The 56,109-nt window shown below is 70.2% G+C and carries 55 protein-coding genes, 2 tRNA genes and 3 pseudogenes (2 of these 60 running past the window's edge); 35 read left to right on the top strand and 25 right to left on the bottom strand.

What is annotated here, in order from left to right:
• The 4 genes from ACL02T_RS12990 to ACL02T_RS12975 form a co-directional block, all read right to left on the bottom strand.
• A protein-coding gene (locus ACL02T_RS12990) for a P-loop NTPase family protein (RefSeq protein ID WP_412830933.1) crosses the window boundary here: on the bottom strand, nt 1–612 show its 5' portion. 513 nt of this gene lie to the left of the window's left edge; the window shows 612 of its 1,125 coding nt (coding positions 1–612); it begins with the start codon at nt 610–612; the stop codon falls past the left edge of the window.
• Nucleotides 613–921: a hypothetical protein gene (locus tag ACL02T_RS12985; protein WP_412830932.1), complete on the bottom strand. Its 309-nt coding sequence runs from the start codon at nt 919–921 to the stop codon at nt 613–615.
• Between the two features lie 258 nt (nt 922–1,179).
• Nucleotides 1,180–1,542, bottom strand: coding sequence for a hypothetical protein (locus ACL02T_RS12980; protein WP_412830931.1), 363 nt, complete (start codon nt 1,540–1,542; stop codon nt 1,180–1,182).
• Between the two features lie 260 nt (nt 1,543–1,802).
• Nucleotides 1,803–2,099 carry a hypothetical protein gene (locus ACL02T_RS12975; RefSeq protein WP_412830930.1) on the bottom strand — a complete coding sequence of 99 codons (297 nt, stop codon included), beginning with the start codon at nt 2,097–2,099 and terminating at the stop codon, nt 1,803–1,805.
• Nucleotides 2,100–2,217: 118 nt separating this feature from the next.
• On the opposite strand from ACL02T_RS12975, the gene ACL02T_RS12970 reads away from it, so the two are divergent.
• Nucleotides 2,218–2,409, top strand: coding sequence for a MerR family DNA-binding transcriptional regulator (locus ACL02T_RS12970; RefSeq protein ID WP_412830929.1), 192 nt, complete (start codon nt 2,218–2,220; stop codon nt 2,407–2,409).
• Between the two features lie 828 nt (nt 2,410–3,237).
• On the opposite strand, the gene ACL02T_RS12965 is transcribed toward ACL02T_RS12970, so the two are convergent.
• The 7 genes from ACL02T_RS12965 to ACL02T_RS12935 all read right to left on the bottom strand — a co-directional run bounded on the left by ACL02T_RS12965 (nt 3,238) and on the right by ACL02T_RS12935 (nt 10,523).
• The gene (locus ACL02T_RS12965; RefSeq protein WP_412830928.1) at nt 3,238–3,555 is read right to left on the bottom strand and encodes a hypothetical protein; all 318 of its coding nucleotides are present in this window, start codon (nt 3,553–3,555) and stop codon (nt 3,238–3,240) included.
• A 139-nt stretch (nt 3,556–3,694) separates the two neighbouring features.
• Nucleotides 3,695–3,934, bottom strand: a complete 240-nt coding sequence (locus tag ACL02T_RS12960) for a GatB/YqeY domain-containing protein (protein ID WP_412830927.1) — start codon at nt 3,932–3,934, stop codon at nt 3,695–3,697.
• Between the two features lie 486 nt (nt 3,935–4,420).
• Complete coding sequence (locus tag ACL02T_RS12955) at nt 4,421–4,789, bottom strand: hypothetical protein (protein WP_412830926.1); 369 nt, start codon at nt 4,787–4,789, stop codon at nt 4,421–4,423.
• A gap of 998 nt (nt 4,790–5,787) precedes the next feature.
• Entirely contained in the window at nt 5,788–6,723 is a 936-nt protein-coding gene (locus tag ACL02T_RS12950; protein ID WP_412830925.1) for a hypothetical protein, read from the bottom strand.
• Between the two features lie 11 nt (nt 6,724–6,734).
• Nucleotides 6,735–6,941: a hypothetical protein gene (locus ACL02T_RS12945; RefSeq protein WP_412830924.1), complete on the bottom strand. Its 207-nt coding sequence runs from the start codon at nt 6,939–6,941 to the stop codon at nt 6,735–6,737.
• Nucleotides 6,942–8,399: 1,458 nt separating this feature from the next.
• Entirely contained in the window at nt 8,400–9,599 is a 1,200-nt protein-coding gene (locus ACL02T_RS12940; protein ID WP_412830923.1) for a helix-turn-helix domain-containing protein, read from the bottom strand.
• Between the two features lie 522 nt (nt 9,600–10,121).
• On the bottom strand, nt 10,122–10,523 hold the full coding sequence (locus ACL02T_RS12935) for a hypothetical protein (protein ID WP_412830922.1): 402 nt from the start codon (nt 10,521–10,523) through the stop codon (nt 10,122–10,124).
• 544 nt (nt 10,524–11,067) lie between these two features.
• Here ACL02T_RS12935 and ACL02T_RS12930 point away from each other — a divergent pair.
• Nucleotides 11,068–11,904 carry a DUF6602 domain-containing protein gene (locus tag ACL02T_RS12930; protein ID WP_412830921.1) on the top strand — a complete coding sequence of 279 codons (837 nt, stop codon included), beginning with the start codon at nt 11,068–11,070 and terminating at the stop codon, nt 11,902–11,904.
• Here the strand turns inward: ACL02T_RS12930 and ACL02T_RS12925 are convergent.
• Nucleotides 11,899–12,834, bottom strand: coding sequence for a tyrosine-type recombinase/integrase (locus ACL02T_RS12925; protein ID WP_412830920.1), 936 nt, complete (start codon nt 12,832–12,834; stop codon nt 11,899–11,901). The genes ACL02T_RS12930 and ACL02T_RS12925 overlap by 6 nt on opposite strands.
• 217 nt (nt 12,835–13,051) lie before the next feature.
• Nucleotides 13,052–13,987: a cyclase family protein gene (locus tag ACL02T_RS12920; protein ID WP_412830919.1), complete on the bottom strand. Its 936-nt coding sequence runs from the start codon at nt 13,985–13,987 to the stop codon at nt 13,052–13,054.
• Between the two features lie 350 nt (nt 13,988–14,337).
• Between ACL02T_RS12920 and ACL02T_RS12915 the strand changes: the two genes are divergently transcribed.
• Nucleotides 14,338–14,688 carry a hypothetical protein gene (locus tag ACL02T_RS12915; protein WP_412830918.1) on the top strand — a complete coding sequence of 117 codons (351 nt, stop codon included), beginning with the start codon at nt 14,338–14,340 and terminating at the stop codon, nt 14,686–14,688.
• The gene (locus ACL02T_RS12910; RefSeq protein WP_412830917.1) at nt 14,685–14,924 is read left to right on the top strand and encodes a DUF6186 family protein; all 240 of its coding nucleotides are present in this window, start codon (nt 14,685–14,687) and stop codon (nt 14,922–14,924) included. Before ACL02T_RS12915 ends, ACL02T_RS12910 begins: the two co-directional genes overlap by 4 nt.
• Nucleotides 14,925–15,030: 106 nt before the next feature.
• Here the strand turns inward: ACL02T_RS12910 and ACL02T_RS12905 are convergent, their stop codons facing one another.
• Nucleotides 15,031–16,281, bottom strand: coding sequence for a glycosyltransferase (locus ACL02T_RS12905; RefSeq protein WP_412830916.1), 1,251 nt, complete (start codon nt 16,279–16,281; stop codon nt 15,031–15,033).
• Between the two features lie 248 nt (nt 16,282–16,529).
• Here ACL02T_RS12905 and ACL02T_RS12900 point away from each other — a divergent pair, with 248 nt between their 5' ends.
• From ACL02T_RS12900 to ACL02T_RS12880, 5 genes are all read left to right on the top strand, one after another.
• Nucleotides 16,530–19,673, top strand: coding sequence for a hybrid sensor histidine kinase/response regulator (locus ACL02T_RS12900; protein ID WP_412830915.1), 3,144 nt, complete (start codon nt 16,530–16,532; stop codon nt 19,671–19,673).
• A complete protein-coding gene (locus ACL02T_RS12895) occupies nt 19,670–20,392 on the top strand; it encodes a response regulator (RefSeq protein WP_412830914.1) in 723 nt (240 codons plus the stop codon). Before ACL02T_RS12900 ends, ACL02T_RS12895 begins: the two co-directional genes overlap by 4 nt.
• Nucleotides 20,389–21,141, top strand: a complete 753-nt coding sequence (locus ACL02T_RS12890; RefSeq protein ID WP_412830913.1) for a MinD/ParA family ATP-binding protein — start codon at nt 20,389–20,391, stop codon at nt 21,139–21,141. The genes ACL02T_RS12895 and ACL02T_RS12890 overlap by 4 nt, the downstream gene beginning before the upstream one ends.
• Nucleotide 21,142: 1 nt before the next feature.
• Nucleotides 21,143–23,059, top strand: a complete 1,917-nt coding sequence (locus ACL02T_RS12885; protein ID WP_412830912.1) for a patatin-like phospholipase family protein — start codon at nt 21,143–21,145, stop codon at nt 23,057–23,059.
• Between the two features lie 213 nt (nt 23,060–23,272).
• Nucleotides 23,273–23,932: a hypothetical protein gene (locus ACL02T_RS12880; protein ID WP_412830911.1), complete on the top strand. Its 660-nt coding sequence runs from the start codon at nt 23,273–23,275 to the stop codon at nt 23,930–23,932.
• Between the two features lie 73 nt (nt 23,933–24,005).
• Here the strand turns inward: ACL02T_RS12880 and atpF are convergent, their stop codons facing one another.
• Nucleotides 24,006–24,617 (bottom strand): F0F1 ATP synthase subunit B, encoded by a 612-nt coding sequence (atpF, locus tag ACL02T_RS12875; RefSeq protein WP_412830910.1) that lies wholly within the window; start codon nt 24,615–24,617, stop codon nt 24,006–24,008.
• A 126-nt stretch (nt 24,618–24,743) separates the two neighbouring features.
• Here atpF and ACL02T_RS12870 point away from each other — a divergent pair, with 126 nt between their 5' ends.
• Complete coding sequence (locus ACL02T_RS12870; RefSeq protein ID WP_412830909.1) at nt 24,744–25,880, top strand: pyridoxal-phosphate dependent enzyme; 1,137 nt, start codon at nt 24,744–24,746, stop codon at nt 25,878–25,880.
• A 105-nt stretch (nt 25,881–25,985) separates the two neighbouring features.
• On the opposite strand, the gene ACL02T_RS12865 is transcribed toward ACL02T_RS12870, so the two are convergent.
• From ACL02T_RS12865 to ACL02T_RS12855, 3 genes are all read right to left on the bottom strand, one after another.
• On the bottom strand, nt 25,986–27,467 hold the full coding sequence (locus tag ACL02T_RS12865; protein WP_412830908.1) for an amidase: 1,482 nt from the start codon (nt 27,465–27,467) through the stop codon (nt 25,986–25,988).
• Between the two features lie 40 nt (nt 27,468–27,507).
• Nucleotides 27,508–28,833: an MFS transporter gene (locus tag ACL02T_RS12860; RefSeq protein ID WP_412830907.1), complete on the bottom strand. Its 1,326-nt coding sequence runs from the start codon at nt 28,831–28,833 to the stop codon at nt 27,508–27,510.
• A gap of 96 nt (nt 28,834–28,929) precedes the next feature.
• Nucleotides 28,930–30,201, bottom strand: coding sequence for a M18 family aminopeptidase (locus ACL02T_RS12855; protein ID WP_412830906.1), 1,272 nt, complete (start codon nt 30,199–30,201; stop codon nt 28,930–28,932).
• Nucleotides 30,202–30,219: 18 nt separating this feature from the next.
• Here ACL02T_RS12855 and mftG point away from each other — a divergent pair, with 18 nt between their 5' ends.
• From mftG to ACL02T_RS12780, 14 genes and pseudogenes are all read left to right on the top strand, one after another.
• Nucleotides 30,220–31,692: a mycofactocin dehydrogenase MftG gene (gene mftG, locus ACL02T_RS12850; RefSeq protein WP_412830905.1), complete on the top strand. Its 1,473-nt coding sequence runs from the start codon at nt 30,220–30,222 to the stop codon at nt 31,690–31,692.
• A 76-nt stretch (nt 31,693–31,768) separates the two neighbouring features.
• Nucleotides 31,769–32,140 (top strand): hypothetical protein, encoded by a 372-nt coding sequence (locus ACL02T_RS12845; protein ID WP_412830904.1) that lies wholly within the window; start codon nt 31,769–31,771, stop codon nt 32,138–32,140.
• Nucleotides 32,141–32,211: 71 nt separating this feature from the next.
• On the top strand, nt 32,212–34,257 hold the full coding sequence (locus ACL02T_RS12840) for a M3 family metallopeptidase (RefSeq protein WP_412830903.1): 2,046 nt from the start codon (nt 32,212–32,214) through the stop codon (nt 34,255–34,257).
• Between the two features lie 775 nt (nt 34,258–35,032).
• The gene (locus tag ACL02T_RS12835; protein ID WP_412830902.1) at nt 35,033–36,124 is read left to right on the top strand and encodes a helix-turn-helix domain-containing protein; all 1,092 of its coding nucleotides are present in this window, start codon (nt 35,033–35,035) and stop codon (nt 36,122–36,124) included.
• Between the two features lie 140 nt (nt 36,125–36,264).
• The gene (locus tag ACL02T_RS12830) at nt 36,265–37,194 is read left to right on the top strand and encodes an alpha/beta hydrolase (RefSeq protein ID WP_412830901.1); all 930 of its coding nucleotides are present in this window, start codon (nt 36,265–36,267) and stop codon (nt 37,192–37,194) included.
• A gap of 105 nt (nt 37,195–37,299) precedes the next feature.
• Nucleotides 37,300–38,931: a flavin-containing monooxygenase gene (locus ACL02T_RS12825; RefSeq protein ID WP_412830900.1), complete on the top strand. Its 1,632-nt coding sequence runs from the start codon at nt 37,300–37,302 to the stop codon at nt 38,929–38,931.
• Between the two features lie 32 nt (nt 38,932–38,963).
• Nucleotides 38,964–39,908: an alpha/beta hydrolase gene (locus tag ACL02T_RS12820; protein ID WP_412830899.1), complete on the top strand. Its 945-nt coding sequence runs from the start codon at nt 38,964–38,966 to the stop codon at nt 39,906–39,908.
• Between the two features lie 58 nt (nt 39,909–39,966).
• Nucleotides 39,967–40,917, top strand: a complete 951-nt coding sequence (locus tag ACL02T_RS12815; RefSeq protein ID WP_412830898.1) for an alpha/beta hydrolase — start codon at nt 39,967–39,969, stop codon at nt 40,915–40,917.
• Between the two features lie 498 nt (nt 40,918–41,415).
• Nucleotides 41,416–42,387 (top strand): IS30 family transposase, encoded by a 972-nt coding sequence (locus tag ACL02T_RS12810; RefSeq protein WP_412831073.1) that lies wholly within the window; start codon nt 41,416–41,418, stop codon nt 42,385–42,387.
• A 36-nt stretch (nt 42,388–42,423) separates the two neighbouring features.
• Nucleotides 42,424–42,861, top strand: a pseudogene (locus ACL02T_RS35160) (IS1634 family transposase); the annotation flags it as partial.
• Between the two features lie 32 nt (nt 42,862–42,893).
• Nucleotides 42,894–43,022: pseudogene (locus tag ACL02T_RS12800) on the top strand (transposase); the annotation flags it as partial.
• 291 nt (nt 43,023–43,313) lie between these two features.
• Nucleotides 43,314–43,485: pseudogene (locus ACL02T_RS12790) on the top strand (transposase); the annotation flags it as partial.
• 93 nt (nt 43,486–43,578) lie between these two features.
• Nucleotides 43,579–43,881: a helix-turn-helix domain-containing protein gene (locus tag ACL02T_RS12785; RefSeq protein ID WP_412831072.1), complete on the top strand. Its 303-nt coding sequence runs from the start codon at nt 43,579–43,581 to the stop codon at nt 43,879–43,881.
• Nucleotides 43,882–44,043: 162 nt separating this feature from the next.
• Nucleotides 44,044–44,457: a hypothetical protein gene (locus ACL02T_RS12780; protein WP_412830896.1), complete on the top strand. Its 414-nt coding sequence runs from the start codon at nt 44,044–44,046 to the stop codon at nt 44,455–44,457.
• Here the strand turns inward: ACL02T_RS12780 and ACL02T_RS12775 are convergent.
• On the bottom strand, nt 44,448–45,833 hold the full coding sequence (locus tag ACL02T_RS12775) for a family 16 glycosylhydrolase (RefSeq protein ID WP_412830895.1): 1,386 nt from the start codon (nt 45,831–45,833) through the stop codon (nt 44,448–44,450). The genes ACL02T_RS12780 and ACL02T_RS12775 overlap by 10 nt on opposite strands.
• A 310-nt stretch (nt 45,834–46,143) precedes the next feature.
• Here ACL02T_RS12775 and ACL02T_RS12770 point away from each other — a divergent pair, with 310 nt between their 5' ends.
• Nucleotides 46,144–46,806: a response regulator transcription factor gene (locus tag ACL02T_RS12770; protein WP_412830894.1), complete on the top strand. Its 663-nt coding sequence runs from the start codon at nt 46,144–46,146 to the stop codon at nt 46,804–46,806.
• A 71-nt stretch (nt 46,807–46,877) separates the two neighbouring features.
• Here ACL02T_RS12770 and ACL02T_RS12765 read toward each other — a convergent pair whose 3' ends face one another.
• The gene (locus tag ACL02T_RS12765) at nt 46,878–47,150 is read right to left on the bottom strand and encodes a GlsB/YeaQ/YmgE family stress response membrane protein (RefSeq protein ID WP_412830893.1); all 273 of its coding nucleotides are present in this window, start codon (nt 47,148–47,150) and stop codon (nt 46,878–46,880) included.
• A gap of 306 nt (nt 47,151–47,456) precedes the next feature.
• Between ACL02T_RS12765 and ACL02T_RS12760 the strand changes: the two genes are divergently transcribed.
• Nucleotides 47,457–47,729: a GlsB/YeaQ/YmgE family stress response membrane protein gene (locus ACL02T_RS12760; protein ID WP_412830892.1), complete on the top strand. Its 273-nt coding sequence runs from the start codon at nt 47,457–47,459 to the stop codon at nt 47,727–47,729.
• A gap of 69 nt (nt 47,730–47,798) precedes the next feature.
• On the opposite strand, the gene ACL02T_RS12755 is transcribed toward ACL02T_RS12760, so the two are convergent.
• Together ACL02T_RS12755 and hisC are read right to left on the bottom strand one after the other, a co-directional pair.
• The gene (locus ACL02T_RS12755) at nt 47,799–48,182 is read right to left on the bottom strand and encodes a DUF4870 domain-containing protein (protein ID WP_412830891.1); all 384 of its coding nucleotides are present in this window, start codon (nt 48,180–48,182) and stop codon (nt 47,799–47,801) included.
• 87 nt (nt 48,183–48,269) lie between these two features.
• On the bottom strand, nt 48,270–49,316 hold the full coding sequence (hisC, locus tag ACL02T_RS12750) for a histidinol-phosphate transaminase (RefSeq protein WP_412830890.1): 1,047 nt from the start codon (nt 49,314–49,316) through the stop codon (nt 48,270–48,272).
• A gap of 60 nt (nt 49,317–49,376) precedes the next feature.
• On the opposite strand from hisC, the gene ACL02T_RS12745 reads away from it, so the two are divergent.
• The 4 genes from ACL02T_RS12745 to ACL02T_RS12730 all read left to right on the top strand — a co-directional run bounded on the left by ACL02T_RS12745 (nt 49,377) and on the right by ACL02T_RS12730 (nt 52,442).
• On the top strand, nt 49,377–50,063 hold the full coding sequence (locus tag ACL02T_RS12745) for a dienelactone hydrolase family protein (protein ID WP_412830889.1): 687 nt from the start codon (nt 49,377–49,379) through the stop codon (nt 50,061–50,063).
• Nucleotides 50,064–50,127: 64 nt separating this feature from the next.
• Entirely contained in the window at nt 50,128–52,128 is a 2,001-nt protein-coding gene (locus tag ACL02T_RS12740; RefSeq protein WP_412830888.1) for an acetoacetate--CoA ligase, read from the top strand.
• Nucleotides 52,129–52,216: 88 nt separating this feature from the next.
• A tRNA-Ser gene (locus tag ACL02T_RS12735) sits at nt 52,217–52,306 on the top strand.
• A 60-nt stretch (nt 52,307–52,366) separates the two neighbouring features.
• A tRNA-Arg gene (locus ACL02T_RS12730) sits at nt 52,367–52,442 on the top strand.
• A 90-nt stretch (nt 52,443–52,532) separates the two neighbouring features.
• Here the strand turns inward: ACL02T_RS12730 and ACL02T_RS12725 are convergent.
• The 3 genes from ACL02T_RS12725 to ACL02T_RS12715 are packed head-to-tail and all read right to left on the bottom strand — an operon-like array spanning nt 52,533 to nt 54,473.
• Nucleotides 52,533–52,778, bottom strand: a complete 246-nt coding sequence (locus tag ACL02T_RS12725; RefSeq protein WP_412830887.1) for a hypothetical protein — start codon at nt 52,776–52,778, stop codon at nt 52,533–52,535.
• 32 nt (nt 52,779–52,810) lie between these two features.
• Nucleotides 52,811–54,001, bottom strand: a complete 1,191-nt coding sequence (locus tag ACL02T_RS12720) for a site-specific integrase (protein WP_412830886.1) — start codon at nt 53,999–54,001, stop codon at nt 52,811–52,813.
• A complete protein-coding gene (locus ACL02T_RS12715) occupies nt 53,994–54,473 on the bottom strand; it encodes a hypothetical protein (RefSeq protein ID WP_412830885.1) in 480 nt (159 codons plus the stop codon). Before ACL02T_RS12715 ends, ACL02T_RS12720 begins: the two co-directional genes overlap by 8 nt.
• 190 nt (nt 54,474–54,663) lie before the next feature.
• On the opposite strand from ACL02T_RS12715, the gene ACL02T_RS12710 reads away from it, so the two are divergent.
• The 5 genes from ACL02T_RS12710 to ACL02T_RS12690 form a co-directional block, all read left to right on the top strand.
• The gene (locus ACL02T_RS12710) at nt 54,664–54,846 is read left to right on the top strand and encodes a helix-turn-helix transcriptional regulator (RefSeq protein WP_412830884.1); all 183 of its coding nucleotides are present in this window, start codon (nt 54,664–54,666) and stop codon (nt 54,844–54,846) included.
• A complete protein-coding gene (locus tag ACL02T_RS12705) occupies nt 54,843–55,043 on the top strand; it encodes a DNA-binding protein (protein WP_412830883.1) in 201 nt (66 codons plus the stop codon). Before ACL02T_RS12710 ends, ACL02T_RS12705 begins: the two co-directional genes overlap by 4 nt.
• Nucleotides 55,044–55,116: 73 nt before the next feature.
• Nucleotides 55,117–55,296 carry a hypothetical protein gene (locus ACL02T_RS12700; protein ID WP_412830882.1) on the top strand — a complete coding sequence of 60 codons (180 nt, stop codon included), beginning with the start codon at nt 55,117–55,119 and terminating at the stop codon, nt 55,294–55,296.
• The gene (locus ACL02T_RS12695) at nt 55,293–56,072 is read left to right on the top strand and encodes a bifunctional DNA primase/polymerase (protein WP_412830881.1); all 780 of its coding nucleotides are present in this window, start codon (nt 55,293–55,295) and stop codon (nt 56,070–56,072) included. The genes ACL02T_RS12700 and ACL02T_RS12695 overlap by 4 nt, the downstream gene beginning before the upstream one ends.
• Nucleotides 56,072–56,109: the 5' portion of an AAA family ATPase gene (locus ACL02T_RS12690; protein ID WP_412830880.1), read on the top strand. The gene runs 1,252 nt beyond the window's last position; 38 of the gene's 1,290 nt are visible here — the first part of the coding sequence; its start codon is at nt 56,072–56,074; its stop codon lies beyond the right edge, outside the window. The genes ACL02T_RS12695 and ACL02T_RS12690 overlap by 1 nt, the downstream gene beginning before the upstream one ends.

The raw sequence follows: 56,109 nt of genomic DNA, 5'->3' as shown, positions 1-56,109 counted from the left end.
TCCGAGGAGGGAACCGGACTCGAACGGCCGGAGCAGAATCCCGGACGGGTCGATACCACCGATAGTGAGCGGGAATCCCGCCCGGTTACGGTCGGAGAGCTGGGACAGGAACGCGTAAAGCCACGCGGATTTACCCGAGCCTGTGGAGCCCTGGACGACGATGTGACCGGTACGGGACACAGCCTCGGCAACCCGGTTGCCATCCTCGTCCCGAGCGATCACGATGGGTGCGTCGAAATCCTCGGCGGGACCCGGGAGCGGGTACACGTCCCCGAGGGGGTCCGAATCGAGAAGGGTCACGATGACCCACTCCCCGAGCCCTCGGGGTTCCACTCGCAGGCTGTAGGCCCCCAGGTGGGGTGCCAGACGCGCGGCGGCGGCTCGGATGTCCTGGGCGGTCATACCGGGCTGTAGACGCACGGTGAGCCGCCGAGGAGGTCCGAGGACAACGAAGGTGACCGCCGGGGGGATCACGGTGGGGCCGGTGACGGTGTCGACGGTTCGGACCAGACCCGCACCCTCGCACGCTCGGTTCCATGCTCGGACGATCGAATCGGCTTCATACGCGTCCACCTGGTCCTGTAGAGCTGCCTCCTTCCACCTCCCGAACACCTAAGCCGCCTTCCGGTCGAAGAGGGGAATAACGTTGGCAATCGGGTGCGACGAGGTATCCGGAATCGGGTCCTCGGCGGGAAGGTCCACGATCACCACCTGTTCGGCGGGGTCGTGCCCCTTCGCCCACGGAACGGGACGCCGGTACAGCGTCACTCGGAGCCATCCGCGATCACGCGGGACGAGGAAGACGGCGATATAGCCGCACAGCATCGCGGCGAGAACTAGCGAAATGTGAACGGGCGCCAGGGACCAGACCCATACGGCGAAATCCCACAACCGGGCGAGAATCCAGCCGATGACGGACACAAGTTCTCCTCTCAGACGTAGGAAGGGACCGGCCCCGGGCACAATGGGGCCGGTCCCGAGGGGGAGCGGACTAGTTCGCGGCGGTGTAGATAGCTGTCGAATCACCACGGTCTACGTGGAGATCTACGCCCAATCGGCTTGCGACGAGAGCGGCAACGGCCTCGGCACCGTCATGCATCGTCCCGGCGTCTGTCCGGCGAGGAGGCGCATTGCGGTACGCCTCCGACAACTCCTCACGAGTGACGGTGACGGATGCCATCACGCGGCCTTCGCAGCCGGGACGCCCTCGATACCGTCGGCTCGCATCGAAAGGGCGACGCGGCCGGTGGAACGGTCCGCGTACGGGACGGCGACGAGGTTCACGAACCGAACAGGCTTCCAACGGTCGGACTTCGGCTCATCCCACGAAGCGACACGGACACCAACGACCTCCGCCCGATCCGCGTCGGGATCGTCCACGAGGACGTCAACGACCCACACGGGAACGCCGTTCTCGTCCTTAGCCTGATTTCCGGACCGACGGCGCTGACCGTCGGCGAGTTCGACATACTCAGCGCGAGCGGCAGCCTTACCGGTACCAATCAGGGTCACGCGGTTCTGGTCAACGGGAATGGTTCGCATCTCTGTTTCCTCTCGTGTGTGTTGTTGTTGTCGGCTGTTAGTGGCGCGTTATGGCTAGGGGAAGCTATTCCCGGCCGTGTTCCTTCGCGGAACACTCGGCGCATACGGTCGGAACCTCAGGCTCCGGAGGAGCCGACCACACGATGAACCGGCGGCACTCAGAGCACCTAATCCCTACAGCACCCGGGAACGGTGGTCCTGCGGCCTCGTCGTGATACCGGGCAATCAGGCGGTTACGTGCCGCTCTAACGGTTCGATGCTTACCGGCCACGTGCGTACACCCGGTGTTCGTGCTCAGTCTCGACAGTGACCGACGATCGGGGTAGACCGTTTCGCTCGGCGAGCAGGTACGCACCTTCTCGGTACGACCTCGCCCTACCGATCACTTCGCCCTCGGACTCCACGACGTAGACGTCCCGGCGACCGGTGGCGCCGTACTTGTCCAGGACGATCTCTCCGCCGAAATCCAGCTCATCGCACGTCACGAGCGCCCGACCCGGCCTCACGACGTCCACGAGGACGAGGACCCACATCGGGACCTGAACCGGCAACCTCACCGCGCGACCTCCTAAGTCGGGCAACTCCCACAACACCCACACCGTATCACGGACTCCCACAACTCCCACAAGTCCCAACTTCTACGGCATCGCGGTCGACGTGTGCGACCATGCGGACATGCCCGATGACCAGCCGCTAATCCGGACCGCAGAGGCGGCGCGTGCGTTGGGCGTCTCCTCGGAGACGTTGCGTCGGTGGTCCCGTGCAGGACGTGTGAAGCCCGCTCGGCGCACCCTCGGCGGGCAAGACCGGTGGGACCTCGAAGACCTGAAACGTCAGGTGGACGCGTTAGCCGACGAGCACGGCTAGTTGTTGCGAACCGCTAAACCGTGCTGGTGAGCTCACACGGCCGGCGTGGGGTGATCTTGTGAGAAGGCCACAACACCGGGGCTCCGCCCCGAGCCCCGGCCTCTGCTCCCGGGTGGCTCCGCTACCCGCCCGCTTCCGGCCCACAAGGGCTACACGACCACACCAGGGTCCGCACGGTTGGCATGTCGGGCGCGGCTCCGCTCGTCGGTGCGGACCCTGCCGCGCCCGTGTAGGGCTTACGCCGCCGAAAGCGACCGGGTAGCTCACCTGAGATGGGAGGGGACCCCCGGGTTCCCGAGCCGCTTCCCACAACCGAGACACGGAGCCCCCTCCGCAGCGGCCGACCTTAGGGGGTCACAAACCGGGTGACACGGACGGGTCGTCCAAGCATGATCCAGAACGCGGGACGGTTGGCTTCGCCTCCCGTGGGCACGCCCCGGTTACCCCTGGGGCGTGTTCTTTCATGGTGGGCGAGGCGTCAACCCACACGCATGGTCAGCCCCCTGCGTCCCCCCGGACGCCATGACCAGGGTCATCACGCCCCGCCCGGACAAGAGGTTACAACACTCAGACGTGCTGTAACCCGCCCAACCGGACTACTCGCCGGTACCGGTTGACGGAGTGGATCACGTAGGCGACCCTGGCAACCGCAGCGGTCCCCCTTCGCTGTCGGCACGCCCCGCCTACCCCCCCGGTCGGGGCGTGCCGTTCAAACCCGAGTTGACGGCCAGTAGCCGTGGACACGCTCACGCGAACCCTTGTGCCGCCGCGAGCGGTGCCGAAGGGGAAACCCGCCGACCGACGGGAACCACCTCATCTACCGATGAGCTAGCTAGCCTTCTCCTCGTAGGGCTTAATGCCCAGTGGCTTAGCCGAACCCACCAGAGACAGACCCGCAGCCTCCAGCACCTTCGTAACCGTCACGATCGCCTGGACGGCCTCGATGTCATCCTCGGTGACGACCGCAACGCAAAAGTCGATCGACGAGACGGGACCGACTGCGTCATGCACTTCCGCCGGATGCTCGGCGGGATCCCTCCGTACCGCAGCCGTCCGATAAGCGGCAAGCGCCCGCCGGTAGACCTCATGCGGGGTTTTGCCGTCTTCAACGGCGATGGTGAAACTGACGAACGTCTTCTGAGACACGGGAACCCTGTCCGGACCGATCAGCGGCCCTAGGAAGCGAACACGAAGCGTTTGCCACGATGGTCGGACGGTAGCCCGATCAGGAAGGCATCCCCGCCACAAACCACTCAACGTTCGCCAATGTGCGCTTTGGGAGCGCTCAGCGCGCCCCGAACGGGTGTCGAGTCAAGCTGAACGTCGTAGGCAGGGGATAGCCGGAGAGGTTGGCTAGGGACTGCCAGTCCAGCCCCAGGCGGTCCTTCGCAGCCCTGAGCAAGCGGGGCATCCGGTCCGGCCCTACGGCTTCAAGGTCCGCGACCACGCCGTCAACGGCCCGCCGCAGCTCCTCGTCGGACAGCTCAGCAGGGTCCCGGAGTCTCAACCTCAGCAAGTCGCCCACGACGGGAGCCTAGCGCTCCCGGAGGTCCCAGACGGGACGATGTGCAGGGGACCCACGGTGAGCCCCCTTCTCCGAGTGCTGACCATCGCAACGGTCCAGGACGAGGATCATCCGGGGCAACCCGGTCGCATCCCGGCTCATCGGATACCAACACCGCTGGTTCAGCCATTCCAGGAACTCCTGATCCGGCTCCTCGCCGTCGAGAAACACGGTATCACCGAACTGTCTCAACGAGCCATCCGATCCTCGGGGAGAGTGGTCGCAACGGCGAGGAAGTCAGCCAAGGTCGACCCTAACGCTTCCATAATCGCAGGAGCGGCCGAACCCACGAGGGTCTGTAGCTCCCGGGCATACGCAGACCACGACTCGTATGCCTGATACTGCCTGTGTGTGCGAGACGCCGACGGGTCGATTTGGATCACGGGGCTCAGAAGCCCACGAGGCAGATCGGCCAGAACGTCGTCGCTCTTCCCGTTCCGCTTAATCCTAGTCGCCATTCTTCTCCCAACGCAGATTAGCTAGCCGTCGGAAATATTCGGCCTGCTGTTCGGCCTTCTGGTTTGCCCTGACCTCGTCGTCAGGGAGCCCTAGTTGCTTCATATACCGGGCGTAAGACTCCCCGGCCACGCGGATTTCAGCAATTAGCGGGTTGATGACTTTTTGCTTCATGCTGCCGGAGACGACGTGTTCGGGATTTGCTGCGAATACGGCCCTCAGCTCAGAGATTGTGTCGAGCTGCCGACAGGCAAGCTCTAGCGTTCGATATTCGTCCGGCCTCAGGACTAGGGTCGGGTCACTTAGTACCTCATCCCACAATGAAGCCCCAGCCGCGCCTAGATCAGCGGGCTTTTCCATTACAATAACCTTCCTGGAATACAAAAATGGCCCAGAGAACGTCTCTGGGCTGAAAAACAGGGTCTCGCACGCAAGTCGATCGACGGCTCAGCTATACGCACCGATCGAGGGTTCCCCAGGGGAGGGAATCCCCCCTGGGGGTCGCACCTCGACTCTATCCGATTCGTCCACGCCAACGCAACAGATGATCCCATGGTTTCTACGTGTCCATCCCAGCACATCAAAGGAATGATTGATTTGATTCGTTCCTCAGGATGTGGACAAGGCAGGCACTACACGAATCTCATTACCCACACGTGCACCACCCCACTATGTAGTAGCTACCTCGTCACCGGTAACACTCATCTACTCGGACCACATAACCCGCGTCCGTACACCGGCAGCGCTCGTGTACCCCATACCTACGCACTCCCCGTAATCCAAGCGTGTAGCAATCACACGGAAGACGAGAATACAGATTGCACGACATAATGCCTAAGAATACAGGGGCTATCATCGAGAATCCTGAGGCAGCAATCACGTCTTGAATGATCTGTTTGATGCCTTGGTGTGACCACTACTTGGCTTGGGCCTTTCGACCTCGAAGCTTGATGTAGCTTGACTGCTCCGCCCTGAGATCATTGACGGCCTCATAGACATCCGCGAGCAATAAGAGTTCTCGACGCGCTATTGCCCTAATATCTGGTGACGAGTCGGTGGCACGCCGACGCGTGTTGGCCCACTTCTTTTCCAGATCCAAACAAATGAACCCGCAGTAGTCGCCGGTCCTTCTGTTCGGTCCCAAGGATACCCAGCCTGGGCACCCGTCCCGCTTACACGGTTTGTATCCGTCCATCCTCTAGCACCTCTATTCAGCCCTCAGATCGCCGTGAGTAGCCGTCTCAGGGTTCCCAAGGGTAAAGACACCGGGGACGTCTTCGCGGCTATCTGAGACGATCTCAGGGCTTGTTTTCAGACCACCGGCGACGCGTACAGGTCGCCGAGTAGATCATTACGCCTCATCGAAACAGACCCATCCCGAAATCCTGCGAAGCAGCCCAGTAGGTCTGACGCCGGTCATCCCAATCATCCGTGGACTCAGGGAGCATGAGAGGAACACCGGACCGCAACGTAACCGGGTACAGCCCGAACGGCAGATCCGTCGATACTGCACCCTTCCGAGCCGAGTCGGTGAGGTGGAAAAACTCGGACACATCACCGGACCCGATATCACCAGCGATCGTCACCGTGTAACCGCCGTCAACCGCGTCCGCTCCACGAGGCTTTAGACCCGGAAGGCCAAACGCGAGGAGGATATCGGCGATCTTGTTCATCTCCTCGGCGGAATTCCGGGCACGGTGCCAATCCTTTACGCCGTTACCCGACTGATCCAACACGGCAGCGTCGGCGATAGAACCGCAATCCTTCACGGTTTCGTACGCCTCAACGAACACGCGCGCCTCTGTATCGAACCGATCAGAGAGACTCGGGAGCACATCGTCCACACAGGCACCGAACGCGGCGATTACCTCGTCCGCCGCCTGGGCGACGAGGAGGTCCTTAGCCCGCTTCGTAGCGTCCTGACGGGCTAGAGTGTCGGCATACGTGTCCAGGGCATCTACGGCCTCGGTAGCCGTGAGACCCGCGATCCGTGGCGCCGGGGCGTCAACACGAACACTGGAGACAGCGCGGTACACCTCAAGAGCGTCGGTGACGGTACGCGGCCTCTCGATGCCGTAGGTGTCCAACAGCGCTAGAGCACGCTCCCGATCCTTGATAGCGGTCAAGGTCTGAACCGTCAGACCACCGAACACAGACGGGACGGCGTTTCGAGCGTTCTCGCGTCGATAAGCCGGATCAAGCTCAGGGACATGCATGACATCGCGACCGGTGATCGGGTCACGGGAAACACTGAGGCCGGTAGAAGGGTCAACGTGCGAGGGAATAAGGTTCATTCTAGATCCTATCAGCGGTCAAACGGGGTAATCTCGGTGTTCCAACCGAGCTGATCAAAAACGAGGGCTACAAAATCGCCCTCAGGGTTGTCGGGCTCGGCGACCTTGTCAGTAATAACACGAGGTGTTGCCGGGTTGACGTCCACCTCGTTGTTGTTAAGCAGTATCGAACGGATCTGGTCGATAAGGGTTCCGTTGGGATCGATAATGTCACTCAATGTTGTCTCCGTTCTTCGTGGATTGATCGGCACCGGCCCACTCCCGGGAACCGATGGTTGAGATTGCGGGTGCCTTACCGTGACACCCCTGGCATACCGGCTTCACAGTGCTGAATCCCGATTGGTGTCCCCAGGCGGCTTGACAGGCGCACCGGTCGCAATACCCGGCGGCTTCGTACTTCTCTACGTTCCGGTCCCATCGCTGAGCCTGGCGGAGCGTCTCGTTCTGCATTTCATTCCTGTTCTTCCTCTCTATGTTGTTCTTAGGTACTTCTAGTCCCGGGATGCTGGTACGGCTGTCAGAATCCATCTCAGCCCCGGGAATCGGTGTTCTACACGTCGGTTGTGGCTAGAAGGCCGGATAGCCACACGAGTAGATCCCGTTGCTCCTGAATCGGGAGCAACAGCACCATCACGGCGACCTCATCGAACCGTGGTAACACGCCCGGGGATTGCTTACGCGGCATCCGGCTCGGTGCCGCTGTTCCTCAGTGCCTCCTGAGAAACCCCCGAAACCCGAGCGATCCGGGCTAGAGCTGCCTCGCGAGGGGTCGACACTCCGTCGCGCCATCGGTCGTAAGTCTGAGGTGAGCAACCGAGACGGCGGCAACGCTCATTCTTCGTGCCAGGGAGGCTGTCGAGAGCCTTCCGGATTCCGGCCGCCAGAGTGGCCTTATCAATGTCCATGCTTATCCTTCCTGTGGTGGTTGTGGTGGTACTTCATCTGGGCATAAAGAAACCCCGGACGAGGTGCCTCACAACTCGTCCGGGGCATCGCTATTGCGATCAGCGCTGGGATGGCGTGCGCTGTTCTAGTCTTTCCTTCCCCGAGGTCTAGATGTAACTATCTACAATATTGCTGGTCAGGGTTCTTCTGCGAGATACTCGGCGGCTTGGTTCCGTGCCGTCGGCGTTGCGGTGATGTCACGGTTCACGATGTCCTGAGCAACCCAATACGGCTCACCGGGCGGTAGTTCCTCGGGAACGAACCGCTGAACCTCCGGCCGCCGCTTACCATCGGTCTGCCCTGTCCGACATCTCCGGGCGCCACGACGCTTCGAGGTCGCCGCTGCGGACTCCCGGCACTCATTTGAGCAGTACCGTGGCCAGCTCCCCCACGGCATCGCTGGTCGACGCTCCACGCGGAACCATCTCTGGCAGCCCTGACACTCCCCGACATACACCGCCAGATCCTCGCCGTAGCGGTCCACAGCCCCGTACTTCGTACGCCACCGCCAGTGTTCCGTCTTCGACCGCTTACGGAGCACACGTCCCCGCTCACGGCGTTCACCAGGCGTCTCGTCCGTGACCTTCCGCCTCCCTTTGTTGTACGCACGAAGATCCGGCTTCTCGACCAGCTCCGGGGCGGACGTGACGGCACGCGATCCGCTAGCGTTCCGTCGAGATTTCGGGAGCATTGATATGCGCTTATCGCTCGATGAGTCCACGTATTACCCTTCAGGCGATATCGGCAAACGGGTCGGGTACTGCAGTTCTACGAAAGACCGGGCTGTAATCGTCAGCGAACGGATCAAACGTGGGCACGGTATCAATCCCTGAGCCATGCTCTTCGCAGAACGGATCTTGGCAAGTAGGCGAAACGCACACCCAACCGAGCTCCCTCGGGTCCTGATTTACGCCATCAATCTGCCCGGAGTCCGGGGCTAGGGCACCTTGTTTCTGCCGCTTGATCTCTGCGAAGCACTCGCGTTGTCGGGCGTACTTCTCCGATTGGCGGTCATGCCAATCGAATGTCCCGTACGCCTTTGCGATCTCGTCCAGGTCCTCGGGGAGAAGGTCGTTCTGTACGTACTTCGCAGGTCTACCCTCACACTTCCGAAACAGACCGTGATCAACGAGCCGGGTTAGGTTCCGCTCCACGGTCTTACGGTTCAGTCCGAGGACCTTCGCGGCCTCGGTTGCAGTGACCGGGGTGTCCGGATCTAGCTCGAAGTAGAGACGTCCTGCGATCGACCCGAGGGCACCGTTAAGGAACGCCGGATGCTTGGGTTCAATGGACAAAGTGGGACAAGTAAGTCTTTCCCCCCTAGTAGCATTACTTGTCTCAGTATGTCCATTCGTCCACCCGACGTTAAGCCGGTAGACGGTGCCGCCCGTGTCACCTACGCCGTGATCTGCTAGTAGCCCTAGGTCCGTGAGCCTCCCAAGCGAACGGTTCGCCGTGGAGTGGCTTACGCCTGCCAGAGTCGAGACAAACCGCGTGGTCAGAAGCGGTGTATACGCTCCGAGTTCATGGCAGTACTCCACAACAGCAAGAGAGACGGTCCTGTCGGTAGCGTGCCCCCTACCGGGAAACCGGAACGCCCGTAGGGTCTCGTGAAGATCTACCAGACGTTCCCGGAGATCCTGTTTCGATCCGATCGGAGGTTGCCACGCCTCCTCCACAGCCGCCCAGGCTTTGCCTAGACGCTGGTGAAGCCGCTCTGAACGATCCCGCCCGTTCTCGGAAGCAAGGATGTCTGCGAAATCCGATCCGAGGACCAGGGTAACAAAATCGTCCTCTGTAAGCTCGGCGTTCATACAATAAGTTGCAATAGAGCAGACCGTGGCCCACTCGGAATATTTCGAATCCTCTAAATCGAGGTAGGCCCGAGCCTTAGCAGGAAGTTGTGCTCTTAATTCGGCTAGCCTGGACATGGGTCTCCCTATCAGGGGTATGGGTCGGGTGGATACGGCGACGGCCGTTGTACTTCAAGGCGCACTTTGTGCATACGCCACGTTCGTTCATAAAGACGGCCTTATCATGGCCGTTAACGCATTTTTCCACGTTTCATCCTTTCTCGATAGCGAATGCCCGGCATATACCGGGCTGAATCTGGACATAGCAAAGAACCCTGAGCGATGCTCCGGGTCTATAGATACACTTGGCCTACGGAATGAATTGCGTATCATTTTGAATTGTCATACAACAACCCGAGTCCGGGCATGGGTATTACGGGGGGATTGCCGCGATAAAGTGGGACCGGGCGCTGAGCGTCCACGCGTCCGCACGGTGCGGCTAGAGTCCGGGGAGCCCTTGAACGGTGGCAGGCGCGTCCCACGGAAGTGATCAGCTTACACGCCTCGTCCGGTTGGATCAAGCCCGTGCAGCGTGACGTGCAGCACATACGGTGGACGCGGGCGGCGCTGAGGGCTAGCGGCGTCCAGAGCAGGGGCGGATCAGGCCCCGAGGGGACCGTGGTCCCCGAGGGTTCGCACGCCGATAGGCGATGCTCCCGGCGCGGGGCCGTATTCAGGCTCAGGATCGTCGTCCGGTTCCGGGGCAGGATCAGGCTTAGGGTTGCCCTGTTTACCTGTGAACCGTGCGTAGAGGTCCGCGAACCGTCCCTGGTAATCCGGATTACCAAGCATGTACCTGTGTGCGCGGTCCATCGCACCCACATGTACGTGACTCTTGCCGATCCTCGCCGCTAGCTGCCGCTGAGTCATCCCGTTGGACAGCGCGCGGTGGTACGCCTCCGCCGTCGCCCACCGGTTCGATTCGTAGTCGGCGCTGAGCCGGTCACCCTCACTTTCTAGACGTTTGATCAGTTCAACGTCGTCGTGCTCCCGGTCGGTCACCTAAACCTCGATTTGCCTATCGTTAGCGATATCGAAAATCGCGTATTGTCCCCGAATAGATCCCAGTAGGATTGCCTGAGTCTCTGTGAGGTGCGTGTGCACCTCGGTAACCTCGGTGTGCCCGTATTCGTCGAGACGAGAAAGGACCGGGAGCTATAGAAGCTCCCGGCCCGTGTATCGCGTTAGGATTCCGGATCTGACACGACTATCCGGCCCGTCTGGTACGTAACCGGCGCTTGATGGAGTTCCTGGATAGCACGGGCATCCGCCTCGTCCATAATGCTGCGTAGCCGGTCCTCCGGAATCACGGCATCTGTGGCGCCGGTGATTGCCCGGTAAAGGTTATCACCGAGGGTTCGCCACAAAACGTAACCTGGCCGGACTTCTTCCCCGCGAAGCTTCGCCTCAGCGGCGAGAGCGTAAGCGGCTGTCACGACTTCCTGATAGCGGTCCCGTGTTTGTCCCATGTTGGTAAGACGTTCCGACCGAGAGAAGGTTGCTCTGTTCGCGAGGATTGTCGGTCCTGTCCGCTAGAGTTCGCGGCATGCCAGACAAGAACGTCCTAACAGAGGTCTTCTCCGCTACCGCTCGTGAGATGCGGGCACAGTTCGAGAAGTCGGCCGCGATCGAGCACCGTGGATCCAAGGGGACCGTTCGGGAGGATAAACTCCTCTCGTTCCTGCAGGACTACCTTCCGAAGAACGTTGCGGTCGCCGGGTCTAGCGAAATTATCGCACTCAACGGCGAGAGAAGCGGGCAGATGGATATCGTGATCTACGATCCCGCCGCGCCGCCCCTCTTTCACGAGGAAGGGTATCGCATCCTCCCTGCGGAGTGCGTCTACGCGGTAATCGAGGTGAAGTCCCACCTTAGTTGGGACGAGTTGCGGAAGTCGGCGGAGAATATCGCGAAGGTGAAGAGGCTACCGAAGACGGCTTACCACCCTCAGCCGTTCTCTCGGACGAGGAACATGTACGGGCAGGAGTACATCGGGTATTGTCCGACTGTCGGTTTCGTCTTCGCGTACGACAGCGCCGATCTTCGGGCAATGTCTGACAAGTATATCGGTCAGTTGCTCCATCAACCGGTGAACGAGCGCCTTGACTCCGTCTGGGTGCTCGGCAAGGGTGCATACTCCTGGATGATCGATCCGCAGACGGATATGAAAGCCGTTCCGGCCGCACATCCGGGTGCGTGGCTCGCCATAGGTGACGCGGTCCCGGACGGCGACGTTCTCATTCATATGATGCTGACGCTCGATACGCATTGCGTCAACGCGTACATGCCTCCGTTCGATATGATTCAGTACGCAACTAATGTGGAGATGTTCGACAACGTGAACATTCGTGGGCCGATCCCGTATAAGGGCCCTGCCTCATAGACGATCTCCGAGGGCGGCCCGACGATGTGCCTCCCTCGCCCGCTCATCCGCGCCACTCGCCCCGTAGCGGTCCAACATCTGGCGACTGCGCCACCCACAGAGACGTTGTAAATCTCCCTCGGACCCACCCGAGGCAAGCCAGACGTGGGCGAATCGGTGTCGCAGCATATGGGCGTGCAGGTGGCGTATCCCGGCCCGCTCAGCTCTCCGAGCCAGGATCATCCGGACCGCTCCTGGGGACAGTGGTCCCTGCATACCGAGCCACAGCCGGTCGGTGTAGTCGGCGAGGGTGTGCACCTTCCGATTGCGGAGGTATCTGCGGACGGCTAACGCTGTCCGGTCGCCGAACGGGACGATCCTCGGCCTACGTCCCTTGCCGATCACGTGGACTACGGAACATGTCGTGTCGACATCTCCGACTCGGAGATTCGTAATCTCAGCTCTACGTGCCCCGGTGTCGAGGAACAACCGGATGATCGCTGTATCCCGTCGGTCCTCGAATGACGTTCCCGAACAGACGTCCAGTAGCCTCCGGATCTCCTCATCCGTCGGAAACGGTGTCAGCTTCTCTGGGATTGTGGGAGGCTTAATCCCGATCATTGGGGACGACGGAATTACCTTCTCCACGTCGGCGAGGAACCGGAATAGTTGAGTGAGGCTCCGGTAATGCTGGTTCACGTACCCGGGGGAGACCCGACGCCCGGGAGCGTTCCTGTTCGGCCGATCGGCGAGAACAGCTAGGTACCGCTCGACGTCCCGCCGGGTCACCCGGTCGACATCCGGGTCCCCTAGGAAGCCGACGAGTTCCACGGCGGCGCCCGCGTAGATCTCGACGGTCCGGTCTGACCGACCCGACGCACGGAGGTGTATCCGCCAGTCGGGGAGGTAATCAGACAACCTCTCCGTGCACTCGCCAGACGGGATTCCCACTCGCGTTCTCCCTGGTCAACGCGGGTTTAGCACCGTGAGTCAAGATCACGCCTTGAAAGCGAGAGACACGAGAGTGTCCGGGGGTTCGAATCCCTCCGCTTCCGCCAGGTCAGGGCGTTGATCACGGCTCGCTGAAGATCGTGACCCGCAGCCGGCGCAGGGCTGATCGACTCTCGGACGGCGTGGAGTGCGGCACTGTCGGGCGCGAGCCCCGCGATCAGAAGGTGGCGATCGGGTTGACCGGGCTGCCGGAGGTGCCGGCGAGGCGGACCGGCGCGACTGCGAGGTGGAAGTCCCACTGGCCGAGCTCGGCAGCAGTCGTCGCGCACGCCTCCAGGTCGCAGTTGTCGAGCAGCCACAGACCCATCGCCACGAGGCTCACGGCGTGCACCGGCATCAACACGGCTTCGTACCCCGACGGCTGAACGTCCTGGGGGGTGTCGGCGCCGATCAGTGCGACCTCCCGTTCCTGCAGCCACGGCAGGCAGGACGCGTGCCAGCCGGCCTGGGTGACACCGTCGGCCTCCCCGGCCTCCCCGGCCTCCCCGGCCTCGTGCCGGACGCGGCCACGGCCGGTCCGCAGGAGTACCGCGTCGCCGGAGCGCACCCGCACACCCTGGCGACGCTCGGCCTCCTCGAGATCGTCGGGAAACACACCCTGCCCCGGTTCCAGCCACGGCACATCACGGACCCTCGCGATGTCCAGCAGCACACCACGGGTGAGGATCCCGTCCGCCGCCGCCGTGACGGCCGCCCACGCCGATCCCGTTGCGGCGTCGACCAACGAGTGCGACCGCCCGTTGTACATCGTGCCGTCCCAGAAGAGGTGGCACGGCGAGTCGAGGTGGGTGAGGGTGTTTCCGTGGAACGTGAGGCCGAGCCGCTCGGACGAGAAGCCCCAGCGCCGGTCCGCGTGGAATCGGGCCGGCATGTTCTCGGCACCCGGCATGTCGGCGGCGCACGGGCACGTCGTGGTCGACCGCTCCATGTCTCCCGGTACGGCGACCTCCCAGGCGCACGACACGCTCCTGCCGTGGCGGACGGTCCGCGCCGCCGCCAGCCGGACGTCGTCGGTGATGTGGTTCAGGGTGCCGAGCTCGTCGTCGTCGCCCCACCGCCCCCAGTTCGACAGCGTGTCGAAGTATCCGAGCACGTCGTCCTGGGTGGGTATCGGTCGCCCTGCCGGCATTCCAGCATCGACTCCTCCGGTCACGCGGTTCTCGGCATCGCGGCCCGCTGGACCCGGCACGACACCGGATCAGCGGGCCAGCAGCCGGCAGCGTACGGCGGTGCGGTGGTGTTGCGTGCGAGGTACTGCTGGTGCGGTGACCACGTGACGAAGGGGCCGAGGCGGGCGGGTCCGCGGCTCGGCCGCGCCTGGACCATTCCCGGAACCGGCGGGATCGTGGCGAGGTGCCACCGCGCCGTCGTCCCGCCGACCCCGTGACTCCGTCGTCTGCCGCCGTCTCCAGGAGTGGATCGCGGATCGTCACCCGGGCCGCCGTGCTCGCGGTTGCGGTAGCGGTCGCCGTGCTGGTCTCGCCGATCCCGACCCAGACCTGGCAGGCGACGGCCGTGACCGCGGCGCTCGGCGTCGTCGGGGCTGCGGTCGCCGTATCCGGCCGCCTCGGGCGGGTCGGCGGACGGGGGCGGGTCACGCTCCGGTCGGCGGCCCCGTGGGTCGCGCTGGTCCTCGCCGGCTGCGCGCTGGAGATCGGGGCGCTGGTCCACGGCCACCGGCCGGAGTTCCCCACGATCAGCTACCTGGTGGGGCCGGAGTTCGTCGACCGCACGGTCCGGCTCGTCGGCTACGTCGCTTGGATCTGCGGCGGGTACTGGCTGGTCCGGCGATGACCGGGTGGAACGCGACGGTCGCCGCGTACCTCGCCGTCGTCGCGCTGGCCGGTGTCGTGGAGTTCGTCGGGCGGCGCCCGGACACCGCGACACCGACGTTCGGCGAGCTGGTTTCGGCGGTCGCGAGCACGGTTCCCGGCCGGATCGCGCTGGTGGCGTGCTGGTGGTGGGTGGGTTGGCACTTGCTGGCCCGCAGCAGCGCGGGCGTCGCTCTCGACACCGTCCAGGGGCAGTGACTCGCCCGACGAGGGATCCGGGGCCGCACGCCGACGCCGCGGCGCGGCGGCTCCGAGGTGGATCAGTCGGGCACGACGAACCACGCCCGGCCCGGTGTGTGCCCACTCAGGCCGGGACCAGGCTCTCCAGGATCGCGACGCCGCGGCCCAGGCCGTCCTCGTCGCGGATCGACCGGCCGAGCCGGGCGGCGCACTGCCGGTAGGCCTCGTTCCGGACGAGGTCGGCGAGGCGGCTGGTGAGCCCTTCGGCGAGCCTCCTGGCGGGCAGCGGTGCGGGCCCCGCTCCGACGCCGTGCACCCGCGCACCCCAGAAGGGCTGATCGCCGAGGAACGGGCAGATCAGCGTCGGCCTGCCCGCCCGGAGCCCGGCTGCCGTCGAGCCGGCCCCGCCGTGGTGGACCACGGCGGCGACCCGGTCGAACAGCCACTCGTGCGGCACGGCGTCGACGACCAGCACGTCGTCCGACGGCGCCGTCCCCGCCGTCAGGCCGCCCCAGCCGGTCGCGACGACCCCCCGCAGGCGGTTGGCCTCGAGTGCGCGGAGCACGGCGTCGCGTCGTTCGTCGGCGCCCTTCCCGAAACCCATCGAGCCGAAGCCGACGTAGACCGGCGGCTCGCCCGCCGACAGGAAGTCGGCGAGTCGTCGCCCGGGTCGCCAGGCGGGGTCGTGCGGAAGGAACCAGTACCCCGTGACGTGGGCCGACGGCGGGAAGTCGGCGGGCACGGGGACCACGTGCCGGCTGTACGGGTACAGCACGGGGACCCGGGAGCCGTCCGGGTTCCGGAGAGGGTCGCCGAGCCTGCCGACCGGCGTCAGCCCGATCCGCCGCCGGAAGTCGTTGATCATCCCGCCGTACAGGACCGTCGCCGCTCGGGTGAACGCGTACGACGCCCGGTTGCCCCGGCCGCCGAACGACCTGCCGCCCAGGAACGGAATCGGGAAGGCTCGCGTCGGCGTGAAGAAGGGCAGCGGGACGGACAGCACCCCGGGCACCCCGAGTGCCTCCGCGATGTGGGGGCCGGCCAGGCACTTGGGGTGGTACACGACGAGATCGGGTCGAGCGGCCCGCGCCGCGGCCCACTGCTCGTCGATGTGGTCGCGCATCGCCTCCCGGAGGATGCCGAACGTCCTCAGCGAGTCGCGCGGCCCACCGAGTTCGGGCATGACCTCCTGCAGCATCGTGAGCAGGCGCGAGCCCGCCGGGTGCATCCCGACGCCCACGCCGTCGGCCAGGTCGCGGAACCCCTCCGGGACCGCGAGCGTCACCTCGTGCCCGCGCTCCCGCAGCGCGCCGCCGAACGCGGCGTAGGGCCGGACGTCGCCGAGCGTGCCGAAAGTGGTGACGAGGATGCGCACGGGACCGCCTCTCGGTTCACCCGGGCGCGGCCCGGGACAGGACGAGGACAGCCGACCAGGCTTCCCGGCACACCGGTGATCAGCATACGCAGGCGCGGGCCCCGATCGACCGTTCCGACCTGATGCCGTCCGCGAGCGACCGGGCGAGGGCTCGGCCGCGGTCGGACGTGCCGTCGTGCACCGTATGGTGTAGTCCGCTCACCGACATACGGGTGACGGGCGCGCGGGGTCCTGCTTTCATCGTCCTCATGACGAGGCGCCGGTCGGACGTGGTGGCGTCCCTCGGCGCCGCGGAGTTCGAGACCGTCGAGACCGCGGAGCTCGCGCGCCTGGTCCGGGCCGAGCGGATCATGGTGCGGGTGCGCTGGGGCGGCGTGGCGTTCGCCCTGGTCCAGGTCCTCACGTACTACCTGCCCTACCCACCCGGCCTGCTCGAGGCGGCGCTGGGCCTGACCGTGCTGCTCGCCCTCGGCAACGTCGCGTTGTGGCGGGCCATCCCGTCGATGACGACGCTGCGCCGCGCCCGGCGGATCAGCGTGCTCGCGCTGCTGCTCAACGGGACCGTCTTCGTCGGCCTGGTGGCGGTCTACACGTTCGACACCGAGACCGCGATCTGGGCGGTGCTCTACGTGTTGCCGATGGAGGCGGCGATCCGCTTCCAGCTCCGCGGCGCGATGCTCACGATCGGCGTCCTGACCGTCGTCTACACGATCCGCGAGGCCGTGGGCGCGGCCGTCTACGGGAATCCACTCCTCGTCGTGTCGATCACCTACCGGATGGGGATCGGCTGCATCATCGCGAGCGTCGCGGGCGCCATCGCGCAGAGCGTCACCCAGGACCGTCGCCAGCTCGCCGTCCTGGGCCGGGTCGCCCGGACCGTCGCGTCCGCGCCGACGCTGCGCTCCGTGCTCGAACGGTCGGCCGACGACACCGCCGACCTGTTCCGCGTTCCCGCCGTCGCGGTCGCCCTGGTCGACCCGGAGGACGGCCGGCTGCGGGTGCAGGCCGAGCACGGCGGGCGCCCGGGGTTCGCCCGGGGCACGGAGATCCCGCGGCACGGCGACGGTCCCGTGGCCCTCGCCGTCGCGAGCCGGCGGGCCGTGTGGGCCCCTCCGGGCTCGTCGAACGGGCTCCTGCGCCGGCTGCTGGGCCGCGGGCGGGTCGCGGGCGGTCTCGTCGCGGCCCCGTTGCTGGCGCGGGACGAGCTCGTCGGCGTCGTCCTCCTCGACACCGGCGAGCAGAACCGCCGCTTCTCCGCGGCCGAGCTGGCGCTGGCCGAGACGGTGGCCGGCCAGCTGGCCGGCGCGATCACCGGAGCCCGGCTGTTCGAGCAGGCGCAGGCCGCCCGGGCCGCCGCCGATGCCGCGAACGAGGCCAAGAGCGCCTTCCTGGCGAACATGAGCCACGAGATCCGCACCCCGATGAACGCCGTCATCGGCATGACGGAGCTGCTCTCGGCGACCAGCCTCACCGAGGAGCAGCGGGACTACACCGGGGTCGTCGCGCAGAGCGCCGACGGGCTGCTCACCGTCATCAACGACGTCCTGGACTTCTCGAAGATCGAGGCCGGCAAGCTGGAGCTCGACCGCGAACCGTTCGACCCGCGCGAGGTGATCGAGGACGCGCTCGGCCTGCTCGCCCCGCGCGCCGCGGCGAAGGGTCTCGAGCTCGTGGCGGCCGTCGACGGTGCGCCGCCCTCCACGGTGCTCGGTGATCCGGTCCGGCTGCGCCAGATCCTGGTGAACCTGGTCGGCAACGCGGTCAAGTTCACCGAGCGCGGCGAGGTCGTCGTGACGCTCTCGGCGTCGCCCGCGGACGACCGGTGGAGGCTGCGCATCGCCGTGGCCGACACCGGCATCGGCATCCCGGAGGAGCAGGTCTCCCGGCTGTTCCGCTCCTTCAGCCAGGTGGACGAGTCGGCCACCCGCCGCCACGGCGGCACCGGTCTCGGCCTCGTGATCAGCCGTCGGCTCGCCGAGCTGATGGGCGGCACCGTCGAGGTCACGAGCGAGCCGGGACGGGGGTCGGTGTTCACCGTGACGCTGGTCGGCGAGGCCGCGAGCCCGCCGGACCGGCCCGCCGCCGGGGACCGGCCGGGACGGTTGAGCGGGCGGACCGCACTGATCGTCGACGACAACGCCGCGAACCGGCGGATCCTGGCGGCGCACTGCCTCGCGTGGGGGATGAGCGCGCACACGGCCGCCTCGCCGGAGGAGGCGTTGGCGTGGGTCCGCACGGGCGGGGAGACCGACGTCGTCGTCACCGACCTGCTCATGCCCGGCCTCGACGGTGCCCGGCTGGCCGCCGAGATCGCCGGCCTGCGGCGGATCCCGACGGTGTGCCTGTCGTCGCTCGGTGCCACCCGCGACCCGGAGGCGCCCGTCGACGCCTGGCTGACCAAGCCCGTCCGACGCGCCCAGCTCGAACGGACCCTCGTGCGGCTGCTCGGCGCACCCCCGCCCGGGAGCGCACCCGCCGAGGCGTCCCCTCCCGCGCCGCCGGCCGAGGATCTCCGCGTGCTGCTCGCCGACGACAACCCGGTCGGCCGCCGCGTCGGGCTGCTCCTGCTCGAGCGGCTGGGCCATCGCGCGGACACCGCCGCGACCGGCCTGGAGGTGCTGGCGGCGCTGGAGCAGCGCGAGTACGACGTCGTCCTGCTCGACGTCCAGATGCCCGAGCTCGACGGGCTGGAGACCGCCCGGCGGATCAGCTCCGCCCGCCCGGCCGGGGGGCGGCCGTGGCTCGTCGCGCTGACCGCGAACGCGATGGCGGGCGCTCGCGAGGAGTGCCTCGCCGCGGGCATGGACGACTACGTCACCAAACCCGTCCGCCTCGCCGACCTCGCCGACGCGCTGGCCCGCCGGCCGGGTCCCGAGCCGGCCGGTCCCACGCACCCGCCGCGACCCGCCCCGGCGGCGCCGCTGCTCGAGCGCGCCGTGCTCGACGGGCTGATCGCGTCGTTCGGGGAGGAGGGACCGGGGCTGGTCGCGGAGCTGGTCGGGGAGTTCGCGGCGAACGCCCCGCTGCTGGTGTCCGAGCTGCACGACGGGCTGGCCGCGGGGGATCCCACGCGGGTGCGCCGGGCGGCGCACACGCTCAAGTCCAACACCGCGATGTTCGGCGCGAGCGACCTGTCGGCCCGCTGCGCGGCGCTCGAGGAGCGTGCCACGGGCGGCGACCTCGAGGGCGCGGCCCCGCGGATCGAGGAGATCACCGCCGCGCTCGCGCCGATGCTCGACGAGCTGCGCGGCACCGTCGATCCCCGCGGACCGCGCGAGGGCGCGGAGCACGGTTCCCGGGAGCACGGCACGGAGGAGCACGGCACGGGTGAGCACGGGGTGGGGGAGCACGGGGTGGAGCACATGGGGGAGCACAGGGTGGGCAACACGTGAGCGAGCGGGGGACCGGGACGGTCCTGGTGGTCGACGACGACCCGACCAACAGGCTGCTGCTGCGCCGCGGCCTCGAACGCGAGGGACTCCGGGTCGAGACCGCCGCCGACGGGGTCGAGGCGCTGGAGCGGCTCGCCCGGCCGGGGATCGACCTCGTCCTCCTGGACCTGCTGATGCCACGGCTGGACGGGCACGGCGTGCTCGCCCGGATGCGCGCCGACGCCCAGCTCCGTCACCTGCCCGTCATCGTCGTGTCCGGGGCGGACGAGACGGCCGAGGCGGTGCGCTGCATCGAACTCGGGGCCGAGGACTTCCTGCCCAAGCCGTTCGACCCGGTCCTGCTGCGCGCCCGCATCGGCGCCGGGCTGTCCCGCAAGTGGCTGCGCGACGTCGAACAGGACTACCTCGAGCAGGTCGGGCTGGTGGTCCGCGCGGCCGGCGAGGTGGAGGCGGGGCGGTTCGAGCCCACCTCGCTGGACGCCGTCGCCGCCCGGGGCGACGCACTCGGCGGACTGGCCCAAACCTTCCAGACGATGGCGCGCGAGGTCCGCGCCCGCGAACAGCGGCTGGAACGCCAGGTCGGCGCGCTGCGCATCGAGATCGACCAGGCCCGCGCCGCACGCCGGGTCGCCGAGATCACCGAGACCGACTACTTCGCCGACCTGCAGCGCAAGGCCGCGAGCCTGCGCTCGGGGGAGCGCGGGACGGAGAGCACGTGAGCCGGATCGTCTCCATCCACTCGTTCCGCGGCGGCACCGGCAAGTCCAACACCACGGCCAACGTCGCCGCGCTGCTCGCGGCGGAGGGGCGCAGGGTCGGGGTCGTCGACACCGACATCCTCTCGCCGGGCATCCACGTCCTGTTCGGGCTCGACCAGGACGACGTCGGGCACAGCCTGAACAGCTATCTCTGGGGCCGGTGCACGATGCCGGAGGCGGCCTACGAGGTCACTCCGCCCGGGCTCGACGGCGACGGCCGGATCTGGCTGGTGCCCTCCAGCGTCGCGGCCCAGGACATCGCGCGGGTCATGCACGACGGCTACGACGTCGGGCGCCTCGGTGACGGCTTCCGCGGCCTGATCGACGCACTGGGCCTGGACGTGCTGATCCTCGACACCCATCCGGGGCTCAACGAGGAGACCCTGCTCGCGATCGCGATGTCGGACGCGCTCGCGATCGTCCTGCGGCCCGACCACCAGGACTACGAGGGCACGCAGGTCACCGTGGCCGTGGCCCGCAAGCTGGCCGTGCCGACGATGGTGCTCGTCGTCAACAAGACCCCCGCGGTGTTCGACGAGGACGAGGTCCGCGAACGGGTCGAGAAGGCCTACGACTGCCGGGTCGCGACCGTCGTGCCGCACTCGGACGAGCTGATGGCCCTGTCCAGCGGTGGTGTGTTCGCCGTGGACCACCCCGACCATCCGGTGACCGGTCGCTACCGCGGCCTCGCCGCCGAGCTGATGGCCTGACATGGATCCGGAGACCTCCGGTGCCGGGTTCTTCGACCGGCAGGACATCGTCGCCGGGCGCGGCCGCGGCCGCCGCCGGCGCACGATGCTCTTCCTCGTCGAGAGCTTCACCGACCCCGACGGGCCCGACTCCGGTGCGGCGCTCGACTTCCTGGCCTCGACCGAGGTGTTCGGTGGTCTCGATCGCGACGCGCTGCGGGGCCTGCTCGCCCACCTCGAGCCGGTGCACGTCGACGCCGGCGACGACATCGAGGCCGGGCCGGCGCTGCTGCTGGTGGGGCACGGCCGCATCGAGGTCCTGAGCACCGCGGGCACCCGGGCCGAACGGGGCCCCGGCCAGGTCGTCGACGCCGCGGCCCTGCTCGGCGGCCGCGCGGAGGGCACCCGGGTCCGCGCCCTCCGCGACTCCCTGCTGCTCGCCCTGTCCGCGACCGCCTTCGAGACGGTCGCGCACCGTCACCCCGCCGCACTGCTCGGGCTGTGCCGCCAGCTCGTGCGGCTCTCCTCCCGGCCGGGACCACCGCCCCCCGACATCCGGTCGGCCGGCACCGTCGCGGTCCTCGCCGCCGGTCGCGATCCGGTCCCCGCCGACTTCGTGCCCACGCTCGTCGAGGCACTGGCCCGGCACGGCACGGTCGCCGTCCTGTCCCGGGACCGGCTCGACGACGTCCTCGGCCGGGGCGCCGCCGACATCGAGCCGCCCGACCCGCGCAACGGCTCGGTCGTCGCCCGGCTGCAGCAGGCGGAGCAGCGGCACCGGTTCGTCGTCTACGTGGCCGACCCGCACGCGAGCGCGTGGACCGGCCGCTGTCTGCGGCAGGCCGACCGAGTGCTGCTGGTCGGCCGAGCCGGTACCGACCCCGCCCGGGGCGCCGCGGCCGCCGGGCTCGCCGACCGGCCCGCCGACCTCGTCCTCGTCCATCCGCCGGGGACCGCGCAGCCCGTGGGGACCGCCCGCTGGCTCGCGGGCCGGCGGATCGCGGTCCACCACCACGTCCGGGCCGGTCGTGCGGCCGACTTCGAGCGGCTGGCCCGCCACGTCGCCGGGGTGGCGCGCGGGCTGGTGCTGGGCGGCGGGGGGATGCGGGGTTTCGCGCACCTCGGCGTGATGAAGGCGCTCGACGATCTCGGGATCGGCATCGACGCCGTCGCCGGGACCAGCATCGGTGCGATCATGGCCGGGCTGCGGGCCGCCGAGCTGGATCACGACGCCCGGCTGGAGACCTCCGTGGCCGCGATGGTCCGGCAGGGATCGATGGTCCCCGCGACGCTGCCGCTGGTCTCGTACTCCTCGGGCCGCAAGGTCACCCGCCTGCTCCGTGAGGTGCCCGCCTTCGGGCAGGAGATCGAGGACCTGTGGCTCCCGTTCTTCTGCATCTCCGCCTCGCTCCGCGACGCCCGGGAGGTCGTGCACGACCGTGGCCCGGCGTGGCGGGCGATCCGGGCCAGCATCTCCCTCCCCGGCATCTACCCGCCCGTGCCCGATCGCGGCGACCTCCTCGTCGACGGCGGCGTGCTCAACAACGTCCCGGTCGACGTCATGCGGAGCCGGCTGCGCGCCGGGCGGCTCGTCGCCGTGGACCTCGCGCCCGAGGAGGCGCCGGGGCCGCCGGCGGTGTTCGGGGAGACCCTGTCGGGGTGGCGGGTGCTCGCGGCGCGCGTGCGGCGGGGCCGGGCGCCGCTGCACGCGCCCCCGCTGCCCGACGTGCTGATCCGCGGGCTCATGCTCGCCGGCTCCCGCGGCGACCGCACCCGCCTCGCCGCCAGTCCCGGGACGGTGCTGCTGCGGCCGCCCGTCGGTGCCGGTTCGATGCTCGACTTCAAGGCCGGCCCGGCCCTGGTCGAGCCGGCCTACCGGTACAGCCGCGAGGTGCTCGCGAGATCGGATCTGCTCGGCTCGGCCCCGCCACCGCCCTGATCCGGGGCTCCGTCGCTCGACGACGAGGTCCTCGAGTACGGCGCTCGAGCTGGTCGGTCACCGCGAACCCGCCGGCACGGGACGCGCGGAACCCACCCCGCGCGACACCCGTGGCACCGGCGTGGCCGGCACGCGGCTGCGGCACGCAGGGCCGCTGCCTCTCCTCCCCGTGGGGTGATCCCGCGGCCGTCGGCGAGGGCTGCACTGGCACCCATGACGGCGGGATCCGGCGGGCGTCGCGTACTCACCCTGGGACGCGCGACGGCCGCGGCCTTCGCGATCGGGTCCGTCGGCTTCGTCCTCGGGCCCTTCCCCGGCTACCTCCAGCTCGTGGGCCCGCAGGCCGACGCGATCACCTTCTTCGTCGCCTCGCTGTTCTTCACCACGGGCGGGACGCTGCAGACCCTGTCGGCGGCCCCGGGGCGCGAGGAGCCGGGCGCGGGCCGTGCGGCGTGGTGGACGGCGTCGATCCAACTGGTGGGCACGCTGTCGTTCAACGTCACGACCTTCCGCGCCCTCCTCGTGACCCTCGACGACCCCCTGTACGACCGGCTGGTCTGGCGTCCGGACGCGGTGGGCTCGATCTGCTTCCTCGTCTCCGGGGCCATCGCCTACCGTGCCTCCGCCCGCCGCGGCCTGCTGCCGGTGCGGACGGGGAGCGGCTGGTGGCAGCCGGGGGTCAACCTGCTCGGTTGCGTCCTGTTCGGGATCGCGGCGGTCGCCGGCTACGTCGTGCCCGCCACGGGCTCGATGCTGGACCTGGCCGCGGTGAACTGGACGACGGCGGCCGGCGCGTTCTGCTTCCTGGCCTGTGCGGTCGGGGGGCTCGCCGCCGCGCACCCGGCGGGATCACGGCCGGCGCCGGCGCCCTGACCGCCGGCCGCCCCGAGAACGGCGGAACCCCGCCGCAGACGGGCGGCGGGGTTCCTCGGTGACGGGTCGTCGCTCAGTTCGTGCTGGAGCGCTGCGAGCCCTCCAGCTCGGCGAGGTGCCGGTCGATCGCGGACGCGCCGCCGGCGCTGAGCGTGCTGCCCAGGATCCGCTCGGCCATCTGCGACGACAGCGCGCCCAGGTCGGCGCGCAGCGCCTGCGCGGCGGCGGACCGCTGCCCGGCGATCTCCTCGGCGGCGGCGGCGCGGATGCCGGCGGCCTCCTGCTCGGCCTCGGCTCGCAGCCCGGCCTTGACCTCGGCACCCTCGGCACGGGCCTCGTCGCGGATGCGGGTGGCCTCCGCACGGGCCTCGGCGAGCTGGTCCTCGTACTGCTTCTTGAGCTCCAGCGCCTCGGCGCGGGTCTCCTCGGCCCGGGCGAGCCCGCCCTCGATCCGGTCCTCGCGCTCGGCGTAGAGCTTCTCGAACTGCGGGAAGACCAGCTTCGCCAGCAGGAAGTAGAGCGCACCGAACCCGATCAGCCCGACGATCATCTCGGTGGTGTCCGCGCCGAGCGGAGCGCCGAACCCGGTGATCACGAAGAACAGCAGAGCGAGCAGCCCGAGGGCCACGATGGCGGACACCACCGTCGCCGCGGCCGTGTGCCGGCCGGAACCCTGCGATGACATACGGCCCCCTGAGGTCGTGGATCCGGTACGACGCTATGGTGCCCGACCCGGTTCGCGCCACTGCGAACAGGGTGCGGATTCCGGCGATCCGGGCGCGCCCCGCCGCCGTGCGCGAGGATGGCGGCGATGCTCCTCGACAGGTCCGGCCGCCGCTACCCGCTCGGCGAGCCCCGCTGGTGCGGCGACGACGGCTCGCCGCTGATGGTCGAGCCGCAGCCCGGCATCACCCGCGACCAGGTCGACCCGGCCGTCCGCTCCCAGTGGCGCTACGCCGCGGCCCTGCCGCTCGCGCTGGAGCCGGTCACACTCGGTGAGGGCACGACTCCTCTCGTGCCCCACCGGGTCGGGGACCTGGACCTCGGCCTGAAGCTCGAGTGGTTCAACCCCACCGCGAGCTTCAAGGACCGCGGCAGCTCGGTGATGGTCTCGCTGCTGCGGGCCCAGGGCGTGGACGCGGTCCTCGAGGACAGCAGCGGCAACGGCGGGTCGTCCGTCGCCGCCTACGCCGCCGCGGCCGGGATCGCCGCCACGATCCTCGCGCCGGCGTCGACCTCACCGGCCAAGATCCAGCAGAGCCGCGCGCACGGGGCGACCGTCGACCTCGTCGCGGGCACCCGGCAGGCGACGGCCGACGAGGCGGTGCGCCGCTCCGGCGCGGTCTTCTACGCCAGCCACAACTGGCACCCGTTCTTCCTGCAGGGCACGAAGCTGCTGGCCTACGAGATCTGGGAGGACCTCGGCTTCACCGCGCCCGACGCCGTCGTCCTCCCGTGCGGCGCGGGCAGCCTCGTGCTGGGCTGCCACCTCGGCTTCGGCGAGCTGCTCGCGGCCGGCGCGATCGACCGCCGGCCCCGGCTGCTGGTCGCCCAGCCGCGGCACTGCAGCCCGCTGGTCGCGGCCTTCGCGGCGGGGGAGGAGACCGTCGCCCCCGCCACCTGGCCCCGCACGATCGCCGAGGGCACGGCGATCGCGCGACCGGTGCGGGACCGCGAGGTGCTGGCGGCCGTGCGCGCCTCCGGCGGCGCGATGGTGGCGGTGCCGGAGCAGGAGATCGGCCCGGCGACCCTCGCCCTGGCCCGGCGCGGCCTCTACGCCGAGCCGACGAGCGCGCAGGTCCTCCCCGCCGTCCGCGCGTTCCGGGCCCGCGGCGCGCTGCACCCCGGCGAGCGGGTCGTCGCCGTGCTGACCGGCTCGGCGCTCAAGGCCGCCGACGCCGTCCGGCAGCTGCTCCGGGCGGGCTCGACCGAGCAGGCGGTGCCGTAGGCGCACACTCCGGCGTCGGCCTCCCCAATCGTGTGTACGTCAAAGACCCACCTGGTGCCGGCTCCGTCGCGGTTCCATGCTGGTCGCCAGCCGGAAGCCACCGCGTCAGGGGGAGCTGACGCGACTCTCGCCGCCCCCGGCGCCCCGCACGGGCGCCGGGGGCGACGCACGTGAGGCGACCGACGGGGGTCTGCGCTCGCCCACCCGCGTGGCCCGTTCGAAGGCGTGCGCGGCGTGCAGCAGCGCCGCCTCGCCGCGGTGTGCGCCGACCAGCTGCAGTCCGACCGGCAGCCCGTCGGGGGTGAAGCCGGCGGGCACCGAGATCGCCGGGTGGCCGAAGGCCGAGATCAGGTAGGCCGAGCGCATCCAGTCCAGATAGGACCCCTGGGCGACGCCCGCGATCTCCGTCGGGTACTCCAGCTCCACCGGGAACGGGGGGACCTGCGAGACCGGCAGCGCCAGCAGGTCGTAGCGCTCGGAGAACCGGCGCATCCGCTGGAAGAGGGCGGAGTGCAGGATTTCGGCGCGCGCGACGTCGGCGCCGGTGAGCCGCCTGCCCTCCTCGATGTTGCCGACGAGCGTGGCCTTCATCCGGTCGCGGTGGCGCGCCAGCAGCGGTCCCATCGACACCGCGAACGTCCAGGCCCGCAGGGTGCGGAACACCTCGTCGGCCCCCCGCAGGTCAGGGTCGGCACGCTCGACCGTGGCGCCCAGCTCCTCGAGCACCCGCACCTGCGGCTCGAGCGCCGCCGTCACCGCCGCGTCGACCGGGATCGTGCCGCCGAGGTCGGGCGACCAGGCCACCCGCAGCCCGGCGAGGTCCCGGCCCAGGGGCACGTCGAACACCGAGCCCGACTGCTCGATCGCGATGGGGCTGCGGGGGTCCGGGCCGGCCATGACGGACAGCAGCAGCGCGACGTCGGAGACCGTGCGCGCCATCGGACCCTGCACGGCGAGCGTGGAGTAGGCCAGCTCGGCGGGGTAGGACGGCACGCGGCCGGGCGCCGGACGCAGGCCGACGACGTTGCAGAACGAGGCCGGGTTCCGCAGCGAGCCGCCCATGTCGCTGCCGTCGGCGAGCGGGTGCATGCCCGTGGCCAGCGCCGCGGCGGCGCCGCCCGAGCTGCCGCCCGCGCTGCGACCCAGGTCGTAGGGATTGCGGGTGGCGCCGAAGAGCGGGTTGACGGTGTGCGAGCCGGCCGCGAACTCGGGCACGTTGGTCTTGCCCAGGGTGATCGCGCCCGCCGCCCGGATGCGCTCGATCACGAGCTCGTCGGACGCCGGCACCTCGTCGGCGTGGATCGGCGAGCCCTTGGTGGTGCGGATCCCGGCGGTGGCGTGGGTGTCCTTGTGCGCGATGGGGATGCCGTGCAGCGGCCCGACCGGCTCGCCCGCCACCAGCCGCTCGTCGGCCGCGGCGGCCTCGGCGAGGGCCTTCTCCGCCACCAGCGTGACGACGGCGTTGACCGCCCCGTTGCACGACGCGATCCGGTCGAGATGGGCCCCGACCAGTTCGCGCGCCGAGATCTCCTTGCGGCGCAGCGCTGCCGCCATGCCGCGGGCGGTCTCGAAGCAGACGTCCGTCACGGGCACGGACCGTATCCCCGGCCGCCCGGTCCGCCCGGTCCTACCCCTGTGTCACGGCAGCCTCCACCGACCGCTCGTCGGTCAGCGCCCGCCGCGGCATGACCAGCAGCGCGATCATCGCGATGACGCAGCAGATCACGATGTACCAGGCGATCCCCGTACTGGACCCGGTGTTCTTGAGGATGTAGGCGGCGATCAGCGGGGCCGGCCCGCCCGCGATCACCGAGGCCAGCTGGTAGCCCAGCCCGGCGCCGCTGTAGCGGATGTTGGTGCCGAAGCTCTCCGCGATCAGCGCGGCCTGCGGCCCGTACTGCATGTCGTGGAAGATCAGCGAGAGCACGATCGCGAGCAGCACCAGCACGCCGACGCGGGTGTTCAGCAGGCCGAAGTACGGGAAGGCGAACAGCCCGGTGCACACGATGCCGATGCCGTACATCGTCCGCCGGCCGATCCGGTCCGAGAGCCAGCCGAAGAAGGGGACGCTGAACAGGCCGATCGCGGCGGCGACCAGGGTCGCGTTGAGCAGCGAACCCCGGTTCAGCTGCAACTGCTGGGTGCCGTAGCTGAGTACGAAGGTGATGAACAGGTAGAACGGAGCCTGCTCGGAGAGCCGCACGAAGGCCGAGCTGAGGATCTCCCGCCACTGGGTGCGGAAGGCGTCGACGATCGGCATCTTCACCACGGTCTGCTTCGCCTTGACCGCGGCGAACTCCGGGCTCTCCAGGACCCGGAGCCGGACGTAGAGCCCGACGCCGACCAGCACCACACTCACCAGGAACGGCACCCGCCAGCCCCACGTGAGGAAGGCGGGGCCGGTGGTCGCGGACATGAGCTGCACCAACCCGGTGGACAGCAGCAGTCCGACCGGGACGCCGAGCTGCGGCCAGCTGGCCATGAACCCGCGCTGCCTGGCGTGCCCCCACTCCATCGCGAGCAGCACCGACCCGCCCCACTCGCCGCCGACCGCGACGCCCTGCACGATCCGCAGGACGGTCAGCAGGATGGGCGCGGCGAGGCCGATCGCGGCGTAGGTCGGCAGCAGGCCGATCAGCGCGGTGCCGATCCCCATCAGCAGCAGCGTGATGATCAGCGTGGACTTGCGGCCGATCCGGTCGCCGTAGTGCCCGAAGATCGCCGCGCCGATCGGCCGGGCCGCGAACCCGGCGAACTGGGTCCCGAAGGCGAGCAGGATCCCGACGTACGGGTCCTCGCCCGGGAAGAAGAGCTTCGGGAAGACGAGCGCGGCCGCCGTCCCGTAGAGGAAGAAGTCGTACCACTCGATCGTCGTGCCGACGGTCGAGGCGAAGACCGCCCGCCGCCGCTGGGATCTCTGGATCGCCTCGTTGTCGACAGCACTGTCGCTCATCGGTCTGCTCCCCGTCGTCGCGGAATAGACGCGCTGACGGTGGCGCGCGGTCGGTGCGCCGTCAAACGGAAGCGTGACAGGAGTCGGGTGCGTCCGTTATGACGGGTCCGACAGGAAGGCTGCACCCGCGGTGGCCAGGTGTCCGGGGTCGTCGACGCCGCACAGCTCGCGGGCCGAGTGCATGGACAGCACGGGGATGCCGACGTCGACGGTGCGGATCCCGAGCCGGGTCGCGACGATCGGGCCCACGGTGGTGCCGCACGGCACGGTGTTCCTCCCGACGAAGAACTGGCTCGGCACGCCGGCGTCGCGGCAGGCCCGCTGCCAGGCGGCCGCCCCCGGGGCATCCGTGGCGTAGCGCTGGTTGGCGTTGACCTTCAGCGCCGGGCCGCCGTTGGGGATGCTCCGGTGGCCCGGTTCGTAGCGCTCCAGGTAGTTGGGGTGCGCCGCGTGGGTGACGTCCACGGAGAGGCAGCGCGAGGCCGCGAAGGCGCGGGCCCGGGCGTCGAACCCGCCGGCCAGCCGGGTCAGCAGGGTCTCCAGCAGCGGGCCCGCCGCGCCGGTCGCCGTGCCGCTGCCGATCTCCTCGTGGTCGAAGCCGACGAACACCGGGATCACCCCGGTGGTCGACCGCGACGCGGCGAGCAGGCCGGCCAGCCCGGCGTGCACCGAGGCCAGGTTGTCCAGCCGTGGGCAGGCGAGCAGCTCGCCCTCGCGGCCGAGCCGGGCGGGCGGGGTGAGGTCGTGGACCACGAGGTCGTGCGCCGCGACCTGCCGCGGGTCGATCCCGACCTCGGCGGCGAGGAACTCGACGAGGTCGCCCTCGCGGACGTCGCCGATGCCCCAGACCGGCAGCAGGTGCTGCTGGGAGTCGAGCGTGAGGCCCTGGTTGACCTGCCGGTCGAGGTGGATCGCCAGCTGCGGCACGCGCAGCAGCGGCCGGTCGACGTTCACCGGCACCACGGTCCCGTCGAACAACGCGAGCCGGCCCGCCAGCCCGAGGTCGCGGTCCAGCCAGGAGTTCCACAGCGCGCCGCCGTAGACCTCCACGGCGACCTGCCGCCAGCCCGCCGCCCCGGTGTCCGGGCGCGGCTTGACCTTGAGCGTGGGGGAGTCGGTGTGGGCGGCGAAGATGCGCAGCGGCGAGCCCGGCCGAGCGCCGTCGCCGACGTACCAGGCCAGCAGGGTGCCGTCCCGGACGAGGAAGCGCCCGCCCCGCGCGTCGTCCCACTCCTCGGTCTCCACCTGCTCGGTGAACCCCGACGCGCGCAACCGGCGGACGGACTCCGCCACGGCGTGGTACGGAGTGGGGGAGGCGGAGACGAAGTCGGCGAGGTCGCGCGCGGCACTGCTGTCCCGGGGGCTCACGTGCGGCATCCTCGCACCGTGACCGACCCCGGGTACGACGTGGTGGTGGTGGGCGCGGGCTCGGCCGGGTGCGCGCTGGCCGGACGGCTGGCCGAGCGCGGCGATCGCTCCGTCTGCCTGGTCGAGGCGGGCCCGGCCTCCCGGATGCCCGACGTCACCCGCGCGGCCTCGCTCGCCGCCACCGCCCCCGGACACCCCCTGAACTGGGAGTACACCGCCCGGCTGGTGCCCGGTCGGACGGTCTCCGTGCCCCGCGGCCGCGTGGTCGGTGGCTCCTCGGCGATCAACGGGTCCTACTTCGTGCGGGCGGTCCCGCAGGACTTCGCGGACTGGTCGGTGCCCGGCTGGTCCTACGACGACCTCCTCCCGTACTACCGGCGCTCGGAGGCCGACCTCGACGTGGACGGTCCACGGCACGGCAGGTCGGGGCCGCTGCGGGTGCGCCGGCCGGCGGGCACCCTGCTCGCCCCGGTCACGCCGGTCTTCCTCGCGGCGTGCGCCGCGCTCGGCTGTCCCGACGAGCCCGACAAGAACGCCGGCGGGCCGCCCGGGGCGGGGCCGATCCCGTCGAACGCCGTCGAGGGCGTGCGGATCAGCACCGCCACGGCGTACCTCCCGCCGCCGTGGGGCGCGGCGCCGCCCGTCCCGACGCTGACCGTGCGCCCGGAGGTCCGGGCCCTGCGCGTGGCGCTCGACGGGGACCGCGCCCTCGGCGTCGAGACGACGGCGGGCACGGTCCGGGCCGGCGAGGTCGTGCTGGCGGCCGGGGCCGTGGGCTCGCCCCACCTGCTCCTGCACAGCGGGATCGGGCCGGCGGCGGTGCTGCGGGACGCCGGTGTCCCGCAGCGGGCCGACCTGCCCGTCGGCCAGGGGTGGTCCGACCATCCCAGCGTCTACCTGCCCTTCCGGTGGCCCGGCCCGCCGCCGCACCCCGACGCCGTCGCGGGGCAGGCCGCGCTGAACCTCGACTCCGGCTCCGACCCGGCCGGCGACCTCGAGATCCTGCTGTTCGCGCGGCCGTTCGACGAGGGCGGCGACGTGCACCTGATGTGTGCCCTGCAGCGCCCCGAGAGCCGCGGCGACCTCACGATCACCTCGGCCGACCCGCTCGCCCCGCCGGTGCTCGACTACGAGTACCTGCGCACCGAGGCGGACCGCAGGCGGCTGCGCGCCGCGGTCCGGGTGGCCGCGGACCTGCTGCGGGCCGCCGACCTCGACCGCGCGGCCCCGGAGGGCTGGGTGCTGGGCAACGACGTGCGGCTCGACGGCTGGATCCGGGACGTCCTGACGACCTCGGTGCACCTGTGCGGCAGCGCCGCGCTGGGCCGGGTGGTGGGTCCCGACCTGCGCGTGCACGGGTTCACGAACCTGCGGGTGGCCGACACCTCGGTGCTGCCCGCTGCGCCCCGCCGTGGTCCGGCGGCCACCGCCGTGATGGTCGGCGAACGGGCGGCCGATCTGCTGGCCGGGCCGGTACGCACAAGTACGTAGTGCCCGCGCGGGCCGGCGCGCGTATGCCGGGTGGGCGTCCCGCCGCCGGGGCGGGCCCGACCCGAGGAGGACACCGATGTCGGAGACGGGCAGGACGAACATCGTCGTCATGTGGACGGTGGGCCCTGACGAGGTCGCGGAGGGCGACCGGATCTTCACGAGCCATGCGAAGTTCATGACCGGGCACCCACGGTCGGGTGAGGAGGCCCTGCTCTCGTACACGATTTCGAAGGGGCCCGAGCTGTCCGACCCCGTCGACCCGAACTCCGCGCCCACCGGCAACACGATCTTCGTGCTGTACGAGATCTACCAGGGCCCGGCCGGCGTGCCCGAGCACTGGCGGCTGGCGGTGCAGGACTGGGAGGACCTCCCGGCCTTCATGCAGTGGAGCAAGCGGAACAAGGTCTCCACGCTGCACGACGGCGTGGTGGTCCAGGCCCTCTGGTGATCCACCCCGGCGGCCCGGGCCCGGCGTGGACGGTTGCGTCCGGGTGCCCGGGCTGGGCCTAGCGTGAGGGGATGGCGAACCCCTTCCTCGCGCCGAGCGAGCTGCCCTACGGCCTCCCGGACTTCGCGGCGATCACCGACGAGGACTACCTGCCGGCGTTCGAGGCGGGGATGGCGGAGCAGCGGGTCGAGGTCGAGGAGATCCTGGACTCCGGCCCGCCGACCTTCGCCAACACCATCGAGGCCCTCGAGCTCTCCGGACGCACGCTCGACCGGGTCTCGCGGGTCTTCTTCAGCCGCGCCGGCGCGCACACGACCCCGCGGATCGAGGAGGTGCGCGCCGCCGTCGCGCCGATGCTCGCCGCGCACGCCGATGCGATCACCCTGGACCCGCGGCTCTTCGGGCGGATCGCCGAGCTGCACGGGAAGCGGGAGGAGCTGGGGCTCGACCCGGAGTCGCTGCGCCTGCTCGAGCGCCACCACCGGGACGCCGTCCGGGCCGGGGCGGAGCTGAGCGAGGCCGACAAGGAGCGGCTCAGCGCGATCAATGCCGAGCTGTCCTCGCTGTCGACGACTTTCAGCGCCCGCCTGCTCGCCGGGGCGAACGCGGCGGCGGTGCACGTCCACGACGTCGCGAAGCTCGACGGGCTCTCCCCGGGCGCGATCTCCGCCGCGGCCGCCGCGGCGAAGGACCGCGGACACGGCAGCGGCTTCCTGATCACCCTGGTGCTGCCCACCGGACAACCGGTGCTCGAGTCCCTCACCGACCGCGAGCTGCGCCGAGAGATCTTCGAGGCGTCGATCGGGCGCGGCGCGCAGGGCGACGAGAACGACACCCGGGACGTCGTGCTGCGGCTGGCGGCGCTGCGGGCGGAGCGGGCGCGGCTGCTGGGCTTCCCGAGCCATGCCGCCTACGTGATCGACGACAACACCGCCGGCTCGGTCGACGCCGTCGCCGCCATGCTCGCCGATCTCGCCCCGCCGGCGATGCGCAACGCCGACGCGGAGGCTGCCGATCTCGCCGCGCTCGCGGGGCACGCACTCGAGCCCTGGGACTGGGCGTTCTACGCCGAGCGGGTGCGGCGAGAGCGGTACGAGGTCGACGCCGCGTTGCTGCGGCCGTACCTGGAGCTGGAGCGGGTACTGCAGCACGGCGTGTTCCACGCCGCCGAGGAGCTGTACGGGATCCAGTTCCACGAGCGGCACGATCTGCCGACCTACCACCCGGACGTCCGGTACTGGGAGGTCTTCGACGCCGACGGCACCCCGCTCGGCCTCTACGGCGGGGACTACTACGCCCGCGAGTCCAAGCGCGGCGGCGCCTGGATGAACGCGCTGGTGCCGCAGGCCGGGCTGCTCGGCACCCGGCCCGTCGTGATGAACACGCTCAACATCGCCAAACCCGCCGAGGGCGAGCCGACGCTGCTGACGATCGACGAGGTCCGCACGCTGTTCCACGAGTTCGGGCACGCGCTGCACGGGCTGTTCTCGGCCGTCCGGTACCCGACCTTCTCCGGGACGTCCGTGCCGCGGGACTTCGTCGAGTTCCCGTCGCAGGTCAACGAGATGTGGCTGGAGCGCCCGGAGATCCTCGGCCGCTACGCACGCCACCACGGGACCGGCGAGCCGCTGCCGTCCGAGCTGCTGGAGAAGCTGCTGGCCAGCCGGGCCTACGGGGAGGGTTACCGGACCACCGAGTACCTCGCGGCCTCGCTGCTGGACCAGGCCTGGCACACGCTCGGCGTCGACCACACCGTCGGCGGTGCCGACACGGTCGATGCCGTCGAGGACGTGCTCGCCTTCGAGGCCGAGGCGCTGCGCAAGGCCGGGATCGCGCACCCGCTCGTCCCGCCGCGCTACCGCAGCACCTACTTCAACCACGTCTTCGCGGGCGGGTACTCGGCCGGCTACTACTCCTACATCTGGTCCGAGGTGCTCGACGCCGACACCGTGGAGTGGTTCGCGGAGAACGGCGGGCTGCGGCGGGAGAACGGCGACCACTTCCGCCGCCGGCTGCTGTCGAAGGGCGGCAGCGTCGACGCGATGGAGGCCTACCGCGCCTTCCGCGGCCGCGACCCCGAGATCCGCCCGCTCCTCGAACGCCGCAACCTCACCTGACCCGCGAGTCGCGGTCTCGGCTTCGGTGAGTCGCGCTCTCAGCTCCCGCGAGTCGCGCTTTCGGCTTCGGTGAGTCGCGCTCCGGGGGTCGAGACCGTGAAGCGGACACCGCGACTCGCGGGAGCCCAGACCCCGACTCGCGGATGACCAGCATCAACACCCTCAACCGCGTCGAGCGCGCCTGCGCCCGACTCCACCACGACGGCCAGAAGACGAGCTCCCCACCCTGCGCACCGCGGTCGAAGCCATCGCCGATCGAGTACGCAAACACGAAGAACAACTCCGACGCCTCGCCCCCACCACGAGTGAAGCGTTAACCGGCCAAACATCGAAAAGTAAGATAATTAGCCGGATAAGCGCTCGACAACGCACCAATGGAGTTCACGATCGGGCTGCACAAGTCCGAACTGATCACGCCGTACGCCCATTCCCGGAACTGGAGCGGCCTTCATGAGGTGGAGCGGGAGACCGCCGAGTGGTTCACTGGTGCAACTGTGCGGGGCTCCACTCTTCTGCTGACCGTATGCCCCGGATTGAACGGGAAATGGTGTACGCTACGACCATCGCGCAACAGGGTGGCTCATGCTCGGCAGACCCGTACCCGCTCCTTCCTCTCGACACCCTGTCGCGACCGAGACGTGATCAATCCGCGCGGCTTCTTATTGCGTCAGGCGGCATTCGGCGGGTGTTTCAGGCGCGTCTGGTCACCACGCTGCAACCCGTTGCCGGTCGAGCGCCTTCCGCAGCAGGGTGTGATGCGCTTAATGTGAGTGTCGTGTATGGCCTGCTGCTGCGACTGTCCGCACTTGACGCGGACGCCGCCAGCGCCTTACGGGTGATCGGCTTCTTCGACGTGCTGGTCGAGCAGGGCGCCGCGGTCGATGTGGTTCTCCAGCGCACGGCCGCGCTGGCGGGGTGTGCTGTGGGGCTCCGGCGGACCGATACCCCGCAGGGGCGGCGGGCCGACGTGAACACGCCGGTGCACGACGGGACGCCCCCGATCTGGGCCCGGGTCCGCCCGGTGCCTGTGGACCACGAGATCTGGCTCGAGCGTTTTGGGACGCCTCTACCATTGGACGATCTGCTGCTTGAGCGCTTCGCCCTGACCACCTCGGTCGCGCTGAGTCGGCGGCAGCGCGACGTCGAGAATCTGGACGACGCGTCGTTGCTCCGCCTCGCCGTCGATGCCACGGCGGACGAAATGCGGCGCCGCCGGGCGCTTGTCCGGTTGGGCCTTCCGCCCACCGGGCTGGTCCACACGATGGCCGCCGAGGGCGCGCCCGCGCTCATCGACAAGCTGGCCGGGTCGGCGGGTCCCCTGCTGGCCCGGGCCTCAGTGGGGATGGCGCACGCCTTGGTGTCGGCCTGCCCCTTCGCCGAGGACCTGAGCGTGCCCGTCGGCACCCGCGTGGGGATTGCCTCGCCACACCCCGCCGCGTCTCTGCCCACCGCCTGGCGGGAGGCGAGCATCGCCCTGCGGTTCGCGCTGCCGAGCCGGCGCGATTTCCCGCCCTACTCCCTTGACGAGGCGGTCGCGGTTCGCTATCCGGCCCTGGGCGGGTTCGGGGCGCTCGCGGAACGGATGTCCCCGGAGGCGATCAACGAGGTGGCAGACGTCCAGGCCCTAGACGAGTTGGCGAGCGAATCCGCGGGGGAGGAGGTGCTCCACACTCTGGAGGTCGTCGCCTCCACCGAGTCGATGCGCCGTGCGGCGACGATCCTGCATCTGCACCACAACTCGGTCGCCCATCGGGTGACCCGGGCGGAGAAGGTGCTGGGCTTTTCGCTGGGCGAGCCTTACGCGCGGTCCCGGCTGATGCTCGCCCTCGTGCTGCGCAGGCTCCGTGACTCGGCCGGTTTCGCCTGAGCCACGGGGCGCTCGGGCGCCATGTGGCGCCCGGACGGGCCAGATCGGCGCCACGTGACCCATGACACGCGGCCATCCGGTGGCCATGCTGAAGTCGGCGGGCAGACCGGAGTTGCCGCCCATCGCCGAGGAGCGTTCCGATGACGTATCGCTTCGATCCCGAGCTTGCGCCCTGGATAGCAATGATGCCGACCTTCGACATCACGGACCCGGTCGCGGCGCGCGCCGAGCTGGCCGAGCAGGTGCGCCAGGGCCCCCCGTACGCGCCGTCGCAGCCGTTAGCCATCGTGGACCGGACGGTGCCCGCTCCCCGGGGCGCTCCCGACGTGGCGGTGCGGATCTACACCCCCGAGCGGCGGCCCGCCACGTTGCCGGGTCTCCTGTTCCTCCACGGCGGGGGATTCGTCGTCGGGGGCTTGGACGGCGAGGACGGGCGGGCCCAGGAGATCGCGGCCGGGGCGGACGTTGTTGTGGTGTCGGTGGAGTACCGTCTCGCCCCGGAGCATCCCTTCCCGGCCGGGCTCGAGGACTGCTATCTGGCGCTGTGCTGGTTCTCCTCGCACGCCGCCGAGCTGGGGGTGGACCCCCGACGCATCGGGGTCGGGGGCGGCAGCGCGGGGGCCGGCCTGGCTGCTGCGGCGGCGTTGTTCGCCCGGGACCGGGGCGGACCCGCGCTGCGGATGCAGTACTTGAGCGTCCCGGAGTTGGACGACCGGCTCGACAGCCACTCGATGACCCTCTACACCGACACCCCGATCTGGAACCGGCCGAACGCCGAACTGTCGTGGCGCTACTACCTCGATGGCCAGGAACCGTCCCCGTACGCTGCGCCCGCGCGGGCGGCGGACCTTCGTGGCTTGCCCGCCACCTATGTCGAGGTGTGCGAGTTCGACCCGTTGCGGGACGAGGGCATCGCCTACGCGCAACGTCTGAGCCAGGCCGGGGTTCCGGTCGAGCTGCATCTGTATCCCGGGACGTTCCACGGGTCGTCGCTGGTTACCGAGGCGGCCGTCTCGAGGCGGATGGCATCGGACAGCCGCACGGCGATCCGCCGGTTGTTGCACGACTGAGCGGGCTTCGGAACGGGCCCGCCGATCGATCAGTGGAACCCGTCGCCGAACGGCGCAGCGCCGCCGGGCGGAGCCCTCATCACCGCACGCATACGAGAGGACAGCATGAACGACACTAGTTCGGGCCCGGAGATCTTGGACGTCCTGGTGATCGGGGCCGGGTTCGCCGGCCTGCACATGGTCTACAAGCTCCGGGAAGAGGGTTTCTCGGTGCACGGCCTGGAGGCGGGCTCGGGGCCAGGAGGTACGTGGTACTGGAACCGCTACCCGGGCGCCCGGTGCGACTCGGAGATCATGTACTACTCGTTCTCGTTCCTGCCGGAGCTGGAGCAGGAGTGGCCGCTGCTCGAGCGGTACCCCGAGCAGCCGATGATCCTCCGCTACCTGGAGCGGGTCACGGACGTGCTCGACCTGCGCAAGGACTTCACCTTCGACACCCGGGTGAACAGTCTGACCTACGACCAGGCGGCGAACCTGTGGACCGCGCGCAGCGAGGCCGGTGGCGAGTGGACGGCGCGGTTCGTCGTGACCGCGGTCGGGTGTTTGTCCGCGGCGAACGTCCCGGACATCCCGGGGGTCGAGACGTTCGCCGGACGGTCGCTGCACACCGGTGCTTGGCCGCACGAGCCGGTCGACTTCACCGGTCAGCGGGTGGGCGTCATCGGTACCGGCGCGTCGGCGATCCAGGCGATCCCGGTGATCGCGAAACAGGCGGATCATCTCACGGTCTTCCAGCGGACCGCACAGTTCACGATCCCCGCTGCCAACGGCCCGCTCGATCCGCGGTTCGTCGAGATGTGGAAGCAGAACTACCCGGAGTGGCGTCGGCGTGCGCGGCACTCCGCGGCGGGTGTCCCGTACACCGCCATGGATGTGTCGGCGCTGGAGGTCTCGGAGGAGGAGCGGCGGGCCCGGTACGAGCAGACCTGGCAGGAGGGCGGGTTCCTCTTCTCCCTCGGCACCTACAACGATCTGCTGACGGACGAGCAGGCCAATGCCACGGCGGCGGACTTCGTGCGGTCGAAGATCGACGAGCTCGTCGACGATCCCGAGGTGGCGGAGAAGCTGAAGCCGTCGGGGTACCCGATCGCGACGAAGCGGCTGCCGCTGGACACCGACTACTACGTCACCTACAACCGCCCCAACGTCACCCTCGTCGACCTGCGGCGGTCCCCGATCGAGGAGATCACCGAGAAGGGCATCCGGACCGGCGACGAGCTGCACGAGCTCGACATCCTCATCTACGCGACCGGCTTCGACGCGCTGACCGGTCCGCTGACAGCGCTCAACATCACCGGTCGCGACGGACGCTCGCTGACCGATGCCTGGGCCGAGGGCCCACGCACCTACCTCGGACTGGCCGTTCCCGGCTTCCCGAATCTCTTCACCATCACCGGCCCGGGCAGCCCCTCGGTGCTCAGCAACATGCCCGTGTCGACAGAGCAGCACGCCGAATGGATCGGCGACTGCCTCGTCCACCTGCGCGAGCGGGGCATCGACCGGATCGAGGCGACCCCGGACGCCACCGACGAATGGACCGACCACGTGCAGGAGGTCGCGTCCGAGACGCTCTACCCGCGTGCCGCGTCCTGGTACATGGGCGCCAACATCCCCGGCAAGCCGCGCCTGTTCCTGCCCTACGTCGGCGGCGTCGGCGTCTACCGGGACAAGTGCGACCAGGTCGCCGCGGACGGTTACGTCGGCTTCGAGCTCGTGCCCGGCGGGGCACTGGTCTGAGCGCATCCGACGATCGGAGAAGGAGGAGCACGATGGCACTCGACGAGGCCACGACGGGCCTGCTCGCGCAGCTGGCCCAGCTGGACGCGAAACCGCTGCACGAGATGACCCCCGAGCAGGCCCGCGACTTCACGGCGTCGCTCAGCGAGCAGACGGGCCCGGGACCGTCGGTGCACCGGGTCCGCGACACGCGCGTGCACGTCAGCGGGGGAGCGGTACCCCTCCGCATCCTGACCCCGTCCGAGCACCCGCGGGGGGTGATCGTCTGGTACCACGGCGGCGGCTGGGTGATCGGGGGGATCGACGAGGCCGAGCCCCTCGGCCGGACGATGGCCGCGCGCACCGACTGCGTCGTGGTCCTGGTGGACTACCGGATGGCGCCGGAGTACCGCTTCCCGACCGCCGTCGACGACGCGTGGGCCGCGCTGCGCTGGACCTTCGACCACCTCGACGACCTGGTGGGCGGGCCGGCGCCGGTGATCGTCGCGGGGGACAGCGCGGGCGGCAACCTCACGGCGGTCGTCGCACAGCGGGCCGTCCGGAAGGGTGGGCCCGCGCCCGCCCTGCAGGTCCTCGTCTACCCCGTGACCGACTGCGACCTGTCGACGACGACCTACCAGGACCCGGAGAACCAGCTGCTCCTCAGCCGGGACAGCATGATCTGGTTCTGGGACCACTACGCCCCGGACCCCCTCTCCCGGGAGCACCCCGACGCCGCGCCTTTGCGCGGTGACTTCCTGCGGCTCCCCCCGGCGGTGGTGCTCACCGCGGAGCACGACGTGCTGCGCGACGAGGGCGAGCTGTACGCCACCCGGCTGCTCAAGGCGAACGTCCCCGTCCGCCACCGCCGCTTCAGCGGTCAGATGCACGGCTTCTTCACCATGATCGGAGCACTGCCGGGAGCCGACGCCGGCATGGACTACGTCGTCGAGGCGATCGACGCGGAGCTGAAGGCCGGAGCGGCGGAGGCCGGCTGAGGAGGTCGTCCTCGGCCGGACCGGAGCACGCACCGAACACCGAGAGTACGGAGGTCTCATGTCACGCTCTTCATCGATCGACCCGGAGTCCCTGGTCCCGCTCACCGCGTTGCTCGAGGCGATGCCGGGTGGGGTCAACGCGATCCCGGACATCGTGGCGCGGCGGGCCGCCGTCGCCGAGATGCTGGCCGCGGTGGACGTGCCGGACAATCCCGACGTCGCCAAGGAGGACCGGTCCGTCCCCGGCCCCGACGGGGCGCCGGACGTCGGGGTCCGGATCTACCGCCCGGTCCGTGCCTCCGGAGCGGCACCCGGCATCCTTTACATCCACGGGGGCGGGATGGTCCTGGGCTCGGTGGCGGGTGAGGACCCGACTGCGACCATGCTGGCCGACGCGCTCGGCGCCGTCGTCGTGTCGGTCGAGTACCGGCTCGCCCCGGAGCATCCGCACCCGGCACCGGCGGAGGACTGCTACGCCGTCCTGGTCTGGATGGCGAAGAACACCGACGAGCTGGGCGTCGACCCCGACCGGCTGGTGGTCTACGGCGGGAGCGCGGGCGGCGGACTCACCATCGCCACCGCCCTGATGGCGCGTGACCGCGGTGGGCCGGCGCTGCGCTTCATGATGCCGATCTACCCCATGATCGACGACACGAACACGAGCCCGTCCTCGCACGAGATCGTGGACGTCGGCATCTGGGACCGCGCGGGCAACGAGGAGGCCTGGGCCTGGTATCTCGGGGGAGCGCAGGCCGACGCGTACGCCGCGCCCACCCGTGCCGCGGACCTCGCGGGACTGCCCCCCGCGTACATCGACGTCGGCACCGTCGACCTCTTCCGGGACGAGGACATCGCCTTCGCGCAGCGGCTCATGGCCGCGGGCGTGCCGTGCGAGCTGCACGTCCACCCGGGTGCCTACCACGCCAGCGAGACGTTCGCGCCGGACGCGGCGCTCTCCCAGCGGATCTGGGCGGGCCGCCTCGACGCCCTCAGGCGCGCGCTCGCCTGAGAACTCGGTAGCGTCAGGTCAGTCATCGTCAACTTCAGGTCGTCTATCTCGCAGTCGATGATGTTGGGCGGGTCGCCCCGAGGGTGGTGCCGGTGTGGTCGGCGACGAACCGGAAGCGGCTGATGGCTCTACCGTGCCTTTCGCACGGTGGTTCCCGGCAGAGAGCGCTCTTGCGGCTGGTCCCGCGAGGACTTTGGTGAGCCGGCGCCTCTGCCGGGCCCCGGCGAAGGTCGGCCGCCCTCGAGGATGTGGTCCCGCGAGGACTGATCCATCAGCACGATACAGCGCCTTCTCGGTCCTGGGTTCCGCAGCTGACGTGGTGATCTGGTGCATGATCGTGGGTGTTGGAGCAGGTCAGCGTGGTGTGTCCTGGTCCAGAACGTGCGAGGCTCTAGGAACGCGATTTGGCTGAATCTGCGGCTGTGAGCTGCTGGAGTTCAGCCGGTCGTCGCACTTGATCTTGGTTGGTTCGGCGGGACAGGATGTCCCGTGCGTGAGATGTTGATGGTCTCGGATCGGGAGGAGATCTCCCGCGGTCTCGCGGAGGGCCTGTCCTTCAAGGACATCGCTCTCGCCCTGGGTCGTGATCCGTCGGTGATCTCTCGGGAGGTCCGCCGCCACGGCGGGCGTGAGGCCTACCGGGCTGCGACAGTCCAAAAGCGGGCCGACGCGGCGCGGCGGCGCCCGGAGCAGCTGGTCGTGGACCGCCATCCGCGGCTGCGCGGGATCGTCCTCGCGCTGTTGCGTCGTGGCTGGTCACCGGCCTCGATCGCGGGCCGGTTGCCGATCGACCATGCAGGCGACCAGGCTTGCCGGGTGTCGCACGAGGCCATCTACCAGTGGATCTACGCCACCCCGGTGTCCACCCTGGCCCGCGAGCTGATCGCGCTGCGCAGCGGGCGCACCGCCCGCCGAGGCGGCCGCAAGCCTGCACCGGCCCCGCGGATCACCGACCCCGTCTCCATCGACGAACCCCCCAGACGCCGAGGGCCCGGGCGGTGCCCGGACATCGGGGAAGGCGACCTGGTCATCGGCAAGGGCGGCAAGACCGCGGTCGGGACCCTGGTCGAACGCACCTCACGGTTCCTGGTGCTCGTGCCGCTGCACGGACGAGACTCGCTCACCGTCGGCCGTGGGGTCATCGCCGCCACCAGCGGACTGCCCACACCCATGCGGGCCTCGCTGACCTGGGACTGCGGCGCCGAGATGGCCGGCCACGCCACCGTCACGAAAGGCTCGATGCCGGTGTACTTCGCCCACCCGCACTCCCCGTGGGAACGCGGCAGCAACGAGAACGCCAACCGCATCGTGCGTGAGTACTTCCCGAAAGGCGTGGAAATCACCTCGGACCCGAAATACCTGGCGATGGTGGCTTGCGACATCAACGATCGACCCAGTAAGATCCACAACTGGAAGAAGCCCTCCGAGATGTTCGCCGAACTCGTTGAGCTAGATGCTACGACCGCCTGAATTCGCGCTGTGCTGAATTGTGTACGGTCTGGTGGCGTGTTCGTGCGTATGTCGACTCGGCGGAACCGGGACGGGTCGACGGTGTGCTACCTGCGGTTGGCGCGCAGCGAGTGGGACCCGGGCGCCAAGACCGCGCGGACGAAGGTGTCGTACTGGCCGGGCTGATCCGCTCGACCGGGCCCCGATCGAGCGTCTGATCGCCACGCTGACCCGGGTCGTGGGTGTCGAGGCGAGCGCGACCGGCCCGGATCGAGCTCGCGTGGCCGGGGTACCCGGTCTGGAGTTCGTCGAGTCCCGTCCGCTGGGTGGGGCCGTGGCTGCTCGACCGGCTGTGGCAGCGGCTCGTGATCGACACCGTGCTGCGCGGCCTCGCGGCCGGGACCCGGCGGGATCCGGTGGTGGAGCGGGTGCTGTTCGCGCTGGTCGCGAACCGGGCGTTGGCGCCGTCGTCGAAGCTCGCCGCCACCTCCGTCACGATCAAGGTCGCGCACCTGGTCATCGGCGTGGACGTCGATGGCCGCAAGCATGCGCTGGGCTGCTGGATCGCCGAGGCCGAGGGAGCGAAGTTCTGGCACTCGGTGCTCACTCCATTGCGCAACCGTGGTCTGCGCGACATTCTGATCGCCTGCTGCGATTGTGAGGATGATCAGGCGTCGTCCCGGGCCGCGGCCTGACCCGTGCTGCGACTGACCGTGGTGTCCTGAGCGCCGATCTGTCGGCCGGGACCTGGGGCGGCGCACCGACGACACCCCCGCACCCAGCAGTACCTGCAGCGGCGCCTCGCCGAGGGCAAGCACGCCGCGAGGTGATCCGCTGCCTCAAGCGCTACATCGCCCGCGAGGTCGTCACCCTGCTCACGCCCCCGAGCACCGCCACGATCGCCACCAGCACCACGACGGCCGCCGCTTGACATCCATAGGGGCATCGGACTCACCGGCCTGCCCGAGGCCATCACCACGGTCTTCCCCGACACGGTGGTGCAGACCCTGCGTGGTACACGTGATCCGCAACGCCGTGCGGTTCGTCTCCTACCAAGATCGGAAGAAGATCGCCGCGAGCATGCGGACGATCTACACCGCGCCCACCGTCGAGGCCGCCGGACTCGCTCTCAAAGACCTCGACCAGCAGTGGGGTCACCAATACCCCGCCCACGTCGGCCTCCGGGTGCGTGCGCTGCGCACCGAGCAGGGGATGTCGCTGTCCGAGCTGGCCCGCCGTGCCTCGGTCGGCAAGGCCACGCTGTCCGGGCTCGAGGCCGGCACCCGCAACCCCACCCTCGACACCCTGCACGCCGTGGCGCCGGCGCCGAGCAGACCTCGCCCGCGCACCACCCCGGCGTCACGGAGCACGCGACGGTGTTCGCGGGCGAGCTCCGCGCCGGCCGGCTCGACGCGCCGGGCCAGGCCGGGCCCGGCGGGTATCTCGAGTGGCTCGCCGACGCTCCGCACGGGTACGCCGCCGTCGGACCGGAGGACGTGCACGCCTCGCTGCTGATCCGCTACCCCAGGTAGCGCAGTCACACGGAGCGGGACGGACCCGTCACCGCAGGTGGAAAGGGTGTGCAGGAGCGCCCGTTCGGTCTAGCCGCGGCGGCTAACGCGGACCGAGATCTGCTCGACAGACCGAGGACCGACCCGCCGCCGGATGGACCGACCCATGAGCCTGCCGCCGAGCCCCGCCGTCCCCGACGAGGTGCCGACCCCTCGCTTCCCGGGGCCCCGTCCGATGCCGCCCCGTCCGATGCCGCCCCGCTCGGCGTCGACCCGCCCGGCGTCCACCAGCCCGGCGCCGCCTCGTCCTCCCCAGGGAGCCGCGCACCGCGCGACGCGCGCGACGCGGCGGGCCGCAGGCCCGCGGACGTGGGCCGAGTCCGCCGCGCGCCGCCGCCGGCGCGTCCGTCGGACCCGCTTCGGCCGCCTGCTGCTCGCCCTCGTCGCCCTCGCCGCGCTCGCCGGCGGGGCCGTGATCTGGCAGCTCGCCGACGGGCGGCCGCTCGAGCTGCTCCGGGACGGCTGGGCGTTGCTCGAGCCGCGCGTCGAGGACCTGCGGCGGCTGCTGCGTCAGGAGTAGATGCGCAGCCAGTCGACGTGCATCTCGGTGGGGCGCGGGGAGCCGCCGTCCGGGAAGTAGTCGAGCTGGATGGTCGGGTGCATCCTGCCCGGCGGGAGCGTGCCGGGATCGGTGCTGGAGAACCACTGCTGCCCGTCGAGGTAGCCGATGATCCCGTCCGGCGTCCACTCCACGGCGTAGTTGTGCCACTGGGTGATGTCGATCTTCCGGTTCGCGGACTTCTGGTTGTTGTCCGCACCGTAGTGCAGGAAGAAGGACACCCCGGCCGAGGCGCTGTCCGTCTCGGCGAAGTCGATCTCGCCGCCCCGCGGCCACTCGATGTCGCTCGGCCACAGGATCAGCACCGGGTGGTACTGGGAGTCCCCGGCCGGGAACCTGGCGCGCATCTCGTACCGGCCGTACTGCCGGCTGTCGTGGAAGGCCAGGCCGCCGGTGTCGCCGTCGGAGTCGCCGCGGATCGTGAGGATCCCGCCCGAGGTGGACACGGCGTCGGGGGTGCGCCGGCCGTTGCCGCCGTGGCCTGCGCCGTCGTAGACGCCCCACTTGTCGAGGCCGCCGGAGAACTCGTCGCCGCCGATCGGCGCCCAGCCGAGGCGCCCGGCCGCCGTGGTGCCGTCGCCCGCCGGGGCCGCACCGGTGCGGGGCCTGGTCGTCCCGGTCGCCAATCCGTTCCGGGTCGAGGTCGCGGCCGGTGGGCGAGTGGTGGTCGTGGCGTGCTCGCGCGCCGAGTCCACCGCCTGGCTCAGCGCGCCGGGCGCGGGAACGGCCGCCACCCCGGTCGAGGGCGCGGCCTGCGCGGTGTCCGACGAGGTCAGCGGCGCCGACAGGGCCGGCCCGTCGTCGGGGACCGGGCGCAGCAGCCAGGCGACCGCGGCCGCGACGAGGACCGCGGCCGCGCCCACCGTGAGCGGCGCCAGCCGGCGCGAGGCGGAGCGCGGGGCCCGGCGACGGCCGCGGGCCGGGCGGGGTTCCGGTGCCTCCCGCTCGATGTCGGTGTCGTCGGCGGCGACCGGGTCCGCGTGCGCGCCGGTCGGCGGCCCGGCGATGATGTCGGCCGCCGTGACCACCGGCATCCCGGTCATCGGGCTGATCGGCGGGGGCCCGGCGCCCTCGGGGTCGAGCCCGACCGCGGGGAGCGACGACGTGTGCGTCAGCAGCGCGGGCTCGCGCGGGTGCTCCGTCGTCCCGAGGTCTGGGACCGCGCCCGTGCCGTCGGCGGACCGGGGCGCGGCGATCGTTCCCGCGGCGTCGCCGGCGCGCCGCCGGCGGGCCGGGCGTCCCGGTCGGCCGGCTGGGGAGCCGTGCTCCGCGGAGAGTCGGGCGACCAGCTCGCGGGAGTCGAGCCGGTCCTCCGCGTCGGAGGTTTTCCGTCGCATGATCGATGACCATATGGAGGAACGGGAGGGGGCCCGGGCGAAGCTGAGAGCCGGGGTTGCCCCAGCGCGCCGACAGGTCGCCCGATGGCGCCGGAGCGCTCGGTTCTCACCGGAATCCGCGCCGTGACTACTCTTTTCGGAGTAGTACGCCTCTCAGGCAGGACCGTTCGTCGACCCGGTACGCGCCGTCCGGATCGATGACACATTGTTATCGCGCGGCTTTCGCGCCAAGCTGTCCCGGATGCTCCCCGCTGCTCCCCCGGGGGGCGCGTCCGTGTTCGTCCCGTCGCAGGCGACGGCACGAACGTTCGTGCCCCCGTACGCTCCCGTCCTCGTGGCGCTGCCCCCGACCGCCGCGTCGGCGTCGGTGCTGCGCTCCCTCCGTGCGGAGGGGATGCGCGCCGACCCGGCGGCCGACGGCATCGCCGTCCTCGACACGATCCGCGCCGCGCCGCCCGCCCTCCTGGTGCTCGACGTCGACCTCCCCGGGCCCGAGCACGCCGCCGTCCTCGCGGCGGTGCACGCCGAGTCGCCGAGCGTGCCGGTCGTGGTGCTCACGCCGCGCGAACGCCGCAACGCGGTGATCGCCCAGCTGCGCAGCGATCGGGACGACTACGTCCTGCGCCCGTTCTCCGTCGACGAGCTGTCCGCGCGGATCCGGCTGCGGCTGCGGCTGACCGGTGCCGTGGGGCACACCCTCATCCGCCGCGGTGAGCTGGTGGTCGACACCGAGCTCGGCGAGGTGACCGTCGACGGCACCCCCGTGTCGTTGTCGCCCACCGAGTTCTCGCTGCTCACGGCCCTGCTCGCCGAACCGGGTGCCACGGTGTCGCACGAGGAGCTGGCGAACCGGGTGTGGTCGGAACCGGCCTCGCCGAACCTCGTCCAGGTGTACATCTCCTACCTGCGGCGCAAGATCGGTCCGGAGCGGATCCGCACGGTCCGCGGGGCCGGCTACGTCCTGGAGGGCTGACCGCACACGCGACGGCGCCCGCCCCGGGGCCGACCGGGCGGGCGCCGTTCGTGTCGTCGCGCGCTGTGACGTCAGGCGTGGGTGCGCGAACGTCGACCGATGACGAGCCGGTAGATGCCGAGCAGCACGAGCGCGCCCACGAGGGCGATCAGCCAGGTGCTCAGGTCGAAGAAGCCGCCCGTTCCGACACCGAACAGGGCCGAGCTGATCCATCCGCCCAGCAGGCCGCCCACGACGCCGATGATGCAGGTCACGATGATGCCGCCCGGGTCCTTGCCCGGCATGATCAACTTCGCGAGGGCGCCGACGACGAGCCCGACGACGATCCAACCGATGACACCCATTGCTTCCTCCTCGCGCCGCGCCGGGTTCGTCCGGCGCGTGTCCGATGTGGTCGAGGAGCGGATGCCCGATCATCGTCGGCCGTAAACGGACGGTGACGATATTGGTCCCGTCGGGTCACGCCGCGGCTCCGCTGAGCCGATCATGGCCATCCTTCTGGGTGTACACGCTGACCTGCGGCGGAATGTCCGATAACGCTTCGGTTCCGACCGCCCTCAGGAGAGGCTGCGACCCCTGCGCTGTGCTAGGCAGACGCCGTGGGGGCGACCGCGGGGGTGGCCCTGCACCGAGAGTCGGGAGAGAGTGACATGACAGTCACCGGCATCATCACCGCGATCGTCTTCGGTCTGATCATCGGCGCCCTGGCCCGGCTGATCGTGCCGGGCAAGCAGGACATCCCGATCTGGCTGACGATCATCGTCGGCATCGTGGGCGCGTTCGTCGGGACCTTCATCGCCCGGGCGTTCAACCTTCGCACCGACGGCTGGAACTTCTGGGAGACGATCTTCCAGATCGTCGTGGCCGTGATCCTGGTCGTGCTCGTGTCGGGCCTGTGGGCGAGGCGCGGCGCACGACGCTGACCCGGGCGCCCCGCCCGCACGCGCGACGGGCCCGGACCACCCCGGTCCGGGCCCGTTCCGCGTTCGGGGTCAGTGCACCAGGCGCAGGGTGAGCGGGTAGCGGAAGTCCTGGCCCTGCGAGGCGCGGACCGTGCCCAGCACCACGCAGGCGACGTAGAACACCCCGTAGAGCGGCAGCAGGACCAGCCCGACGGCCACGAAGATCAGCAGGCCGAACAGGACCGTCCACACCAGCGCGTTGATCTGGAAGTTCAGCGACTCGACCGCGTGCCGGCGCACGTACGGCGAGTCACCGCCCTTCACCAGCAGCACGACGAGCGGGGCGAACAGGCCGAGCGCGAACCAGGCGGACACGAAGCTGAGCACGTGCGCGGCCATGGCCCAGTTGCGCTCGTCGTCCCGCGGCACGAGCGGGGCGTCGCTGCCGGTGTACTCGTACGGCGAGTGGCTCATAGCGCCAGTGAACACCCGCGCTCCGGCCGTGGCATCGGGGAAATGCCCGGAGATGCCGGGCCGAAGGACCCGGGGACCCGGACCGGCTCAGAAGCTCCGGGCCGCCTCCAGGAACCGGTCGTCCTCCTCCGGGGTCGTGACGGTGACCCGGACCCCGTCCGGGTGGAACGGCCGGACCACCACCGCGCGCTCGAGGCAGTGCGCGGCGAAGTCCGCGGTCCGCTCGCCGAGGGCGAGCCAGACGAAGTTCGACTGGGTGTGCGGCACCGTGAAGCCCGCCGCCAGCAGCGCCTCGCGCACCCGGACCCGCTCGCCGACGGCCTCCTTGCACGCCGCCAGCAGCTCGGAGGCGTGGTCGAGGGCGGCGATCGCGCCGGCCTGGGCCACGGTGCTGACGCTGAACGGCGCGCAGACCTTCTTCAGCGCGGTCGCGATCTCCGGTGCGGTGACGGCGTAGCCGACCCGCAGTCCCGCGAGGCGGTAGGCCTTGGAGAAGGTCCGCAGCACCACGAGGTTGGGGTAGCGGTCGATCAGCTGCATCCCGTCGACGGCCTCGGGGTCGGTGACGTACTCGTGGTAGGCCTCGTCGAGCGCCACGACGACGTCGGGGCCCACCGCCTCCATGAACCGCTCGAACTCCGCGCGGTGCACGACCGTGCCGGTCGGGTTGTTCGGGCTGCAGACGAACACCAGCCGGGTGCGCGGGCTGACGGCGGCCGCCATGGCCTCCAGGTCGTGCCGGAACTCGCCGTCGAGCGGCACGGTGACGGCGCGGGCGTTCCCGATCTGGGTCACGATCGGGTACGCCTCGAAGGACCGCCAGGCGTAGACGACCTCGTCCGTGGTCTCCCGGCAGGTGATCTGCACGAGCTGCTGGCAGATGCTGACCGAGCCGCAGCCGACGGCGATCCGGTCCGGGCCGATGCCGAGCTCCGAGGCGAGTCGCTCGCTCAGCCCGACGACGGCCAGGTCCGGGTACCGGTTGCCGGCCGCGGCGGCCTCGGCGATCGCCGCCAGCACCGGGGCGGTCGGTGCGAGCGCGACCTCGTTGCTCGCCAGCTTGATCGCCCCGGGGATCGCCCGGCCCGGGACGTAGGCGGGCAGCGAGTCCAGGTCGGGGCGGATCGGCGTCATGTGCGTCACGGTAGCCCGCCCCGTCCGCGGCCTGCGTCGCAGTCGTGGAAGGCTGTCCTCATGAGCGTCATCCGCACCGAGGCGGTGCCCCTGGTCGACGGCTCCGACCTGCGCCTCACGGTGGCGGAACCCGAGGGAACGGCCCGTGGCGGCATCGTCGTGCTGCACGAGGCGCGCGGCGTCACCGACACCGTGCGCCGGCTCGTCGAGGGCATCGCGGGCGACGGCTGGCTGGTCGTCGCGCCGCACCTCTACCACCGGGACGGGGCCGACGAGCTCGACGGTGCGGAGGAGCAGGTCGCCGATCACGTCGCCCGGCTGGACGGCGAGCAGGTCATGGCGGACACCGACACCGCGTTCGGCTGGCTCGCCGACCACGAGGTCGCCCCGGACCGGATGGGTGTGATCGGGTTCGACCTCGGGGGCAGCGTGGCGCTGCTGGTGGCGGCCCGGCGCACGCTGGGGGCCGCGGTCACCGTGGCCGGGAGCGGGATCGACGAGCCGGTGGGCCCGCTGCCCGCCCTCGTCGCCGCCGCGCCCGGGCTGACCTGTCCGTGGCTGGGCATCTACGGGGACCGCGACGACGCCGGGGAGCTCACCCGGCTGCTCGACGCCGCCCGCGAGTCCGAGGTCGCCACGGACCTCGTCACCTACCCCGGCGAGGGACACCGCTTCGACGACGATCCCGCCACGGCCGCCGAGGCCTGGCAGCGGATGCTGAACTGGTTCGACTCCCACCTGCGCTGAGCTGAGCGCGCGCCCCGGTCACACGGGGTGGCCGGGGGCACCCGGCGTCGGCGACGATGACGCCATGACTCTCGACGCCGACGTCCCCGAGGTCCTGTGGTCCCCGTCGCCGGAGCAGACCGGCCGCACCGCGATCGCCGAGTTCGCCCGCTGGGTGCGCGAGCACAAGGGTGTCGAGCTGGCCTCCGACACCGACTACGCGGAGCTGCACGCGTGGTCGGTGCGCGATCTGGAGGGGTTCTGGGCCGCGGCCGCGGAGTTCCTGGGGGTGATCTTCCGCGACGAGCCGAGCGCGGTGCTGGGCTCGCGGGAGATGCCGGGTGCCCAGTGGTTCCCGGGCGCGACGCTGAACTATGCCGAGCACGCGCTGACCCCGGGCCCGGGCCGGCAGGACGCCGACACCGCGGTGGTGTTCGCCCGCGAGGACGGGCTGGAGCGCACGGTGAGCCACGCCGAGCTGCGCGAGCAGGTCGCCCGGGCCCGGGCCGGGCTGGTCGCCGCGGGGGTCGGGAAGGGCGACCGGGTGGTGGCGCTGGCGCCGAACTCGGTGGAGACCCTGGTCACCTTCCTCGCCGCCGCGTCGTTGGGCGCGGTCTGGTCCTCGTGCTCGCCGGACTTCGGGACCCGGGCGGTGCACGACCGGTTCGCTCAGATCGAGCCGGTGGTGCTGCTGGCCGTGGACGGCTACCGCTACAGCGGCAGGGCCTTCGACATCCGCCCGACGGTCGCGGCGTTGCAGGAGCAGTTGCCGACGGTGCGGCAGACGGTGCTGGTGCCCTACCTCGACCCGGAGGCGACGCTCGAGGGGACGACCCCGTGGGCGGAGTTCACCGCCGAGGCGGGCCCGCTGGAGTTCGAGGCGGTGCCGTTCGACCACCCGCTGTGGGTGCTCTACTCCTCGGGTACCACCGGGCTGCCCAAGGGGATCGTGCACAGCCACGGCGGGATCGTGCTCGAGCACCTCAAGGCGATGCGGCTGCACAACGACCTGGGGCCGGGGGAGACCTTCTTCTGGTTCACCACCACCGGCTGGATGATGTGGAACTTCCTGGTCGGCGGGCTTCTCGTCGGATCGACGATCCTGCTCTACGACGGCAACCCCGGCTACCCGGACCTGGGTGCGTTGTGGGCGCTGGCCGAGAAGCACGGCGTCACGGTCTTCGGGGTGTCGGCGCCGTTCGTGCAGTCGTGCCTGAAGAAGGGGCTGCGCCCGCGGGACTCCTACGACCTGTCCCGGGTGCGGGCGCTGGGCTCCACGGGCTCGCCGCTGTCCGTGGAGGGCTTCCGCTGGGTCGCCGAGGCCTGTGGCGAGCACATCCAGATCTGTTCGGTCTCCGGCGGCACGGACGTCTGCGCGGCCTTCGTGTGCTCCGCGCCGACCGTTCCGGTGTGGCTGGGCGAGCTGTCGGTCGCCGCACTCGGGGCGGACGTGCACTCGTTCGACGAGCGTGGCGAAGATCTCGTCAGTGCCGACCCGGTCGAGGTCGGCGAGCTGGTGATCACCCAGCCGATGCCGTCCATGCCGGTGATGTTCTGGAACGACCCGGACGGCAGCCGGCTGCGCGAGGCCTACTACGAGATGTACCCCGGGATCTGGCGGCACGGGGACTGGGTGCGGGCCACCCCGCGCGGCTCCTTCGTGATCTACGGCCGCTCGGACTCCACCCTCAACCGCGGCGGGGTCCGGATGGGCACCGCGGACTTCTACGCCGTGGTCGAGGGCTTCGAGGAGGTCGCCGACTCGCTCGTGATCGACACCACGGCGCTGGGCGCGAAGGAGGAGGGGGCGCTGCTGTGCTTCCTCGTGCTCGCCCCGGGGGTCTCGCTGGAGGACGTCGAGCCGCGGCTGCGCAAGGCCCTGTGCAGCGAGCTCTCGCCCCGGCACGTCCCGGACCGGTTCGTGGTCGTCGACGCCGTGCCCCGCACCCTCAACGGCAAGAAGTGTGAGGTTCCGGTCAAGAAGATCCTCGCCGGGGTCAGCCCGGACACGGCCGTGAGCAAGGGTGCGCTGCAGAACCCGGACGCCCTCGCGCCCTTCCTCGACCTCGCCGGATCACCTCGCTGACCTGCGACGATCACGCGACCCGGGGTGGGGTGCACGCCCCCTCCGGGCCGTGTGTACTCTTGGACCCGCTGGAGGCCGAGAGGCCCCGGGAGGCTTCGCCTAGTCTGGTCTATGGCGCCGCACTGCTAATGCGGTTTGGGGTCACCCCCCATCCCGGGTTCAAATCCCGGAGCCTCCGCGCTGGCGTGGCCGACTCCCGGGTCGGACACGGCATGGAGTACAACTGAATGCGGTACTTGCGCCCGTAGCTCAACGGATAGAGCATCTGACTACGGATCAGAAGGTTAGGGGTTCGAATCCCTTCGGGCGCACCACAGAAAGCGCAGGTCAGGCCCTAGTTTCGCTCCGGTGAGACTGGGGCCTGATCCCATTCTCGGGACCGTTGTCTCACCGGTTTCTCACACCTACTCGCCGAGCAGCTTCCGCTCGACCTCATCGAGGGTCATGCCCTCGCCCCCGGCGAAGGCCGAGACGGCCGCCTGTCCGCCGAGCTGCCCGGTTCGGTTGCCCGCCGAGTCCTCGACGAGGACGTAGAGCCCGAAGCCCAAAGCGCGCGGGTCGCGACGCCGAGACTTGACGAGGATCTGCCCCTGCCGCTCGGCGGCACGACGGAGCCTGTTCTCCCGGACCTTGTCCGTGCTGGATGCCATGCCCGAAACCGTACCAGACGTGATGCCCGAAGTCATGCGCCACCCCCGATCTTGTAGAGCTTGCCGAACACGTCGCGGCCGGCCGCGAGGTCCTCGGCGTGGTCGGCGTGCACGTACTGGCGCAGGGTGAATGCCGCGTCGTAGTGGCCCGCCCACCGGCTGACGATCGAGACCGGCACGCCGGCCTTCTCCATCAGCGACAGGGCGGTGTGGCGCCCCTCGTGCAGCACGATGCGGGGCACGCCGGCCCGCTTGGCGACCCGGCCGAACTCGTCGCTGTACCACTCCGGGTGCACCGGGGCGCCGAGCTCGTCGACGACAACGTGCCCGTCCGTCTCGTACGCCTCGCCGGCCGCCAGCCGCTCGCGCGCCTGCGATGCCCGCAGCGTCCGCAGCGCGCCGAGCAGCTCGTCGTCGAGCGGCAACGTCCGCACGCCGTTGCGGGTTTTCGGCTCCTGCTCGAGCACCCGGCCCTCGACGAGCACCCGCGCCCGGCGGACCGACAACGTGCCGGCGTCGAGGTCGATGTCGTCCCACCGCAGCCCGAGCACCTCGCCGCGACGGAGCCCGTAGAGCGACAGGCGCCACGCGGCGTGCAGCCGGTCGCGCGCAGCCTCGGCGAGGAACCGCTGCACCTCCTCGGCCGACCACGTCTTGCGGTCGCCAGGCACGTACCGCGGCGGGTCGACGAGCGCGGCGACGTTGCGCACGACGAGCCCCTCGGCCTGCGCCATCTTGAGTGCCGCGGTCAGCCGGCCGAGCGTGAGCCGGATCGACCGCGGGCCGAGCCCGGTGCCGGCCTTCCCGCCGCGCTTTCGCCCGCTCGTCTCCATCCACGTGACGAGCGCCTCGACGTCGGCCTTGGTGAGGTCCTGCAGCTTCCGTGCGCCGAGCCGCTCCCGGACGGGGGCGAGGGCGTCGCGGTACGAGCGCTTCGTCGACGGCCGCACGTTGCGCGTGGCGCCCTCGAACCACTGGTCGAGGTACTGGTCGACGGTCAGCTTCCGCGGGCGCACGAAGTTGCCCGTCGCGGTCTCGGAGATCATCCGGGCTCGCTCAGCTCGCGCCTCCTTCCACGAGTCGAACGTGCGCGTGAGCTGTGTCCGCTTACCGGTCATCGGGTCGCGGCCGACGTCGATGACGAACCGGTGACGCACCCGGCCGTCCTTCAGCTCGATGCGCGTGATGCCGTCGCGCTTCTCCTGCTTGGGCTGGTCACTCACCCGGCGTTTCCCTCCTCGTCGATCCTTCTGCGGTCTCGTCGCCAGGCATCTCCGGGTGGAGCTCCCGGGCACGGCGAATCCATCGGTTGGCCGTGGAGCGCGGTAGCTCCCACGCCTCCATCACCCACTGCCGCGGGCTCCCCCAGATCGCGTACTGCGTGGCGTAGGCCTCGGCGACTCGGCGCAGCTCGTCCGGTGTCGCTCGTCGGCCGGGCCGGCGCTCCATCACGATCTGCGGCGTCGCCGCCTTGGCGCCGGCCCGGTGGACGATCCGACCGAGGTCTACGCCGGCCAGGTCGCGCGGTGTGATTGGCCGCGGGCGCGGTGTCCCCACCATCTCAAAACGGCGCACCTCGATCCGGTCGCCCTCGAATGCGCAGTCGAGCGCGACCTCGAAGGGTTGTTCAGCCTGCCGAAACGTCACTCGGAACGCCGTCGGGAGCGTCGTCTCGCCCCAGGGCACGACGGGCACGTCAGACGCCCCATCGCGGCTCTCGATCCCGAGCAGCTCCCACCGCTCACCACCACTCGTCACGGGTCGGGACTGTAGACCACGATGGGACCGGCGTCCACCAAGGGTCAGTTGCGACACCCTTGTGCACCGTGGTACCACTTGAGCCGTGGGACCCCAGTGGACGAGGGTCCCGGACCGGAGAGGTGACATGACCGACACGCTCCTGACGCTCGACGAGGCTGGGCGCCGGATCGGCCGCAGCGTCGAGACCATGCGCTATTGGCGCAGGCTCGGCCAGGGCCCGCGCACGTTCAAGCTGGGGCGCCGCGTCGTCGTTGCCGAGTCCGACCTCGTGGACTGGATCAACCAGCAGCGGGCGGGCGCCTCATGAGCGCGCCGACCCTCGACGAGATCCGGTCGTGGCCCGCGACCGTCGACATCCCGCAGGGCAGCCGGCCGTTCGGCATCAGCCGCTCGTTCGGCTACGAGCTGGCCGCCCGCGGCGAGTTCCCCGCCCGCGTGATCAAGGTCGGCGGTCGACTGCGGGTTGTCACCGCGTCGATCATCGCGGCCCTCGAAACGCCCTGAGCAGCACAACGGCCGGGCGTCCGCCCGCCCGGCCGTGTCGTGCTCGACCATCACCTAGCCACCGGAGAGTCTAGTGACTGCCGCTCCCCCCGTCACCGCTGCGCACTCCTCGCAGGACCGCTGGCGCGTCTGCGGGCACGAGGTCGACGTCGAGGCCGCGGACCGCGGGTGCACCTGCACCTCGTACGGCCCGACCGTCGCCGACGTCGCCGACGCCCTCGACCGCGCCGCTCGCGAGGCCCGCGCCGCATGACGCTCCTCGACCTCGCCCTCGACTACGCCGCGGGCGGTGCCGCGGTGCTGCCGCTGCACACGCCGACCCCCGACGGCTGCTCGTGCCGGCAGCGTGACTGCCGCAACGTCGGCAAACACCCGCGCTGCCTCAACGGCAAGGACGACGCCACCACCGACCCGGAGAAGGTCGCCTACTGGTGGGGCATGTGGCCGGACGCCAACATCGGCATCCGCCCCGCGCCGGGACAGTTCGTCCTCGACATCGACCCGCGCAACGGTGGGCTCGTCCAGTTCGACGCGATGCAGGCCCGGTATGGCCGGCTCCCACGCACCCGCACCGCTCGCACCGGGTCCGGCGGTGGGCACCTGTGGTTCCACCTGTACGGCGATCTGCGCGGGTGCCTCGCGGACGGGATCGACATCAAGACGTCCTCGGGCTACGTCGTCGCGCCCCCGTCGCTGCACGAGAGCGGCGATCGCTACGCCTGGGCCGACGCCGGCCCGATCGCAGACGCGCCCGACTACCTCGCCGAGCTGCTCGTCCGGCCGCGTCGCGTCGCCGCCGGCTCGACCAGCCAGGCCACCCCGGCCGTCGTCGCCGGGCTCGTACGCGTCGTCCGCGAGGCGACCGAGGGCGAGCGGAACCGCCGGCTCTACTGGGCCGCCTGCCGGGCCGCCGAGAAGGGCATCGACCCCGCCCCGCTGATCGAGGCGGCCGTCGAGGTGGGGCTGTCGCCCCACGAGGCCGAGCGGACCGTCGACTCTGCCGCGAACGCGCCCGGAGGTGCGCGCTGATGATGGACTTCACCGCCCCCGAGCCCGAGAAGCCGGA

Source organism: Pseudonocardia oceanicola, from assembly GCF_047200735.1.
Lineage (GTDB): Bacteria > Actinomycetota > Actinomycetes > Mycobacteriales > Pseudonocardiaceae > Pseudonocardia.
This window is presented reverse-complemented; position numbering and strand designations above follow the sequence as displayed.

Excerpts from the sequence above, each read along its gene's own strand:
- ACL02T_RS12930 (WP_412830921.1), top strand. The coding sequence starts at position 11,068 with ATGCCAGACAAGAACGTCCTAACAGAGGTCTTCTCCGCTACCGCTCGT.
- ACL02T_RS12940 (WP_412830923.1), bottom strand. The coding sequence starts at position 9,599 with ATGTCCAGGCTAGCCGAATTAAGAGCACAACTTCCTGCTAAGGCTCGG.
- ACL02T_RS12820 (WP_412830899.1), top strand. The coding sequence starts at position 38,964 with ATGGCACTCGACGAGGCCACGACGGGCCTGCTCGCGCAGCTGGCCCAG.
- hisC (WP_412830890.1), bottom strand. The coding sequence starts at position 49,316 with ATGACGCCGATCCGCCCCGACCTGGACTCGCTGCCCGCCTACGTCCCG.
- ACL02T_RS12825 (WP_412830900.1), top strand. The coding sequence starts at position 37,300 with ATGAACGACACTAGTTCGGGCCCGGAGATCTTGGACGTCCTGGTGATC.
- ACL02T_RS12775 (WP_412830895.1), bottom strand. The coding sequence starts at position 45,833 with ATGCGACGGAAAACCTCCGACGCGGAGGACCGGCTCGACTCCCGCGAG.
- ACL02T_RS12815 (WP_412830898.1), top strand. The coding sequence starts at position 39,967 with ATGTCACGCTCTTCATCGATCGACCCGGAGTCCCTGGTCCCGCTCACC.
- ACL02T_RS12860 (WP_412830907.1), bottom strand. The coding sequence starts at position 28,833 with ATGAGCGACAGTGCTGTCGACAACGAGGCGATCCAGAGATCCCAGCGG.
- ACL02T_RS12950 (WP_412830925.1), bottom strand. The coding sequence starts at position 6,723 with ATGAACCTTATTCCCTCGCACGTTGACCCTTCTACCGGCCTCAGTGTT.
- ACL02T_RS12840 (WP_412830903.1), top strand. The coding sequence starts at position 32,212 with ATGGCGAACCCCTTCCTCGCGCCGAGCGAGCTGCCCTACGGCCTCCCG.
- ACL02T_RS12780 (WP_412830896.1), top strand. The coding sequence starts at position 44,044 with ATGAGCCTGCCGCCGAGCCCCGCCGTCCCCGACGAGGTGCCGACCCCT.
- ACL02T_RS12980 (WP_412830931.1), bottom strand. The coding sequence starts at position 1,542 with ATGCGAACCATTCCCGTTGACCAGAACCGCGTGACCCTGATTGGTACC.
- ACL02T_RS12910 (WP_412830917.1), top strand. The coding sequence starts at position 14,685 with ATGACCGGGTGGAACGCGACGGTCGCCGCGTACCTCGCCGTCGTCGCG.
- ACL02T_RS12740 (WP_412830888.1), top strand. The coding sequence starts at position 50,128 with ATGACTCTCGACGCCGACGTCCCCGAGGTCCTGTGGTCCCCGTCGCCG.
- ACL02T_RS12955 (WP_412830926.1), bottom strand. The coding sequence starts at position 4,789 with ATGGAAAAGCCCGCTGATCTAGGCGCGGCTGGGGCTTCATTGTGGGAT.
- ACL02T_RS12785 (WP_412831072.1), top strand. The coding sequence starts at position 43,579 with ATGTCGCTGTCCGAGCTGGCCCGCCGTGCCTCGGTCGGCAAGGCCACG.
- ACL02T_RS12725 (WP_412830887.1), bottom strand. The coding sequence starts at position 52,778 with ATGGCATCCAGCACGGACAAGGTCCGGGAGAACAGGCTCCGTCGTGCC.
- ACL02T_RS12765 (WP_412830893.1), bottom strand. The coding sequence starts at position 47,150 with ATGGGTGTCATCGGTTGGATCGTCGTCGGGCTCGTCGTCGGCGCCCTC.
- ACL02T_RS12810 (WP_412831073.1), top strand. The coding sequence starts at position 41,416 with ATGTTGATGGTCTCGGATCGGGAGGAGATCTCCCGCGGTCTCGCGGAG.
- ACL02T_RS12885 (WP_412830912.1), top strand. The coding sequence starts at position 21,143 with ATGGATCCGGAGACCTCCGGTGCCGGGTTCTTCGACCGGCAGGACATC.
- ACL02T_RS12755 (WP_412830891.1), bottom strand. The coding sequence starts at position 48,182 with ATGAGCCACTCGCCGTACGAGTACACCGGCAGCGACGCCCCGCTCGTG.
- ACL02T_RS12745 (WP_412830889.1), top strand. The coding sequence starts at position 49,377 with ATGAGCGTCATCCGCACCGAGGCGGTGCCCCTGGTCGACGGCTCCGAC.
- ACL02T_RS12695 (WP_412830881.1), top strand. The coding sequence starts at position 55,293 with ATGACGCTCCTCGACCTCGCCCTCGACTACGCCGCGGGCGGTGCCGCG.
- ACL02T_RS12845 (WP_412830904.1), top strand. The coding sequence starts at position 31,769 with ATGTCGGAGACGGGCAGGACGAACATCGTCGTCATGTGGACGGTGGGC.
- ACL02T_RS12870 (WP_412830909.1), top strand. The coding sequence starts at position 24,744 with ATGCTCCTCGACAGGTCCGGCCGCCGCTACCCGCTCGGCGAGCCCCGC.
- ACL02T_RS12970 (WP_412830929.1), top strand. The coding sequence starts at position 2,218 with ATGCCCGATGACCAGCCGCTAATCCGGACCGCAGAGGCGGCGCGTGCG.
- ACL02T_RS12830 (WP_412830901.1), top strand. The coding sequence starts at position 36,265 with ATGACGTATCGCTTCGATCCCGAGCTTGCGCCCTGGATAGCAATGATG.
- ACL02T_RS12705 (WP_412830883.1), top strand. The coding sequence starts at position 54,843 with ATGAGCGCGCCGACCCTCGACGAGATCCGGTCGTGGCCCGCGACCGTC.
- ACL02T_RS12760 (WP_412830892.1), top strand. The coding sequence starts at position 47,457 with ATGACAGTCACCGGCATCATCACCGCGATCGTCTTCGGTCTGATCATC.
- ACL02T_RS12710 (WP_412830884.1), top strand. The coding sequence starts at position 54,664 with ATGACCGACACGCTCCTGACGCTCGACGAGGCTGGGCGCCGGATCGGC.
- atpF (WP_412830910.1), bottom strand. The coding sequence starts at position 24,617 with ATGTCATCGCAGGGTTCCGGCCGGCACACGGCCGCGGCGACGGTGGTG.
- ACL02T_RS12900 (WP_412830915.1), top strand. The coding sequence starts at position 16,530 with ATGACGAGGCGCCGGTCGGACGTGGTGGCGTCCCTCGGCGCCGCGGAG.
- ACL02T_RS12880 (WP_412830911.1), top strand. The coding sequence starts at position 23,273 with ATGACGGCGGGATCCGGCGGGCGTCGCGTACTCACCCTGGGACGCGCG.